The organism is Tatumella sp. JGM118, from assembly GCF_018257515.1.
Lineage (GTDB): Bacteria > Pseudomonadota > Gammaproteobacteria > Enterobacterales > Enterobacteriaceae > Tatumella > Tatumella terrea.
In genome coordinates, this window is record NZ_JAERJR010000002.1 from 1 (window position 1) to 57,671 (window position 57,671).

Consider the following 57,671-nt stretch of genomic DNA (forward strand, 5'->3'; position numbering starts at 1 on the left):
TTACTGATTTTCTGATTTACTGATTTCCTGACTTTCTTACTTTCTGACTTCCTGACTTCCTGACTTCCTGACTTCCTGACCTCCTGACCTCCTGACCTCCTGACCTCCTGACCTCCTGTACTGCTGCCTGAGTCAGGCCCGCATCACTGACAGCGACCATCGATAAACGCGTATAATCCGGGGAAACCTCACAGGCTGGTTGAATTAATGCTCCGCCGGGCGTTAGCAGGGTACCGACAGTGCAGGCCGGGTGTGAGAAAATGATTCATTTCAAGGGATAAGATGACACGTCTGAAACCTTTTTCCGGCCTGAACCTGCCTGGAATACCGGAGATAACTACCGTATAGTCGCTGCAGGCAAGGAGCAGAACAGCACGATCTTTTCTGTTAACCCGTTTGACAGCAGATATCCCCGGTTGCCGATTTACACTTTCTCACAATTGAGAGATGCCAGCGGGGGTAAAATGCCGTAAAAAGGCGTCTAAAACCTGTCAACCCACCCAAATTATTGAGGAATTTAGCTTGAAAAGGCGTCTGCTTATTACTGTATCGGGTATGATTTTACTGGCCTCAGCGGCGCATGCCGATGACAATGCCTTCCCTCTTTCAATGACGCCACCGCCCATCAACGCGGCCTCCTGGGTCCTGATGGATGCAACGACCGGCCAGGTGCTGACAGCCGGTAATCCCGATGAGCGACGCAATCCCGCCAGTCTGACCAAACTGGTGACCGGCTATGTGGTTGACCGGGCCATTAATGCGAAACGTATCTCACCTGATGATATCGTCACCGTGGGTACCGATGCCTGGGGCGCCGGTAACCCGGTATTTAAAGGTTCTTCTCTGATGTTCCTGAAGCCTGGCGATAAAATCAGTGTGCGTGATCTGAGCCGCGGTGTGATTGTCGATTCAGGTAACGATGCCTGTGTCGCGCTGGCCGATTATGTGGCCGGGGGACAGCAGAATTTTGTCGCGATGATGAACCAGGTCGTTGCCAACCTCGACCTGAAAAACACCCATTTCGAAACCGTTCACGGTCTGGATGCCCCGGGACAGTACAGTACGGCACGTGATCTGGCGATTGTGGCCAGAGCCATTATTCATGGTGAGCCGGAGTTCTATCACATGTACAGTCAGAAGACGATGACATGGAATGGTATTACTCAGAACAACCGTGTCGGATTGCTGTGGGATAACAGCCTGCATGTGGACGGCATGAAAACCGGTCATACAGAAACCGCCGGCTTTAACATTATTGCCAGCAATGTTATCGGTAACCACCGTCTGATTGCCGTTGTCATGGGGGCAGACAGTCCGAAAGGCCGTGAAGATCAGGCCAGAAAACTGCTGGTCTGGGGACAGAATAACTTCGATACCGTCCAGTTATTCCATGCCGGTAAACCTCTGGGAACAGAGAATGTCTGGTATGGTAATCCGCATACCGTCAATGTGGGTTCTGCGAAAGATCTCTATCTTTCATTACCGCGCGGTGAAATCAATAATGTGAAAGCGAAATATGTCCTGACGAATAAAGAGCTGGAAGCGCCGTTGGCACAGGACGAAACGGTCGGTGAAATTCAGGTGATGGATAAAGACAAACAAATCGCCAGCTATCCGTTAGTCGCCTTACAGAGTGTCGCGAAAGGCGGCATTATTACCCGCATCACTGACTACATTAAACAGAAACTGTAATCTTTCTGCTTTGTCAGTCTGCCCGGCCCCGGTTTTTACCGGGGCTTTTTTAATGCTCCCGGACGGTAGCGGTGACGAATTGCACCGGATCTTTTTTTTGTAATATGCAAAAATAGCAGTCCGAAAAGTCTAACGGAACATGATTTTGCGCCCTGACAAGCCCATATCCCGACCTGAATTCTGGCTCTACCGCCACTACCAGACCGTTCATGGTGTCCGAATCGCCATAGCGTTTGTGCTCTCTTTTTTACTGGTGCGTTTGTTGCACATCCCGGAAGGCAGTTGGCCGCTGATCACGCTGGTGGTAGTTATGGGGCCTATCTCGTCCTGGGGAAATGTGTTTCCGCGGGCGGTACAACGTATTATCGGTACCATCGCCGGCTCGGTATCGGGACTGATTGCCCTGAAGATAGAGCTGTATTCGCTGCCGCTGATGCTGGGCTGGTGTGGCATCGTGATGTTTGTCTGTGGTTATCTGACCTTAGGTAAACGTCCCTATATGGCGTTACTGATTGGTATTACCCTCGGTGTGGTGGTCGGCGCGCCGCCGGGGGATTTCCTGACCGCCTTATGGCGGGGGGGCGATGTCATCTTTGGGTCAATCCTGGCGGTCATCTTTACCGGTATCTGGGCGCAACGTGCCTATACTTTCTGGCGCATCAGGATGTCAGATGCATTACTCGCTTCGCTGAAGATCTACCAGACCGGATTATCACCTAATTTGCTCGAAAAACCGCGCCTGAATAAGTCCATTCAGCAACTGATCTCCGGCAGTGTCAAAATACGTGCCCTGCTGGAACCGTCCAGTAAAGAGACACGGATTCCCAAATCTGTGTTTGAAGCCATCCAGACCCTCCAGCGCAATATGGTTTACACGCTGGAGATGCAGATCAATGCGTGGTGGGATTCCCGTGAAAGCCATCTGCTGCTGCTGAATGCCCCTACGTTGCGCCGTACCCAGGCCATGACCGAAAATCTGTTCCGCACGCTTTCCGGGATGCTGAAAACCGGCAAAACCGATCAGGTCTCTGCCACCATTGCTGAACTGGATGAGATGAAACGGGAACTGAGCGGGCTGTTATCGAAGGCCGAACATGCCAAAGCGGAGGCGACACCGGTCTATGGCTATGTCTGGCTCAGTCTGGAATTACATGGTCAGCTGGTGCGGTTACATGAACTTATTCGAATGGTGTTGAGAAAGTAATCAATCAGTGTCGTGTGAAATGCCGTTCCTTTGCGCTAAGATAAGGTATTGAAAAGTTTTAGAAGTCACAGTAGTGATGCCGGGACTTCATTGAACCCAACTGATTCTGAAACTCACGTCTGTCCGATCAGGCGTCAAACAAAGGTGTTATCATGGAAAATGCCAAACAATCCTTCCAGGACGTACTCGAATTTGTCCGTATGTTTCGCCGTAAAAACAAGCTGCAACGCGAAATAGCGGATAATGAGAAGAAAGTCCGCGATAATCAGAAGCGTGTTCTGCTGCTGGATAACCTGAGTGAATATATTAAGCCCGGGATGAGTATTGAAGCGATTCAGGAGATCATTGCCAGTATGCGTAGTGATTATGAAGACCGGGTCGATGAATACATCATCAGAAATGCGGATTTATCCAAAGAACGCCGCGATATCTCGAAAAAACTGAAAGTGATGGGCGAGCAGAAAACTCTTCACGGCGAAGAGAAAAAATAATCCTCATCCGCCATCGATGCCCGGACGGTGCGCCGGGCGTTCTGCCTGGAATATTTTCTCTCCGCTTATACCGGCGGAAAACCGTGCCCTGCCTGCGGCTGATACGCCTTCTGAGGCCTGGATTGATATTCTCCCCATCGACGGGTGACGGATATTCCCGTGGTCTGCCTGTTATGTTCAGTTTCTGAGTACCGGGTTGCGAGCTGTGGTACAACCGGAACACTATTTTTGTTGATCCTGTCACCCGCAGGCAGAATTTCCGGCATAACGGGAGATTCCGGTTTGACAGGCGCGTGGCACCGTTCTGCAACCGTCACACGGAGCAATCATCATGCACTACTTTAGCCAGGCAGCTTTTGATCTTCGCCTTGAATGGGGAATGCCGGCCATTGCTCATCTGGCAGGGGACGTCGATTGTATCGTCATTATTGATGTGATGTCTTTTTCAACCTGTGTGAGTGTGGCTATCGATCACGGTGCCCGTATCTATCCCTATCTCCGCAAAGATGCCTCAGCCAGGGAATATGGGGAGAAAAGAGGGGCTGTCACTGCACATTTTGACAGACGACAGGGGAGTGCGGGCTACACCCTTTCGCCGGTTTCACTTCGCAAAATAGGCCAGGGTGAGAGACTGGTATTACCCTCGCCAAATGGCTCTGCGATTTCGTTCCGGGCCAGAGAAAGAGGCGCAGCCATTTTCAGTGGATGCTTCAGAAACAGAACAGCGACAGCAGAAGCCTGTCGTCACTTTCAGCGAGTCTTACTGGTGCCTTGCGGAGAACAGTGGCCTGACGGGGGCCTGCGGCCTTCGGTTGAAGATTATATTGCCGCGGGCAGTATCATTGAAGCGATGGGACGGGAGAGTTGTTCGCCTGAATCCCTGGCGGCATTAGCGGCATGGCAACATTACCGCCAGCAAAATCCGGGGCTTCTCGCAGAGTGTTCGTCGGCATGCGAATTACATGAGCGTGGTTTCGGTGAGGATGTCGCGCTCTGTCTGGAAACGGATTGTTCGTCACTGGCGTGCCGGTTGTATGATGATTATTATGCCGAATACCTGCCATAAGTCTGCCGCTCACAGGTCATGGTCAATAATACGTCCGTAATTTTACTGCTCAGATTTCCAGAATGTCTTTGCCCCGCATTTATAGCCTGACGATATCCTTCATCCGGGAAACGCCCCGTTCTTCTTAAATAAACCGTCACCGGGACGGGAATTTCCTCATTCAGGTAATACGGACATCACACACTTCCCGCTTTCTCATTTACTCTGCTAAACAGACCCTTCAGGGATAGAGCAGAAATTCTGCACATTAAGCGCTCGCCGGTGAGCGGCGGCGGATAATCCCTCTGAACCAGTACGTCAGACAGGTTCAGAGGGATTATCAGGCGCTTGTCTGACCTCACTGAATTCATCAGAGGTGTATTGTATAGCGTTAACGTTGTGTGGCCCGTAACGCCATGATTTACCTGATGGTGGCAGGCATTTCTTGTGCCCTGATAACGGTTATTGCTTCGGGAGAACAGGGGGATATCGCGCTAACAGGCTGATCATAAACAAAAGAAATTTATCGTGTCGCTGCGGGCTGTCATGCTATAGATGATAGCCTTGTTAATACGGAGTGTAAGATGAAATTATTTGCCGGGACAGAATCCAGCTGGTCACTGAGAGCGTTGCTCTGTATGGAGATTGCCGGAATACCCCCGGACCTGCATATTTTTGACCTCAGCCATCCGCAGAGCAGACGCGAACTCAAACGCTTATCACCGACCGGGCGGGTGCCGGTTCTCAGCGACGGCGATCTTATTATTTATGATTCACTGTCGATCGCCGAGTACGTTAACGAAATTAAACCCGGGTTACTTTATTCCGCAGAGGCAGCATTACGGGCTGAGGAAAGAAGCTTATGTGCCGAATTACACTCAGGCTTTGCTGAAATCCGCCGGCAAATGCCGTTTGTGGCCTCCGGTAAAACGGTACCGGGAGCGTTATCCGCTGAAGCGGACGCAGACATCGAACGTATCGGAATTATTTTTGCTGCGGCCCGGGGGGAGTTCTTCCGTGGAGAGACCCCGGGAGCTGTGGATGCCTTCTATTCAGTGATGGCATACCGACTGGCCTCTTATGGTATTCATTTCCCGGGCCGGGCGGGGCATTATCAGAACGCACTGACGGAATGGACGCTATTCAGGAGGTCTTTATCCGGACTGTGCCCGCCTGTTCACCCGGTCTGAGGGCCATAATGCAGAAAGTGCCCTGATATCAGTTGCCGGTTTTTTCTGAAGCCTGTCGGAGTAACGATGAGAACACAAAAGAGATGTCTGGGATATGTTGCGATAGTCGTTGATGACTATGATCGTGCTATTGAGTATTACACCGATAAACTGGGGTTCACGCTGGTGGAAGATACCCCGCAGCCCGGGAAGCGCTGGGTCGTGGTGACGCCGCATCCGGAAAGTGACTGTAACCTGCTTCTGGCAAAGGCTTCCGGCGAACGGCAGCAGGGATTTATCGGTGATCAGTGCGGAGGTCGCGTCTTTCTGTTCCTGCAAACCGATGACTTCTGGCGTGACTACACTGCAATGAAGGAAAAAGGGGTACATTTCTGTCAGCAGCCCCGCGAGGAAGAATACGGTTGGGTGGTGGTATTTGAGGACCTCTATGGTAACCGTTGGGATCTCTACCAGAATGCACTTCCCTGAACCGCTACAGGCAGGTAATACAGGGAGTCTCTGTGACAGCAAAGGCAACGTGTGGCGGCGGGAAGGTGGCTGATCGTTATCAACAGAACGGCAGAGGCCTCCCGGAAGGCAATATCCACAGGCTGCGTCGTGATCAGGCACGGAGAAAGCGTACAGGGCTTATTTAGCAGGCCTCACCGATGATGGTACTCGCGCTGTTATCACCACCGCTGGCGAGTGGCAGGCCGGGAAGCACGGTTCCTGAGGTCCGGCCGCGAAGGTGATGCCCCGGCCCGTGCTCTGCCGGGACCGGGATCATGGTTTGGCCTGATTAACGCCCCCGTTACCAGCGAACCACTCAGCCGGGGGCCACGATCAACAGAGTCTCAGCCCGCCTGCCGCGTTTGCTGATAGACCTGCAGGTTGACATACACTGCATTCAGCAGCGGTACGGGAAGTGCGTGTGTATTGGCTCTGTCGACCAGGTCCCCGATGATCTGATCCGCCTCCACAGAGAACCCCTGATCTAAATCCCGGTACATGGAGGAGGTCAGCGGGGTTTCAGGGTTACTCAGCATCTGAAGCGTAGCGGCAATGACTGCCGGGCGTGGCTGATAGCCACAGGCGGTGATCACGGCCAGCACTTCACTGTATATTGCCTGTAACAGTGCCTCGCCGCCGGCCGAACGTACGACCTGTTGGGTGTTGCCCCGCGACAGGCAGGTGACTGCACCCAGCGTACTCAGCAGCAACCATTTTTCCCACATATCATTCTGAATAGTCATCGATAGCCGGTTATCAAACCCGCAGTCACTCAGTACGGCATCCAGTTGCCGGACACGTGCGGAGTCATGGCTATCCTGTTCACCATAAGACAGCTGATGCAGCGCAGACATTTGCAGTATTTCGCCGTCTTTATTCAGCGTGGAATGGATCTTACATAATCCGCCTAATACTTTTTCTTTACCGAACACCTCCCCCAGCGTACTGATATGCCGCATACCGTTCAGCACCGGCAATATGAGCGTCTGCTCTCCGACTGCGGGGGTAATATCGCGGATAGCCTGTTCGAGACCGAAACTTTTCACCGTGAGCAGGATAAGGTCGTACGGGCCACGGATCTCCCTGGCCTGCAATAGCTGAGGCTGTATCTTAAAATCTCCCGCATCGGCATGAACCACTAACCCGTGATCTCTGAGGGCTGCTGCACGCCTTTCCCGGACCAGAAAAGTCACATCCCGCCCGTGACGAGCCAGACAGGCGCCGAAATAGCCACCGGTAGAGCCGGCACCCACAACCAGTATTCGCATATTCCATCCTCTTAAATGTTCCAGTCTTACTTTCTACCTTAAAAGGGGGGCAGCGGAAACACCAGTCAGCAAGGTTAGAAATTATTACAATTCAGCACAGCGCGAAGGATCACTGAATGCGGGGGATCCCGGGGAGTTACGCAGAGAACCCGCGCTGACGGGTGAAAAACCCATTTCTTCTGTGTGGGGATCACCGTTAAACTATGTAAAACAGTTAAGTACGGGACAATAAGCCATGAAGGATCAGAAAACACCACTGCTGGCAGTGGACAAGATTAACTACCGGGCAGGCGGATCGCCGATCCTCAGTGACTTATCGCTGACATTGAATGCCGGGGAATTCACCCTGATCACCGGGCCGTCCGGATGCGGAAAGAGTACCTTGCTGAAGATCCTCTCTTCGCTGATCAGTCCGCAGAGCGGCGAGATCACCTTCGCCGGTAAAAATATTTCGCAGTATGCTCCCGAACAGTACCGTCAGCAGGTCTCTTACTGTGCACAAACCCCGTCACTGTTTGGCGACACCGTTGCCGATAACCTGCAGTTTCCCTGGGTTCTGCGCCGTAAAACGGCCGATAAACAGCAACTGATTAAAGAACTGCGCCGGTTTTCATTACCGGAAACAATGCTGGACCAGCCGGTGTCGGCGCTCTCCGGCGGTGAAAAACAGCGTATTTCACTGATCCGTCATTTGCAGTTTCTGCCGCAGGTGCTGCTGCTTGATGAAATCACCAGCGCCCTGGACGAGCAAAACAAACGCCAGGTCAACGATATTATTCATCAGTATGTACGTGAAAAGAATCTGGCTGTCCTGTGGGTGACACACGACGTGGATGAAATACGCCATGCGGATAATGTCATCCGGTTAACCTCACCCTCCGCGATGCAGGAAGGAACCCCCTCAGAAAAAACAAAGGAAGACGCGAGTGAACCAGCATAATATCACCAATGGATCGCTAATTATGTCGCTGGCCTTAGTGCTGGTGGCGATTGTGATTAGTTACCGTGAAAAACTGGCACTGGAAAAAGATATTGTGTGGAGTATCTGCCGTGCCGTCGTACAACTGGTGATTGTCGGGTATGTATTAAAATATCTGTTTGATCTGAATAATGTCTTTCTGACGGTATTGATGGTGTTGTTTATCTGTTTCAATGCGGCCTGGAATGCCAAAAAGCGCAGCAAATATATTGATAATGCTTTCCTGATGTCATTTATTGCCATCACTACCGGGGCCGTACTGACGTTACTGGTACTGGTACTGACCGGCTCGATTGAGTTTCTGCCGATGCAGGTGATCCCGATAGCAGGAATGATTGCCGGTAACGGGATGGTGGCGGTCGGGCTTTGTTACAATAATCTGGGGCAACGGTTTGCCAGCGGGCAGCAGCAAATCCAGGAGATGCTCAGTCTGGGGGCGACCCCGAAACAGTCCTCTGCCGGTCTGTTGCGGGAAAGCATCCGCGCCGCGATGATCCCGACCGTTGACTCCGCTAAGACCGTCGGACTGGTAAGCCTGCCCGGGATGATGTCCGGATTAATCTTTGCCGGAATTGACCCGGTTAAGGCGATTAAATATCAGATCATGGTGACCTTTATGCTGTTGTCTACGGCCAGTCTGTCGACCATTATTGCCGGCTATCTGGCCTATCGCCGGTTTTATAATGACCGCCATCAGCTGGTGATTAACCCCCCGCGCTAATGCTAATCAGCACACAGTTAAAACATCCCGGGGGGGCGAGGGTTTCCTTCCTCCCGGAACGCTGTCCTTTGATGACAATAGCGAAGAGTGCCAGCTCAGTCACAGAATATTCTGGCCCTGACTGTGCGTACCACTAACAGGGTTACGGTGAGCCATATTTCTCCGGCTGACAGTCCTGTCGCGGACGAGTGATTCCGGTAGTCGGTCGTTAAGTCCGAAAGTGTGTCCCCATCCACCCTGAACATCATCATTTCAATGATTAGTACCGGCATTAGTCATCAGATGGGATATCGATAAACATTAAATAATAGAATGTTAACAGGGTTTTCTCTTTGTCGTTCAGTGAAGCGCCGTTAATCCGGTTGTCATTATCATAAAAGCGGCCGGTCTGAATGAGTGAAGAATGTCCTGCTGTGCAGGCCGGAATAACTGATTGCGGGCTTTTAAGGGCAATGTTAGTCTTCCGGGACTAAAACCGCATAAGTAACCGAACAATGTCCCACTTAGCACATCCAACACCAGAAGAAATAAAGAGTATCAGGGAAGGGCTCGGCCTGGGGCGTGCCGAGTTTGCCAGTGTCCTCGGGATGCCAGCTCACGGTGAACAGACCGTCAGTGAATGGGAAGCCGGCAGGATGATGCCTTCCGTGGCCAAACGTAAGGCCATCCTGAATATGGATAAAAAACTCCGGAAACATGCGCAGGAAGCCCCGTTCCGTCAGCAACCGCGGTCAGAAAGCCGGTTCACATTTATCGATCTGTTTGCCGGTGTCGGTGGGATCCGCCTGCCTTTTCAGCGTCTGGGCGGCCATTGTGTGTTCACCTCGGAATGGGATAAATATGCCCAGAAAACCTATCTCGCAAATTACGGAGAAATGCCGGTCGGTGATATCACCCGGGTCAGGGCCACGGATATTGCCGACCACGATGTGCTGCTGGGCGGGTTTCCCTGTCAGGCCTTTTCTCTGGCAGGGCGTAAGCAGGGCTTCAGTGATACCCGCGGAACCATGTTTTTTGAGATCCAGCGCATCCTGGCCGCTAAAAAGCCCAAAGCGTTCCTGCTGGAGAACGTCAAACAGCTGCAGGGCCATGACAAAGGCCGTACCCTGAAGACCATTATCGATATCCTGCAGGGTAAGCATGCGCAGGCGATCCCTGACGATGTCCCGATGAGTGAAGATGCCCGGCGGGCATTGTCTGAAAAGCTGAACTACTGGGTCGACTTCCGGGTGTTGCGGGCCAGGGATTTCGGGGCACCGCAGAACCGTGAGCGGGTCTATATTGTCGGTTTTGATAAAGACTATTTCAGCGGTGTGGATTTCGACCAGGTGTATCAGTGGCCGGACCCTCCTTGTACACCGACCCGGGTAGGGGACATTTTGTTGCAACCGCACGAACTGGCGGCACTGATTGCCAGAAAAGGCAAAGATGTCTATACCCTGTCCGATAAACTGTGGCTCGGTCATCAAAAACGACGCGCGTCACATAAGCAGCGCGGAAACGGCTTCGGTTACAGTCTGTTTAACGCCAGCAGTGAGTATACCAATACCCTCAGCGCCAGATACTATAAAGACGGTTCAGAGATACTGATCGAACAGCACGGTGAAGGGAAAAATCCGCGAAAACTGACGCCGAAAGAGTGTGCCCGTTTACAGGGATTCCCCGATGATTTTATTGTGGATGCCGTTTCCCATGGTCAGATATATAAACAGTTTGGTAATTCTGTCTGCATGAACGTTATCGGTGCGCTGGCAGGCCAGATGATCGGGGCACTGGAGACCGCCACCCGGTTGCGGCAGGGCGAATGAGAAGGGCGGACCTGGCGGCCCGCCTTGTGATCATTCGGTCATAGAACGCGGAAGCGCATGGGGATAACCGGCCTGTGGCCGTACCGACAGACCATGCTTTTTTTCAGGTTGCAGCGCCATCATCGCCAGCATACTGCCCAGGGCAATACAGCCGGTCACGATAAACATGGCGTTATAGCCAGAGTGCTGGGCCAGCCAGCCGGAGAGCATCGGGGACAGGACCGACGAAATATTCGCAATGGCCAGTGTTATCCCGCTAAATGTCCCCACCGACGCCTTTGGCGTCACATCAATGACCACCGACCAGTACACGTTATTAACCATCGCATTAATCGCATTGCCGGCGGCCATCAGTCCAATCACCGCCGCAGCGGAGCCCGCCAGCGGGATCGCCATAAAGCAGAGTGCGGTCAGTAACAGGGCGACGACCGCGAAGGCATTGCGGGCAATCCGCAGATTATTGAATCGTTTCATCAGCGCGTCAGAAATTTTGCCACCCAGTAAGACGGTAAAACAGGCGCCACTCCAGGGGATCATCGCCACATACCAAAGCGTGTGCAGATCATAATGAAAATTATCCTGCAGATATTTTGGCAGCCAGGTTGCCAGCGTAAAGGTGATATATAAAAAGGTAAAATAGCCCAGTGCATTACAGACCAGCGTCCGGCTGGTGAAGAATTTCCACCAGGGCAGGGCGGTACCTTCGGCGACGGATGCGCTCTGCCCCCGTGTGATCAGGGCATGCTCGGCGGTATTCACCTTTGGATGCTGTGCGGGGCTGTCGGTATAAACGCGGGAAAACAGCAGCATCGCCAGCAGTGAAAATACGCCAAGAATAATAAACATGATCCGCCAGTCACCGGTCAGCAGGATCAGCCCGACGGTAATCGGCGCGGTCAGCATTGCACCGGCCTGGGTACTGACCAGGCCGATACTGAGCGCAAAGCCGCGTTCGTTATCCGGTGCCCACGCCGAGATGGTTTTGTTCATCAGCGCGTACGCCGGACCTTCGGAAAAACCAAATAATATACGTAGGGTGGCGAACCCCATCAGCGCGGAACCGCCAAACAGCGCCATCCCCGCCCAGGCAGTTGCAATTTCCAGCACAGACCAGCAGAGACCTGCCCATAACCAGACTTTACGAGTACCGAAACGGTCGGCCAGAAAACCGCCACATAACGACCCCAGCAGGTAGCCTATACCAAAATAACCGAGAACGGCACCCAGCTGGGTTTTATTCAGATGGTATTCCGTGGCAATGGCATTGGCGGAAAAGGATAACGCCCCCCGGTCAATATAGTTAATCAGAGCAATGAGGAACATGAGCAGGAAGATGGTATAGCGGGCAGAAGTCGGTTTCATCGCGGTGCTCCTTATTATGGCATGACTGAATGCCACGCAATATCGATGCCATTCTTTTTACTGCCTGATTTTTATAAAGATCAGGTGAAAGTCTTTCGCAGAGGGATGCGATTTCTGCACCAGAAGAGCGCCTGATGATCCTATCGGGCGCATTTCCGGCGCATTTGCGAACCCGATTTCCCGGCAAGCCCACCACTGAGGCGGGGTCAGATTAAGGTGGTTAATTTATTGCCTGGGTTATTTTTATAAGGCTAAGCAGAGGCGCCGGCAAATCGGGCGGTAAGAATCCCGGAAGAATTATCTTTCTTACGGGAGGTGACAACCGGCATAACATTCTTCGCCATCACCGCGCACAGAAAAGATCATTTGAAAAATAGATATAATAATCAACCTATTAAATAGATTTCTTTCACTTTGTATCAGGCAGGGTAACGCTTTCTTTAGCTGTTCCTTGTACAGTTATCCGCCAGGATAACCGGTAATTAAGACAAATAAACAGACCCGCTTATGATCATGATCAATGTGAGGTGGAGAGAATTTCACCATCATAAATTTATCAAAATTCACCTGACGGGAAGCTGAAATGATTAAAGAAACTAAATTACCAAGAACGGTAACATCACCGAAAAAATTCTTTATTGGCACCGATATGTTGTCGAAAATCGATGACTTCGTGAAAGATTTTGGCGATAACACCCTTATCATTACCGATGAATTTATTCTTCCAAAAGTGGAAGAACAGGCATTACCTGCCCTGCAGGCCGCCGGACTGAAAGGATGTGCTGAAAAATTCCGCTATGAATGCTGCCGGAAAGAGATCGACCGTCTTCAGGAATGTGTCCGTGCCAGCGGAGCCAATGTTATTGCCGGGGTCGGCGGGGGCAAAACGCTGGACACCGCGAAAGCGGTTGCCTTTTATCTGAAGCTGCCGGTGGTGCTGTTCCCGACAATCGCTTCCACCGATGCACCCTGTACTGCGCTGGCGGTCATCTATACCGAAAGCGGAGAGTTTGACGAGTATCTGTATTTACCGCAGAACCCGGATGTGGTGGTGGCCGATACCTCGATTATCGCGGCCGCACCGCTGCGTTTCTTCTCCGCCGGGGTCGGCGATGCGTTAGCGACCTATTTTGAGGCACGTGCCTGCTATGCTGCCGATGGTATCAATCTGGTGCTGCACAAACCGTCGAGGACCGGACTGGGGCTGGCAGAACTCTGCTACCGTTTGCTGAGCGAAAACATTGATGCGGCTATGGATGCTGTGGCGAACCACCTGACCACCCCGGCACTGGAGCAGACCATCGAGGCGACGATTTATCTGAGTGGTGTCGGTGCAGAGGCTGGTGGCCTGGCCGCGGCTCATGCGGTCAATAACGGTATGTCAGTGGTCCCGGATCTGCATAAAGCGCAGCACGGTGAGAAAGTCGTTTTTGGCCTGCTGACCCAGCTGGTGCTGGAAAATGCCCCGCAGGAAGAATGGGAGAATGTGGTACGTATTGTGAAAGCGGCAAAACTTCCGCTGACACTGGAAGATATGGGCCTGAAAACCTTTGCCGAATCACAATGGCGTGAAGTGGCGCGTATTGCCTGTGCGCCTGGCGATACGATGAACAATATGCCGATGGAACTGACGGTCGATGATGTCTATAACGCGATGGTGACTGCTAATACGATTGCGCACCGGATGAAAGGCTGATTTCTGCCCTCCGTCGCCGGGACTTCTCTGGTGGCCAGGAAGGTGGAAGATATTTTCTGAAATCCCTATGACCTGTATCCGCTGACCCTGAACCGGGCGGCGGATATTTTTTTCCTCTGCCTGTTTTCGCTTATCCAGACTAAGTGACTAAGTGACTAAGTGACTGACTGACTGACTAACTGACTAACTGACTAACTGACTAACTGACTAACTGACTAACTGACTAACTGACTAACTGACTAACTGACTAACTAACTAACTAACTAACTAGCTGACTGACTGTTCCGGCATTTTCGTGCTTCCTGACGCTATATCACTCAGGGAGTAGGGGCAGTCAATATTCCGACTCCTCACAACCGTGGCTCTGCAGAAACCGCCGACCCCTGATCCGTTAAAATACTCCTCTCTTTCGGCCGGTTTATCCCTGGCTGACACACTGACAAAAGGCTCGCCGGACCGTTGAGCCGCTGACTCCGTCCCCGTTTTCAGGTTGCGTCTGTTGTTAGCCCGGGGGTGAAAAAGCGCACTACAGCGCACCGGCCGGGTGCCTTTGAGGGTAGCTTATCTGTTCTTTAACCGCTATTTCAGGCTTTCCTCTTTTGCCCGTATCCGTCAATTTTGCTCCGTCCCCGATAAGCTTTTTGCCATCACTGGCTTGAGAGATAAAAGAAATCACCGAATGAGCCGGCCATATCTCCCGGACACTGTACGTATTTTACCGGCAGGCCATCAGCGGCTGTCGTTCACTCACTGACGTTATGCCGGCCGGCGAGGCGACATAACCGGCAGCAGTATCAAAAAATTGCTCGTAAAAAAGCCAATTATTTCCGTTTGTATCTGAATGTAATGTTTTCTATTGCAATCGATTATCATTTGTAAAATAATTCTCATTATCGTTTTTATATAATGCAGTCTTATCTTTTCTCAGCCTTTTACTGAGGATGGCATCACGGCAGATAAGTCACTGCACCGTCGGCAAGAGGTAGGCGAGTTTGTGTAGTCTGTGGGGGCCTGAAACCGGGGGGGAGACACCCGCCAGCAATGTATGGAGGAAAGTAAAGGTTAACGCGCCTGTGATGATGTCGGTCGGTTGTCACGCCTTGCTGATCCTGGCGGTGATCACTTATGCGTCATCTCCGGTAATTATGAGCGGAGGAGGGCAGAGCAACGCGTCTTCTGACGTTAAGGAGTTCACTGCGGTGCAGTTAAGCCCGCAACCTCCCATATCACGCCCCCAGGACGGTGTGCCCGCGACGGGTGAGACACCGAAACGAGCACCGTTACCGGTCAGTGAGCACGGAACAGTGGCTCTGCCGGCCAGTAAAAAAGTCCTGCACTCGTCAGAGAAACCTTCCACGGCGATGCGGGCGACGCATTCCACCGGAAAAAGTGTAGCGGTCGCCCGACGGATGGCAACCGGCAGAACCCAACACGCCCCGGCACAGAGGCGGCCGCCTGTGGGTCCGGAATCAGGGCCTGCCCGCGGGAGAACATCTGACGGCGTGGCTGCGGAAAATATCGCGCGGGAGTCCCCGCAAAATACCGGTAACAGTAACACGGCGCCGGCCCGGGCGGGAGCGGGTCAGCAGCCCCACGCCACCGTCAGAGCCTTAACCCGCAGGGTCAGCTATCCGCAGCGAGCAAAAGCGTTGGGCGTCGAGGGTAGAGTAAAGCTGCGCTTCGATGTCACCGCGGGCGGGATGGTGACTCATGTTCAAATCACAGAAGAAAATCCTGCCGGAGTCTTCAGCGGGGAGCTTTATAAAGATATCGCTCGCTGGCGCTATCTGAAAGGGGCTGCGGCCGGGGATCAGACCGTCACGATAATTTTTAAACTTAGCGGTGCGGTAGCCCTGACAGATTAATAAATTTTTATCACTTAACTTCTTTGGGAATACTTCGTGGGAAACAAATTAACCTATATCGCGGCAATGGTTTTATTGCCGGGAGCGGCGTTCGGCCTGGAAAATCCCCCCGCTGATACCACGGCGGAGGAGCAGACACAGGAAGACACTATCCTGGTACGCACGACACCGACCAGTCAGTCGATGGGAACGCAGATACTCGATAAAACACAGATAAATCAGTTCCCGACCGGAAACGGAAGTGTGCCGGAGTTACTGAAACATAATCCCGCGGTCCGCTTTGCTAATACCACCGACAGCAGCACTACCCCTGGCGAAATCGCCCCGGAAAATGTCTCTTTCCACGGCGAAAAATTTTATAACAATAATTTCACCATTGACGGTCTGTCGAATAATAATACGGTGAATCCCGGGGCGAATGGCGGCGAATTCTCTGCAACTCCGGACGGCTATTCTCCCACCGACCTGCCCGCGGGCGGAACGCAGTCATTCTGGGTAAATTCCGAACTTATCGACCAGTTGGAGGTATTCGACAGCAATATCTCGGCGAAATATGGCGGATTTACCGGCGGTGTGGTCGATGCCCGGCTGAAAGATCCGCAAACCGGACGTGCCTCCGGCCGGATAGCGTATCGCACAACCCGTTCATCCTGGACACGGTATCATACGGATGCGAATGAGACAGAAGACTTTGATACCGCGACCAGCCTGACCCGTCAGCCGCAATTCAGAAAAGAAACCTACTCTGTCTCGGTTAACCAGCCACTCAGCGATAACGCGGCGTTGCTGTTCGCCTATAACCGTCAGGAATCGACGATCCCCTATTACCAGAGTTACCTGGGGGAGTGGAGCAACCAGAAACGGCTGTCAGAAACCTATTTACTGAAAGGGACCTATCTGGCCGATAATGGCGACACACTCCGCCTGACCGGGATGTATTCGCCGCATTCTTCGGAATATTATAAAGCCAACGTTAAGAACGGTGCCTTTACCAATACGGGGGGCGGCTACCGTCTGAATACGGAGTGGGAACATCTGACCGGCTGGGGGAAAGTGACCAGCCTGGCGGGTTATCAGTATGAACAAAATAAAATTTCTCATCAGTCAGATCAGTTACTCACCTGGTATAAATCCTATGCTTCGGCAGGTTTTGTGTCTGATGCTATTGACTGGGTCAGTTCACCGGCCACTAAAAATTACCAGACATCTTTGATTGGCGGTTACGGCACCTATTCCACAGAGAAACGCACTCTCACGCTGAAACAGGATTACGAACTTAACCCGCTGATGTCGGGGCCGGTGGCACATCAGATTGATGCTGGCTGGGAGATTGACCGCTACACTGCGCGGTATAAACGTTTTAATGATGTCACCCTGTCACGGGGGGTGGCAACGGTGGATACCGGGGTTGATTGTCAGTCCGGTGATAGTTACTGCATCAATGGTGAGCAATATTTTAAGAACCTGACGGTCTATCCGGCGCGGGAGGTTTCTGCCAGTTATACAGATTATGCAGTCTATATGCAGGACAGCATGAGCTTAGGCAGGCTGGAAGTCACACCTGGCGCCCGTGCTCAGTATGATGATTTCCTTAAAAATCTCACCCTGGCACCGCGTCTGGCCGCGTCTTATGATCTGTCGGATGACCATTCCACCCGACTGTTTGGCGGAGCTAACCGCTATTACGGCCAGAGCCTGCTGGCGTATCAGTTACGCCAGGGGATCAGCAGCTATTCGGTACGCACCCGCAGCAGCGCCTCCGGGGCCTGGAGTGAGGGAGGGCTTAAGACTGCCTCCATTGATTATGCCACGTCATCCCTGAAAACCCCTTACAGCGATGAGTTATCCCTGGGTATTTCACAGCGACTACTGAACTCGGTATGGACGCTAAAATGGGTTAACCGTCAGGGTAAAGATCAGTTTGGCCGACAGACGGTAACGAATGATGCCGGTGAGCGGGCTTATATTCTGGCTAACAATGCCAGAACCCGTGGTAATACCTTTTCACTGACCGGCGAGCCTGTCAGTCCGAAAACCTTTTCCTGGGGAGAAATGCGCTGGTCGGCGGGGGCCAGTTATACAAAAAATAAATCCAGCTCACAAAGTTATTACGATGTCAGCGATACCGATGACAATAAAGTGATCTTCGGTGGCCGGTTAATGGATAAAGGCGAAATGGATGCGCTGGATTTCAATACTCCCTGGACGGCCTTCGTGAACCTGAATACTTATTTCCCCGCGTTACGGCTTAACTGGAACCAGAACCTGGGCTACACCGCCGGATATCGTGGCTACACCACTACCTCCGTCAGTTGCCCGGCAGAAGGCAGCGTCTGCGGAAATTATCAGGGTGATGCCACTCGTTATGACCAGACCCGGTACAAAGATTATTTCTCATATGACTGGCATTTCAGTTACCTGCAACCGACCTACGGCCAGCAGAGTCTTGAGCTGACGCTCGATGTGATTAACGTACTGGATAATGTTATCGCCGCCTCTCAAACCACTGGCAGTAGCAGTAAAACGGTGACGTATAAAACAGGTCGTCAGTTCTGGCTGGGTGTGGCTTACAACTGGTAACCGGCTGATGGGCTTACGTGAGAGTGATACCGCAAGGCTGCGGCAAAGGATAATCCGGGAATGAAAAAGATGAAGTGGATAGTGTTTTTTTTGTCAGTGTTTGCAAGTTCATGGGGAGTGGCAGGGGAAAAACTCAGCGGTTTCCCCCGCATTACTGAAGGTCAGCTGGCGAATGGTTTCAGCTATACCCTGGTGCCGATGGCAGGCTATCAGCACCGGGTGGATATCCGGCTAAGTGTCGATGCCGGCTCACTGGATCAGCTGGCGAATGAGCCTGCGGTGGCGCATATGGTCGAGCATATGGTGTTCCGCGGTAGCCGGCAGTATCCGCAGGGCGTCGCCAGCCTGTTACAAAGCCAGGGCTGGCAACGGGCCCGCCAGTATAATGCCATGACGAACTATGAACGTACGCTGTTTATGATGAGCCCGCCCGACGGCAGTGCCGGTATTCCGCTGGCGATGACGGCGCTGAGTCAGATGACCGGGTCGGCCAGCATCACCGACGCGGATTTAAACAGTGAGCGGCAGATTATTCTGGAGGAATGGCGGGGCCAGTTAGGGGTTGCCAGCCGCATGAATCAGCAGCGGGTTGCTGCTCTGCGGGAAGGATCACGGTATCCGTCCCGGCCACCGATCGGCGATGAAAAATCGATTCGCGAGACCGGGGCGGAGGCACTGCGTCAGTTTTATCAGCGCTGGTACCGGCCGGGAAATATGCGGTTGCTGATCATCGGAGATTTTGATGTGCAGCAGGCACGGAAATCCATCACCGACGCCTTTCAGGGCATGGCGGCCGCGCCGGTCAGTGCCAGAAACTACTATGAACCGGTGCTTGCAAACCAGCTGCGGGTCGTCCGGCTACAGGACCGTCAGAGTGGTAATAGTCAGGTCTCACTGGTGACCCGGTTCCCGTCAGGGCCGGACACCACGCTGACGCAGCGTCTGGTCAGCCAGGTAGCGCTGCAGGTGCTGACACGTCAGTTACAAACATCGGGCCAGGACGATCAGGCCCCCGGCAGTCGTATCATTGTCCGTAAATCGGCCATTGGCAGAGAGAGCCAGGCACTGGGATTATTTGTGGATGTGACGCCGGGTCAGCATCAGCAAGGTCTGATCCGTTTACTGCGTGAACGTGAACGCTTTCTGCGCTATGGCGCCGACCCTGCTGATATTGCTGAAGAACGGCAGGCGATCCGTGAGGCGGCGACAGCCATGGCTGCCCGGCCGGCGCAGCGTGATTTTAGTGGCTGGGTCCGCGAATTGTCTGTTCGCTGGGAACAGAAGCAGCCGTTTACCGACAGTCAGCAGCGGGGTAAAGCCATCCTTTCGCTGACGGACAGCATCACTGACGCGCAGGTGAATCAGCAGATCACAGACTGGCTAATGGCCAATGATCAGCTGGTACAGTTTGGGATCCCGGGAAGCCGTACCGCCAGACTGCCGGATCCTCCGGAGGTGCGCCGGCAGATGGCACAAGTGGCGGCGCTCCCGTTATCACCCTATCGCCGTCCGCCTGCTACTGTATTACCACAGCTTCCTGCATTCACCGGGGCAGGTTCCCTTAACGGGCTGAAAATCTATCCTGAACAACAGACCCGTCAGTGGACGCTGAGTAACGGCGACACCCTGGTCTGGCTGAAAACACCGCTGGCGAAAGACCGGGTCTATCTGTCTGCTACCAGTCCGTCGGGTTTTATGATGCAGGGGCTGGATCGCTGGCAGTCGCAGCTTGCCGGCCAGATGATTAAGCAGAGCGGCCCGGCGGGGTGGGGGACCGCTGACTTCGGCCGCTGGAAAAAAGAACACTCGGTGTCGCTGCTGATAACCCAACAGCCGGACGAATTACAGATTGATTCTGTCGGTACCGCGCGGGATCCCGAAAATCTGTTGGCTATCAACCATCAGATTCAGGTTAATGCCGGGATCGATCCTCAGGTGCGCAGCGAAAGCATGATGCAACTGCTGCGTCAGCAGGCGACCCGGGATCAGTCTGACCAGCAGGATCGTGACTTACAGATTTACCGGTTACGTTACAAACTGCCGGACACGGGAGCCGCGGCGGATACCGATCGGTTGAGCAGAACAGAAAACAGTGAATTTCTGCGGCAGTGGCAGCTGACGGTCAGGGCACCGATGACCTGGTATTTGGTGGCCGACGATGTGCCCAACCTGGTGCCGCTGGCGGCCCGTTACCTGGCGACCATCCCGCGAGGCAAGCTCCGTCGACTGACCCGCGAATTACCGGCCAGTGGTTATGATGATTGGGTGAGTGAAACGAATGCAGAACCGCGTGCGACGGTCAATGCCTGGAGTTTTAGTTCGCGCCGCTGGTCCCCGGAAGACGCTGTCCGGCTGAACGTTGCACAGAACCTTGCGACTCAGGCGTTAAAAGTCAGCCTGCGTGATGATGCGCTGGGGGTTTACCGGTTGCGCTTCAGCAGTACACTGAACGATCGCCATCAACGGATCGAGTCCGCGCTGAGTTTTACCACGGCACCGCAAAGAGCCGGGGAGTTATGGCAGCGTGCACTGCAGGTCTTCAGACAACTGCCGTCACAGATCACACCGCAGCAGGTAGAGGAGCAACGTCGGCAGTTTGAGAAGGCGGAAGAGTCACGCAGCGGGGACATTTACAGCCTGCAAAAGCGTCTGATCCTCAGTTACCGACACTACCATGATCCGCGTTACCTTACGGAGGTCGCAGGGCTGGCAGCAGCCATACAGACAGATAAGGTGCGGGAAATGGCTGAGTTACTGGTTAATCCATTGAATATGAAAGTGTTTATCGGCTTACCGAAGCCGGTGACGGAGGACAAGGGGCCGTAAGGCAATGATGCCGGCCGGCAGAAGGTTGCCGGCCGGCACGGTCCGGGTAACCCCTCCCGGGGTCAGCGTTTATGGCTGCCGGGTTTCAGGCCGCGATGTAATTCCTGCATACGTTTCATCGATTTTATCGTGCGCTGAGAGGCTGAGGATGCGACGGATAATACCAGCATCTCCAGGCAGACCAGCACCGTACCGTGTAACGGGATTTTACCGTTTTCCCCGCCACGCGGAACCTGGATCACTACATCTGCTTCCTGTGCAAACCGTGAGTCCATCGCGTTAGTCAGCAGGATCACCGGATTCCCCAGCCGCCGCGCTTCCCGCAGTGTAGTCATGCCTTCCCGGTGTGCTGACTTCTGGGCCATCATGATCAGCACATCGCCCCGCTGCAGAGTCAGTAGCTGTTCAGCAAGGCCTATTCCCGAACGGTTAAGCGCCACACAGGGCAGACCGATGCGGTTAAATAAGCGGGCGGCATATTCGGCGAGGATCCCCGAGGCATTAATACCGAAAATGGCGGCCTGCCGGGCGTCCAGTAACAGTGAAACCGCACGCGACAGTGCAATGCGGTTTTCCGGAGAACCAAGCACTTCGCAGGTATGTTTATGGCCTTCAAGAACGAAATCAATACCCGACTGAATATCACAGGTGAACTCACTCACGGTAGAGCTCATTTTATCGGTGGAATTCATCACCGGTTCAAACCATAACTCCAGGGTTTTTTTCAGATCACGTAAACCGGCGAACCCCAGCGCCTGCACCGCACGGACCACCGTGGCATCGGAGGTGCCGGTGGCTGCCGCAATTTCCAGTGCAGTCGCTTCCAGTACCGTGGCACGGTTTTCATTAATATAATAAAGAACACTCTGCAGGCCGGCAGACAGTTGGGGGGCCCGGTGACGTAAACGTTCCCCGTAGACATCCACCCTGTGTTTATTCTTCTTCTGTTCTTTCATCGTTCATTCCGCTTATTTCGCGCCAGAGACAGCCAGCCCTGCGATCTGAGACTGAACCACGGCAGCCATCAGGCTGAGTGCGGCAAACGAATTCGAAATGGCTTCTTCGCGGGAGACCATCACATAGTGGCCCTTCTGGCAGGCTGTCAGGAAGTTACACCAGCCCGGCATCACGGCATTCATCGCCGCGATTTCATCGGCCGGCGAACCGCCGGTATCACCCCGCCAGGTATCGAACACCAGATCCGCATCCAGGTCCGGCAGTCGCTCGGCACTGACATTCATGCGGCCATCTTCAGGAATATTATTGATCAGGGCAGGGAAGGTCAGGCCGGCATCACGCAGTACTTTCCCCAGTGAATGGTAGCTGTGCATTACGGTAATTTTACCGTTATTGGCCTGCAGGACGGAGACGGTAATTTTACGACCGCCGATGGTCTGTTTCAGTTGACTGATTTCATCCTGATACCGTGCTTCCAGTCGTGACAGTTGAACCTGTGTGCCGGTCAGCTGTGCCAGCTTACTGTAAATCCGTGGTGCGCCGCCTTTCAGATGATCAATACTGACGGTCGGGGCAATCTTTTCAAGCTGATCGACCGGGGTATTACGGCCGGGTTCGGTAATGATCAGGTCCGGTTTCAGTGCAGCAATTGCCTCGATATTAATGTCCGAGGTACCGATAAAGCGGATACCGGAGTCAGTGTAATCAACACCGGTTAACAGTCGCGCTGATCGCAGTGTATGAGTGCCGTCCGGTAATGTTCGTCCGTGACTGCCGACCGGGAAAACCCCCAGCTCAATGAGCGGAATAGTAATGTCCAGATCATGCAGTGAGATGATCCGCTTCGGATGCAGCGGTACCGTTACCGTACGTCCGCTATCGTCGGTGAACTGCTGAGTTTGCGGCGCAGCAATGACAAAGGTGCTGATAAATAACAGCAAAACAGAAAGAATACGCATAATCATCCTTACAAATCAGAATTTATCCCGGCGTTGCCAGAGCAGTAGCAGGAAAAACGGACCGCCGAGTAACGAAATGACGATACCGGCAGGTAACTGTAATGGGGCAAAAGCCAGTCTTCCCACATTATCGGCCAGTAAGACCAGCACGCCACCACAGACGGCACTGCCACTGAGCAGTGCGGATTGTCCGCCCCGGAACAACATACGTGACAGGTGCGGGGCCATCAGCCCGACAAAACCGATACTGCCGACACAGGAAATACAGGTGGCGGTCAGAATGACCGGCGCGATAAACCTCAGCAGGGTTAACTGAGATAACCTGACACCCAACCCGGTCGCGGCGGTATTTCCCAGTAAGGCAATATCTGAAGCACGGGCGGTGAGAAACAACAGTAATATGGCCGGTATGCCCCAGCAGAGGGAGATGACTAACAGTGGCCAGCTGACCGTATTCAGGCTGCCCGCCATCCATAACATGACGGTCTGAACCTGACGGACATCGGCGGTAGTCATAAAAACACCGATGGCGGCCGCAAATATCCACGAAATTCCGATGCCTATCAGAATAAAACGGGGCCGGGAAAAATCTCTGCCCAGCACAACCACCAGCGCCGAGACCAGCAAGCCACCGGCCATCCCGGTGACCGGTTGCCAGAGCATACCTGCGGCCGGGAAGAACAGGATCTGCGTCAGAACCACAATACTGGCGCCTTCCTTTACCCCCAGCAGTCCCGGGTCCGCCAGTCCGTTACGGGTAATGGACTGCATCGCCGCCCCGGCCATTCCCAGCATTGCGCCGACCGCCACAGCCATCAGTAACCGGGGAAGCCGGACGCCTGTGACGATAAACAGAGAAGGGTCATGCACCTCCTGCGGGTAAAACAGCGCTCTGGCGACACCGGATACCGGTATCCGCAGGCTGCCATGAGTAATACCAACGATCAGTAACAGGAAAATCAGCAGCAGAAAAAATGCCAGCCGGGCAAGGAGGGCGGGCCGCAGCAGAACAGACCACCGGCCCTGACGGAGTACTCTCCAGCCGACGGCGCGCAACAGGTGGCTCATTTAAAAAACCTCGAGGCAATAAAGATAAACACCGGAGCCCCGGCGAGGGCGGTCATTACGCCGGTCGCCAGCTCCTGAGGAGCTATCAGCGTGCGCGCGGCAATATCGGCAACCAGCAGAACCAGCGCGCCGCACAAAGCACAGCACGGGATAGCCTTACGTACATCTTCAGTTATCAGCCGTCGTACCACATTCGGGACAATCAGCCCGACGAAGCCTATCGGCCCGGCCAGAGAGACAGCCGCACCACTCAGTAAGGCAATCGCGAAAATGGACAACATCCGGGTACGCCGCAGATTGACCCCTAACCCGCGGGCCAGGTGATCCCCCAGCGCCAGGGCGTTCAGCGAAGGGGCCAGCCATCCCGCCAGCAGGACCGCCAGGGCTATCGGAATAGCCGCTGCCTGTATTCCCGGCCAGCTAAGTCCGGCCAGATCACCGGCCAGCCAGGTGCGCATATCCATCATGGTCTGCTCATCCAGTAACAGTACCGTGGCGGTCAGTGAAGATGCGAAAGCGGACAATGCCACCCCGCAAAGTGTGACCTTCATCACCGTCAGCCCGCTGCGTCCGGCGGAAGAGAAGAGGATCACCAGGCCGAACAGCAAGGCAGCACCGGCCGCCGCGACCAGTGGCCGGATACCCGGCAAGGTGAGCCAGCTCGCGCCACAAGCCATACTCATCACCACGGCCAGTGCCGCCCCGGCATTTAAGCCCAGAATATGAGGCTCCCCTAAGGGATTGCGGATCACCGACTGTAACAGCAATCCGGCAACGCCTAATGCACTGCCAATCAGTAGTGCGGCAACCAGACGTAACAGCCGGAGTTCAACCACCACATGATGATTGAAATTGCGGGGATCATACGCGAACAGCGCCCGGACGACCGTTTCCGGTGCGATATACCGGGCGCCGATCGCCAGATCAATGACTGAACAGACGGCCACCAGCAAGCCCGTCAGCAGCAGACTTAGCAGGTAACGGGACTGACGAGGGCGGAACAAAGGGACGGTCCCGGTCATTATTGTGAACTCTTCATCGCAGGAAAGGGCATAAAGAAGGGTTTGCCGGTGTGCGGGTTGACCGACATCTGGACATCCAGATCAAACACGGATTGGATCAGCGCCGGGGTACAGGTGGCTGGGTCGTCGGTGACGGCACACAATCTGCCCTGTTTCATAAATACCAGAGTATCTGCATAGTTGACGGCAAAATTCAGATCGTGCAGCACCATGATCACCGTCCGGTGATGATGCAGGGTCAGGTCACGCAGCAATTCAAGGATCTCAACCTGATAACGCAGATCGAGAAAGGTCGTCGGCTCATCCAGCAAAATTGTCGGGGTCTGCTGGGCGAGGGTCATGGCTATCCAGCATCGCTGGCGCTGGCCGCCGGAAAGGTTCTCTACCTGCTGATCTGCCAGAGACTCCGTCCCGGTCAGACGCATCGCTTCGGTCACCGCCTGCTCATCGGCTTCTGACCATTGGCGCAGGAATCCCTGCCACGGGAACCGGCCCCGGGAGATCAGTTCTGCGACGGTCAGTCCCTCTGGCAGCAGCGGGGTTTGTGGCAGAATTCCCAGCTGACGTGCCACCTGACGGGCAGGTTGCTGATGAATCGCCTTGCCATCCAGGATGACCTGTCCGGCATGCGGGGTGATCATCCGCGCGATGCTGTTGAGTAAAGTGGATTTTCCTGACCCATTAGCACCGGCCAGTATGGTCATCTTGCCTGGCGGAAGGCTCAGGCTGATATCATCAATAATTATCTTTTTCTGGTAACCGGCACGCAGGTTCTCGACCTGTAAACCTCGTTTATCCATGGTAGGGAGCCTGCTGTGGCATGTTAACTCCTGCGTCAGACCCGGAACACAACGCCGGTCATCGGAACGCAAATAGTAATAAGTATCATTCTCCCTGCAATTTTGCGTGGCTGCTATGTAGTAGTCAAGCAAAATATAGGGTTATCAGGTCACAGGCCGGTAAAGAGGTGATATAACGATATTTACACGGAGAATATGTAATTAATTTATAAATCAGTGTATTAGATAAAAATGAAACGGAAGAGTCAGGCAAAAAATGCGTATAATACTGTAGCGAATCACTGTAAAAACCCGGTGACTACTACATTGCTATTTATCCGCAGTGCCCCGCACACCGATGATAGTGTGCAGAGTGGTATCTTAATATCGTCCTTTTTTATACTGTGTGGCGTCCCCTGCCGGGATGTTTATCTTCACCCGGCCAGTCTGTCGTCTCAGGGTTTTGGGGATGGTCGCTGAGCGCTGCCGGTGCCGGTACCGGTTTTTACCCCGGGTTGCTCTGTGAACTCATTTCGCGGGGCTGCGTGCTGGCCTGGCGGTGCCTGCGCTCAGCCACGGGGCAGGACACCTGCCCCCGCGTCACGGCAGCAGGTACTGCAGCAGCGCCAGGCTGGCCATCGAAATTACCAGCGTCACCAGCATCGGAAAGCGTTGGGCGCAGGCAATGGCTATCAGCATCGCAAGGGTCCGTGCCGGACCGTTTGAAAAAAATCCGGGCGCAATCGCCGACACCATCACACACCCGGGGGCGATTTCCAGTACATGCTTTGCACCGGCACTAAGGTGGCGTTTACGCAGTAACAGAAATCCCAGCACCCGGGTCAGATAGGTGGCCAGTGCCATGCCGGTAATGGTGAGTATTGCCTGCCAGGTCATACCCCCCTCCGTGCCTGCAGCCAGGCCACCAGCATGCCGCTAAAGGCGCCGGCCAGCACATAGCTGTAACCCGGTACCAGGATAAAGGTAGCCGCGGATACCAGCAGACTGGTACACCAGGGCAGTATCGTCTGATTTCCCCGCCACATTCCTTTCAGCAGTACGATAAATATTGCCGGGAAGGCCATCGCCAGACCCAGTGACTGAATATGGTCCTGCACCGAGGGTAAAAGATAGCCCGCCAGCGAAAACAGTACCCAGACCGGATAGAACGGAAAACAGACCCCGAGATAATAGGCCAGCGGCAGTGCTTTTGCGTCGGGCATTCCGGATGCGTTTCTCACCGCACTGGCATAGCTGACAGCCCAGCCTTCGTCGCCCATCAGGAACAGTGCCGGTAGTATTTTTCTCAGTGGTAAATGTTTCAGGTAGGGGGCAATCGCGGCCCCCATAATGATGTGCCGGCTGTTGATCAGAAACGTCAGCATCACAATCGTCAGCACTGGTAGCGGCGCGTGCCACAGACTGATGGCGGCAAATTCAGAACCTCCGGCAAAGTTCATCGATGTCATCAGCCCCAGTTGCCAGGGAGGGATCCCCTGACTGGCGGCCTGAATACCGAGGATCACGCCATACGGGGCCACCGCCAGCAGTAACGGAATAGCATCTTTCACCCCACGGCTGAACGAAAGGCTGTGCTGATGCGTGGTCATCGTTCCGCCTTAGCAGAGTCTGCCAGCAAGCTGATACCCGATAGAGATGTTCCGGCGGGAGAGGCAGGCTGCTGATCTTCCGTGCCGGAACGGAAACGTCCGTAAATGCCCGGAAATTCCGGCGCGGCTGAGCCGTCAGTCATGGGTAAGACACTCACTGAAAACGCTCCTCTGTATAAAAATAAAGTACTCACTGCCGGCCGGCAGGTGCTGTTCACCCCCTGAACTGTTCCTCTAAGCCTCCGGTGCTGCACTCTCCTGCGAGGCAGGCCGGAGAACCCCGGCGGACCGGCCTGATCCCTTGAGTGTAAATGCCGGGCATCAGCGACGGGCTGAGGTGCTTTGACGATCAGCATCAGTCGCTGATATCGCGAAGATTATCTCCGCTGTCTGTGCCATCATTGCGGCACTTCTGCGGGGGTAAGGCATTCTTGCACAGGGCTTGTGATTACAAAATCGAGTGTTTAGCATGGATATCATCACAAAACCGGATGGTGCCGGCCATGGATCTCAATATTCAGAAATACAAGGCATTTATCAGCGTGGTCGAGTGCGGAAGTTTTACCCGCGCCGCCGAACGTATCTTTTACTCCCAGTCGGGGATCAGCAGGATGATCAATGACCTGGAAACCGAATGGGGAGTGTCGTTATTCGAACGCAGCAGGCAGGGAGCCAGACTCACCCCGGAAGGCCGTCGCCTGTTACCCTTTGCCCGTGGTGTTTATGAAAGTTATGGTCGTCTGCAAAGCGAAGTGGATGCGCTGAACGGGTTGCAGTCAGGGACGATCAGGGTAGGGACGTTTTCCAGTGTTGCCGTTCACTGGCTTCCTGCCCTCCTGAGTGAGTTCCGTCAGCACTACCCGGATATCATCTTCGAATTAGTGCCGGGAGACTATCGTGAAACGGAGCGCAGAGTACTGGAGGGCCAGGTGGACTGTGGATTTACCCGCCTGCCTGTCCATTCCTCGCTGGAAAGCCTGTTTCTGCATCATGACCCCTATCGGGTCGTGATGCCGGACGACCATCCGCTCGCAGGATTGCAGACCGTTCCGCTAAAGGCATTATGCGATTATCCCTTCCTGCTGCTGGAGAAGGGCAACAATAATGAGATATCAGGGATCTTTGCTCAGCATCAGTTGGATCTGCAGGTCAGATATACCCTGTGGGATGACTATGCTGTGATGGCGATGGTTGAAAAAAATCTGGGGATCAGTCTGTTACCGCAACTGACGCTGCAGAATATCCCCTATCGGATCACGACACGTGAAACCGAACCACTGACCGGCCGGGATATCGGACTTGTGTATCGCGATACAAAAACGCAGTCACGGGCGGTGAAGACTTTTATCGGTTTCCTGAGCTCTTTCCGGATCTGACACCTGAGATCTGGTTGAGGGGGCAGGCTCGCTTGCGTTGGCAGAGAGCCGGCGACGGACCGCCATGGAGGGGTAAACGGTCATCAGGCATCATTTTCTGCGGCGGGTCTCCGGGCCGAAAGACGTTAGCAGATCCCCGACAAGATATTCTCTCCCGTGGGTCAGGCCTGAATCTGGCCTGCAGCTTCCCCTGAACTGACAAGGATACGGGCGGCCAGCCGGTCAGCTCGCGGAAACGGGTGTGCGGGTGACAAACGATTTGACGATCGGCAGGGCGGCAGGAGGGATTTCGGGCCGCAAACCGTATCCCTGAAGGGAAGCCGTACCGGCGGGAATTCGGCCGGTGGTGTTAGAGTGGATCATACCGGCCTGACATCAGAGCCCGAGGGAACGTAAAAAAAGGTCGAGGATGGCGTTGGCACGGTGGCCTTTACGGGTAGCAGCCGCGATGGTAGTGGTAAAAAACATCTCCTCCGGATGGATAGCCCGCATCATATCCTTCTCCAGCCAGGCATTCGCATAATGATCGGGCAGGAACCCGACAAACTTACCGGTGAGGATCAGGAAAGCTATCCCTTCCCGGTCAGTCGCGGTGGCATTGCAGTTGAGTCGCTGGTGCAAACCGATAGTTTCTGCGGTCATCCGGTAACCGGGAGCGACGGCATCCACGCTGCTGAGACGGGCGCTGTCAACATTCCCGGCCGTCCCGAACAGCGGGTGGTCGTGACTGCAGTAGAGGCTGGATTTCTCTTCATAGAGCGGATAGTAGTTGAGTGTCGAGAGCGGGGTGATCATCGGCAGTGCGCCGGCGTGAAGGCGGCCGTCCATCAGGCCTCTTTCGATCTCCGCCGGTGTACACATACTCAGATTGATGCGTATTTCCGGGCCACGGGTACGCAGCTCCTGTAACGCTTCGGTTATCCGCATCATCGGCTGTGTCACCAGATTATTTATAATGCCGAGCTTGAATTCACCACGGATCTGCTCATGCATCTGATTGACCTGCTGGCGAAAAAACTCTACCGAGGTCATCATGGTTTCACTGAGACGCAGTATCTCTCTTCCTTCATCGGTCAGAGAGAATCCAGCCCGTCCGCGCTGACACAGCCGCATCCCTAATCGCTGTTCAAGGTCACCCATATGTAAGCTAATCGCGGAACGGGTGATCCCTAATAATCCTTCTGCCGCAGAAAAACTGCCACATTCAGCGACCGCTTTAAAAATTCTTAGCAGCCTGAGGTCAAAATCGGTCACCTGGTTGAGTGTTTTTTTCTTCATTTACGTGAGTAATCTGATATCTGAAGGAGAGTTACTATTGATTTAACCTGCGAATCGGTGAATTGCAACCGGTTTTAGGATAGCGGCGATGGGGGAACTTCGTACTCAGCCCGACCGAAGAATCACTCACAATATTTTCCTTTTTTAAAACATGATGTTATTAATTTATATTCGGCAGCCCCTCGCAGGTGACTCTGAGTGGTTCCGTGACTTTGCTGCCGGCGGATTTCCTGGTACGGTTCAGGGAACCGCGATGACAATCCCTGAGGCGGCTTTCCGGCTGCCGTCATCGCAGGTGATCTCCGGCGTGGCGGAAAAGATGACGGGAACCCTTCCGCCCGTTGTCGCGATATAAACCGGACCGCCGGGCATCTCCTGTTGTGTTGCCGGGGGGGCTGTTGGCCAAAGTGCATAACGACCCGGCGGGAATTTTATATGGCTCCCCGGGCAGGATTGCTTTCGGAAACGCTGCCGCAGAAAAGCTTATACCCGATACAGAACCATCACCTGAGACAGGAGTCTGCTATGCCGATACCCGTACTGGAAACATCCCGATTATGGTTAACCCCGCTGGTCAGTGAAGATGCGCGGCAGATCCAGCAATGCTTTCCGCGCTGGGAGATCGTCCGTTATCTGGTGAATACAGTCCCCTGGCCCTATCCGGAGGACGGTGCAGAGTTTTATGTGAATTCTATTGCGCTGCCGCAGATGGAAAAGGGACAGGCATGGTGCTGGACGGTACGCCGAAAGAGCGCCCCGGAAGAACTTATCGGGCATATCTGTTTATATGATATACCCGATAATAACCGCGGCTTCTGGCTGGTGCCTGAATATCAGGGGCAGGGCTATATGCGTGAAGCCAGTATTGCGGTAACCGATTACTGGTTCAACACCCTGAAACGGGACGTTTTACGGGCACCGAAAGCCGCGGATAACCACCGTTCCCGGGTAATCTCAGAAAACAGTGGCATGCGGCTTATCCGGACGGAAGAGAAGCACTATGTCAGTGGCTGGCTGATGTCTGAATTATGGGAAATCACCCGTGATGAATGGAATTCCCGTGATCAGAGCCCGGAGGCCCGGTGATTTAACCTCTGCCGGCGCAGGGGGGTATGACTGCCGCTCACGGACAGGTCAACCGGTGGGGCCAGACATCGACCCGGAGGGGCTGACCCCGGGCCGGTGCCGCAGTATATTTTTATCATCGCGATAATGGCGGCGATATATTAAATTCCTTTCAGTAGTGATATCCGCCGGGGTACCTTCACCGATGGCAGGCAGTGACTGAATACCGTCCCTGGTTGCTGTGAACGACACTTACCCTGTGCTTATCTATGTTCTCGCTGCTATAAATGGTGAACCACGGTATATAAGGGGGAGGGTAGGTCGGATTCCTATGGTCACCGGCAGGTCGGCGGGATCAGCACGGTTGCGGTGATAAAAAGAGAAGACAATCCTGAGTTTGTTAACGGCTCTGTGGTCAGGTTATCGTTTACCCGTGTAGAATAGCCACATTCAGAGAGGGGGCTGCTTCTCAGCGGAAAAGAGCACCGGCTGGCTTCAGCAAAATCCCACATCGTCTTTTTTGATAACAGGTAACAATGGCAATGGCTTTTATTCCAAAAAACTACGCGCGGCTGGAAAGTGGCTATCGTGAAAAAGCACTTAAAATTTATCCGTGGGTCTGCGGGCGTTGTTCCCGGGAGTTCGTTTATTCCAATCTGCGGGAATTAACGGTTCACCATATCGATCACGATCATACCAATAACCCGGAAGACGGCAGTAACTGGGAATTGCTATGTCTGTATTGTCACGACCATGAACATTCGAAATATACCGAAGCCGATATCTATGGCACCCGCGTTGTTGCGGGCGAAGATGCACAGAAAGATATGGGTGTGGCGACCTTTAACCCGTTTGCCGATTTAAAGTCGATGCTGAATAATAAGAAATAGCCCGGCCCGGTGGCGGGATATATCTTTCCTTCTGAGGGCCGGTTCAGCCAGTACAGAAACATGCGGATCCCCGGCCGTTATCTTCCGTGGCTGCCTGTCTGAAGGAAAAGAGAGTTAAACCCGCAATATGAAATATACAGGTTCATCGGCATCTTGCGCAGTCCGGGCTGGCCGCTGGCTCACCCGGAAACATCCGGGGCTGGCTTTCAGCCTAAAGACTGAGTGACGATAGCAAAATTTGAACATCCGGTGGGCTCTGCAGGCCGGCGGCCTTTATCCATCACTCGCGGAATACTGACAGAGGTGAATCCGAGGGCTTCAAGCCAGTGTGCCAGCGGTGGATTATCCGTAATATCAATGCGCAGAAACAGACCGGTGGCAGCGGAAAAAAGTTGAGAAATCAGAATCTTCGCTTGCTCTGTATTGGCGGCAGCGACCGGTCCGATAACGACACCCCGGCCAAACTTCCGGCATGCGGCGAACCCGGTGATCTGCTGTTGCTTATCCAGCAAAACTATCGTTTTTATTCCCCCGGCAAGGATTTGGCCGATCACTTCAGGACGAAACAGGCCGGTGGCGAGTGTATCAAGTGCTGTCAGGGATCCCTTATCTGACGGATACGCCAGACGAACCGACAGCGTTGCAGGAATAGCGCACGCCTGCAGCTGCGGTAAGGGATTGATCTGGTACTGAGTAATCATTCCGGTGTCTTTAAAACCGAACTTTTGATAAAGCCCTTTACCCATAGGTGTGGCGTGGAGACGCACCTGATACCCCTCCAGGCAGGACATTATTTTGCTCATCAACAGAAACCCGATACGTTTCCCCTGCCAGTCAGGAGACACAATCACCATCCCCACGGTGGCTACACTCTCCCCCCAAAGCCAGTAAAGTGCGCAACCAATGACCCTGCCATCAATTTCGGCAATCCACCCTTGCCCTGACTGAAATATAAACTGCCAGTCTTCAGGGCGATGTGACCAGCCCACCCGGGACGACAGCCGGTGAGCGGCAGGTAAATCCCGGGAGGTCATTTCGCGAAGCTGTAATGCATCCCCGTCAGGAGTGGTCACCAGGGCCATCAGTCTTCCTTATCAGGCTATTTTTCTGCATGTCTCACAGCGCACCGGACGCGACCCCCCGAGGACCCTTTTTAAAAATTCCTGCGTCCTCGGTTCCTGTGGATTACCTAACACTTCCCCGGACGGCCCCTGCTCGATAATGCGTCCGCCGTATAAAAAACAGACTCTGTCCGCCACTTCACGAGCAAACTGCATTTCATGAGTGACCACAATCATAGTCATTCCTTCATCCGCCAATGTGCGCATAACCTGTAATACGTCACCCACCAGTTCGGGGTCCAGGGCAGAGGTAGGTTCATCAAACAGAATCGCTTTTGGATTAAGGGCCAGTGTTCTGGCAATGGCGACACGTTGTTGTTGTCCCCCGGACAGTTGGGCAGGCCATGCGGATAATTTATCAGCAAGTCCGACCAGCCCGAGTAACTCGATAGCACGCTTTCGGGCGGTATCCGGGGACTCTCCGTTAACATGAACCGCACCTTCCATAACATTTTCCAGTACCCGGCGATGGGGGAATAAATTAAAGCGCTGAAACACCATTCCCACCTGGCGTCGCAGGTCGTTTATGCTTTTATCTTTGCTATTGACGCGTTGCCCCAGAACGTTGATTTCTCCTCCCTCATAGGTTTCTAATCCATTAATACACCTTAATATTGTCGACTTGCCGGAACCTGAAGGGCCAATCAGACAGACCACTTCCCCTTCTGCAACGCTGAAGTTTACACCGTTGAGCACTTCAATCTGGTCAAAGCGTTTATGGACATCTTTAATTTCAATCATCTCAGACCCCTTTCACTCGTCGTGCTTCCAGTCGTTTGGTCATCGCCATCAGAGGCAAACTCAGCGCCAGATAGAGTAGCGCGACCAGAGTATAAACAGTGGTATTGTCAAACGTTGATCCTGCAATCAATTGTCCCTGACGGGTTATTTCTGTCACCGCGATGGTGGATGCCAGAGCCGAATCTTTGAGCATCATCAGCAGTATGTTGCTATAAGGAGGTAATGCGATATGAAAGGCCTGAGGAAGGATCACCCGGCACATTGCTTTCCCGAACCCCATTCCCATTGAACGCGCAGCTTCCAGCTGTCCACGATCCACCGCTTCTATACCGGCGCGGAATATCTCAGCAATGTAAGTTGAATAACAAAAGGCTATGCCGATGACACTGGCTTCGAAAGAGGTAAGGGTGATACCTACGTCCGGGAACACGAAATAGACATAGAACAGCACCACAATCATAGGTAATCCACGGGTGATATTAATAATGATGGATACCGGCCAGTGGATGATTCGCCAGGGGCACATTTTTCCTGCTGCCCAAAGCAGCCCAAGAGGGGTACTGATGACCAATGAAATAATAGTGATATAGACCGTCATCTCTGCACCTTTTAGCAGAAATGGCAGATAGGTATGAACATTACTCCAATCCATATGTCACTCGCTCTGTGTTTGGTCTCTGGTGGGCAGGAAAACTCCCGCGTAATTCATTTTAATGAATATCATTGGATGCCGGTGGTAAGTCAATCGCTTTGCCGTCTCATATCATAGGGTTTGCTTATAAGCATTTCCGATAAAACTCCGCAGTGGTTTGTTTTTATATTGTTCATTTTCAGAGTGTTGAATTGATTTCCAGCCTGGTGGTTTTTTATTGCCAATCCTCTTGACAAAGAGAATGTCGTAAATTCATTATAATGAATATTAGGCGAGGGTTTCGCCATTGAGTTCAGCGCCGGTGCATAGCCTGATGCTGATCTCCGGATACGAGAGGGTAGCGTCCGGAAAACATCCGGGTGAACTGAAGAAAACACACCGTCAGAATTTGAATCAATGCATGCGGATAACATGCTCAGGCCTAATCCAGGGGACTTTAAAATGACGACAGACTTCACTCCGGAAAACGTGCCAGTCCCGATGGGTCATTACATCGGCGGTACGTTAGTTTCCCCTGCCGGAGAGAGACAAATTGAGGTTAATCGTCCCTCTGACGGCAAATTTTTTGCCTCTGTCCCGGATGCGGGGACAGACACGGTTGATAGTGCCGTCTGCGGGGCTTTACAGGCAGCAAAAAAAAGCGGCTGGTCCACCTGTGCTCCCCGTGAACGGACCCGGGCGCTTTATCGCTGGGCGGCATTGATTGAACAGGATGAACTATTGCTGCAATTAGAAGCCGCCTGTTCAACCCGCCCTGTGACTCTGGCCAAAAGCACTGATGTGGCTTCTGCGGCAGAAACGATCCGTTTTTTTGCCGAGCTGGCGGATAAAGCCGGTGGCGAACATTACGCTACGCGCCACTCGGCGCTTGGGTTTAGTACTGCTGAGCCCTATGGTGTGATTGCTGCGATAACCCCCTGGAATTTCCCTTTATCGATGGCTGCCTGGAAGTGTGGTCCGGCGCTGGCTACCGGCAATGCGATGGTCATTAAGCCCTCTGAAATGACCCCTTTCTCAACGGTACGCCTTGCTGAGCTTGCTGTGTTAGCCGGCATCCCCCCGGGCATTCTTAATGTGATTCATGGATTGGGGGCGACAGCCGGTGCACAACTGGTTGCTCACCCTGCGGTAGGAAAGGTCAGTTTTACCGGCTCGCCTGTTACGGGGGCTGCAATTATGACGAATGCCGCGAATAACGGAATTAAGCCCGTGACTCTCGAACTCGGGGGGAAGAGCCCTCAACTGGTGTTTGAGAAAGTGAATGATTTGGCGCAGGTGGCCCGTTGTATCTCCGATGGATTTACCGGAAATGCGGGTCAGGTATGTGTCGCCGGAACCCGTTTAATCGTTCATAAAAATATCGCCAATGAACTGATCGGGAAAATCCGGCAGAATATTGCCGGCTGTCAGCCAGGTTTAACGTGGAACAGTGCCAGTCGCTATTCTCCGATCATCAACAAGACACAGGCAGATAAAATCCATGCCTTAGTGGTGACTGCCCGTGAACAAGGGGCAGAGATCCTTACCGGCGGGACATTCTTTACGGAGACCGGAGAAGGCGCATTTTATCGTCCGACGTTAATTTCGGGGGTATCGAACGATATGGATGTGGTCTGTAAGGAAATATTCGGCCCGGTCCTGACGATACAAACCTTCACCGATGAGGAGGAGGGGATTGCCCTGGCTAATGATTCTGTGTACGGGTTGGCCGCCGGTGTCTACACCCGTGATTTTTCGCAGGGAATGCGGGCGATTAAAGCTATCGACGCGGGGACTGTCTGGGTTAACCGCTATGGGCGAAGCCAGGATTTTATCATTCCGACCGGTGGATTTAAAATGTCAGGTATAGGGAAGGACCTGGGCCGTGCTGCGATGGAAGCCTGTCAGCGCCACAAAAGCGTGTTGATAGATTTTTAGCGTATCATGGTAAGAGACATATTATCAGGGTAAAAATGAATGACTAAAGATAGCGAGGGGAGTGAGTCTCAGGTAGCGGATTCACTTGAGGCTGATATCGGATTGCGTTTGAGAAAATTACGCAAGTCCAGGAATCTTACAATCAGTGAGCTGGCTGCCCGCGGGGGAGTCTCAGCCGGTGCTATCAGTCAGATTGAAAGAAATCTAAGTAACCCGACAGTGCGGATACTCGAGCAATTGCGGGTTGTATTAAATGTCCCGCTCACTGCATTTCTTGACAGTGAGGAATACGATCCACCCGGCGCGGAACACTACGTCAGACGCTTACAGGACAGGCCCGGCTTTCATGTGGGTAAACGAGGCATTGCGAAGGAGTTATTGTCACCAAAAGGTGACCATCAACTGCAATTCATGATGATCGACATCCCCCCTCAGATACGTTCAGATGAAGTTCTTACAGGGCAGGGTGAGAAAGCAGGATTAGTCATCGAAGGTGAACTAACGCTGGAGATCGAAGGTAACACGACCATTTTATATCCGGGCGATAGCTTCCAGTTTAAAAGCAGCCTCAGGCACAACGTATTTAACCATACCCACTCAGGCGCGAAAGTCCTGTGGATCATGCATATTCAGCCCGAAAATCACTTATAACCTCTGTTTATAATTTACTGACTGATATTGAGGAAAACTTCATGCGCGTAAAAGTGGATACCGTGGCGAACAGTAAGACCTTTCCGGAGCAGGCGGATGTAGTCATCATCGGTGGCGGTATTATCGGTACCTCAATATGTTATGAATTAGCGCAACGGGGGGTCTCTGTCGCATTATTTGAGAAAGGATGTATAGGCGGGGAACAATCAAGCCGTAACTGGGGATGGGTCAGGCAACAGAATCGCGACTTATTTGAGCTCCCTCTGGCGATGTACAGCCTGCAACGCTGGGAGTCACTGAGCCAGGAAATAGGGATTGATCTCGGTTTTCGCCGTACAGGGATCCTTTACGGGACGACCCGTGAGTCTGATATGGCTAAATGGGAAGCATGGGGACAAAAAGCGAAAGAAAAAGGTTTTTCCAGCCAGCTACTCACGGCCAGCGAGGCACAGAACAGAATTGGCGGAGCATCCCCCTGGATTGGGGGAGTCTGGTCACCCACCGACGGGCAGGCAGATCCGGCAAAGGCCGCGCCTGCAATCGCCACGGGGGCACAAAATGCCGGGGCGAATATTCAGCAGCAATGTGCTGTCCGTGGGCTGGATGTCAGCGGCGGAAAGGTTACGGGAGTCTGGACCGAAAGAGGATTAGTCAGGGCGAACACCGTGATCTGCTGCGGTGGGGCGTGGAGTTCACGGTTGTGTCGACGCCACGGTATTGAGTTACCGGCAGCGAATATTCTGGGGACGGCGTTTAAAACCACGGTTGCTGCAGAGATCTCGAAAGGCTGTCTGAGTACCCCGAACCTGGCGTTGCGCCGCCGGCTTGATGGATCCTATACCGTCTCAATGCCCGGGCGGGGCCGCATGGATCTTGCTCCACAGAACCTCCGCTACGCGGCAAAGTTTTATCCGATGTACCGTAGTAAACTGGCGAAAAAGCTGAAAATCCGGTTAAACAGTTCTTTCTTTGATGGCCCTGAAGCTGCCGGTTCCTGGTCTTTTGACGGTCTTTCTCCTTTTGAAAAACACCGGGTGCTGGACCCGCTGCCGGACCAAGAGATCCTGCAGATGGCAATCGCTGAAATTGAACGCGAGTTCACCGCATTAAAGGGGATAAAAGTTGAAAACAGCTGGGCCGGATGGATTGATACTACGCCGGATCTGGTTCCGGTAATTTCTCCGGTCAGTCAGTTACCAGGTTTTGTGGTTGCCTCCGGATTTAGCGGCCATGGTTTTGGTATTGGTCCGGGCGCTGGCCGGCTGGCTGCCGAAATGGTGACCAACGATACGCCTTTCACTGACCTGGCTCCCTACCGGCTTGAGCGTTTCAGCGACGGTAGTATTATCCGCCAGCCAGAAATGATGTAATCCCTCAGCAGTACATTCCTGCGGCTGGCAGACTTCCGGGGCGGGTACGGCGGGTTCTGAGCAGGGGGTGTCAGGCCGTGAGCGCAGGTTTACACGAGTTTTGTGGCATGCACTGACGGTGACTTCCTGGCACTTTGCCAACGGACAGGTGGCCGCTAATGTCAGTCTTTCGCGCCCCCGGGCTCCGCGAGCGATGCTGGTTTAGCGGGACGCGGTGAGACGGGAAGCATTGTCCGGAGATACTCTGTTCAGCCGATGCCGAAGCGAGGCTCTATCCGGCTCGCCGACCCGGCCCTCGTCATCAATACCTGCCGCGAAATATTCCTCCCTCCCTACGAATTCATGCTAAAAGAATGAGAGCGGTGATACGGGTTTCCGGAAACTTCCTGAAATCACGGGGATACCCCTCATTATCAGGAGTAATACGCCAGCGGGCAGTGCGTTAAACGATCAGCCTTCCGGTTTTGCAGGCAGGTTTTCCGGCCCCGACAGATGAAATGAGTCTGCCGTCAGAATTGACTGTCCGGCCTGGCTAAGTAACGCAGAAACCCTGCGCGTAAGCAGCAAGTATGGCAGGCAGGGGCAGTTAAAAACATGCTTAAATTCGGCCGTAACGGAACGGAGAGTGAAATTCAGAAGAGTGTTCCGGGGAGTTATAAGCCGCCTGCGCCCCGATAAATCAGCAGATTAGTTGTCGCGGATAAAGGTATATGAAAGCGAAATGCATGATTCCACTCTCGCTGATCATTGACGCTGATGTCACTGATCACTGACAGGTAACGCGGCAGTGCCGGGCGGCTACCTAAGATATTCATCAGATTCGTATGCCTGTTGGCCGGTGATAACAGGGAGCAGAGACAGGCCCGCAAAGGCACTCACTGCTCTCCGTCAGGACTGTACATTGCCTTATATCATCTGCTGCAATGAGGGGGGGGCCGGCCGAAGGCCACAGGGGCGATGACCGCATTGGCCGTCGCAGATGAGCAGGGTCTCTTCCGGTAAAAAAGAGTCCATGCCTGAACACGAACCCTTTTCTGCACTGTGGCGGGCGGAGGCAGGAATTCAAAAATTACTCCACGCAGCCCTCGGCCGCATTAATCACATTCAGCCCGCGTAGTATTTCATACCCCATTTACTGAGGATCTTCTGAAGTGAGCCATCGGCTTTCATACTGTCGATAGCCTTATTCACCTTCATAACCAATGCATCATTGCCTTTACGGAATGCAAAGGCAATAGGGTCGACCTGAGTCGGCTGATAACTTTCAACCACATGCATTCCTTTAAGTGAACCGGCGGCGGCTTCCCCTTTGATAATCGGATAGTCGTCTATCCCTACCGATATACGACCTAACTGTACATCTCTGGCAAGATCTGCCGGACTTTCATAGTATTTTACTTCTTTGGCGACATGCATGGCAGCAATGCGCGGACCATAATCTGCGCCAGCCATAATCCCAATCACTTCACCTTTGAAATCCTGCGGGGTTTTGTATTGTTTCTTATTATCGTTGCGTGCATAAATACCTTCACCGAGGCTGGTGATATCTTCAGAAAAGTCTACCTTCGTTTTACGCTGGGCTGTCGGCGACATTCCGGCGACGATCATATCGATCTTATTGGTCAGTAATGACTGCAATAACGCAGAAAATGGAATGGCGTTAAAAGTCAGTTTAAATCCTGCCCGGCGGGCAACTTCAGTCGCAATTTCCGGCATATAGCCTTCAAACTTACCGGTGGTGATATCCAGAAAACAGGCAGGCCGGCTTGAAGGGGTGGAACCTGCAGTTAGTGTCAGAGTATCTGCAGCGTGCGCAATATTGACTCCGGTAAACACCAGGGCGCCGGCCAGCATTAACCGTGACGTGTGGTATTTAGTTTTGTTTTTAATGACGGCTGCAACGGAAGAATAAGACGACATCACCATTTTATAATCTCCTGCAAGTTAGACAGCATCGTGAGAAATGCGTTTTTGTAAGTCAGGTCCGGCGGGGATACCCGGTCCGGCCGCGTTTATACCGGCCCAATACTTTCGCCAGGTGTCAATTTCTGTGGCCCGGACCCGCCAGACTTCTTATTCCCGGAAAACGTCTTAACGTGCTTCTGCTTTCGGCGCATAACCTCTGGCATGATCCTGAATCAGCTATTCAGAAACTTATGCAGTCAGTATTCCGGTGCATTCACTATAATGAAATTTATATTATAAATGTCAATCGACCCCTTAAGTGATTTCACCTCGCTTTGCTGCAGCCCTGATATGCTGCGGCATCCGGGGGAATACGTATTTCATATAGATATCAGTTGGGTGAAGAGATTGTGTCCGGAGAGGGAAGCATGAGCCTCTGATGAAAGGGACTCAGGCTGATGGCGGGCAAGTCTGAAAAATTTCATTAAACTGAAAAAAAGCAGTGGGGCAGTGATCGGTAAGACAGCTTTAAAGCTGGATCGCCAAAATAGTTGTAATGAGTGAAGAGGATCGTGGAAGGGCTGATATCCCGGAGGTAGGTAAGCAGAATCTGTAAATGGACCGGGGGAGCTGTGGCTTATTTCACTGGATCTGATTGCCGGTCACCAGCAAAGCGGAAAAGCCCTGAGCTGTTCGTATCGAAGGTATTGTTCAATCAGTTGGCCCGACAACCCAATGTTGTACCGGTCACCAGCGGTGGAAACTTTGCCCGTGTCGCCGGTTTTACCGTCTCACCGGATGCTTTGTATCTGTCCTTAAAAACGCGCCTTTTATCAGGGCCGTTGATTTTACCTTTGCGCCGTTGCCGCGCGGCAGACAGAGATATCCGGAATAAGCGCCTGAGCCAGGCCGTGATTGTTTACCGATGATTGCCGGAAGATAACAAGCAAAAAACCCGCCTAAGTTTCCTTAAGCGGGTTTCTTAAATATGGCTCCTCTGACTGGAATACGGGAAAGACATCTGGATGAAGTTCACACTGTCAACTCAGTATGTTCTTCATTTCGGCATTCAGGCAAAAAATGCAAGATTGATGCGTCCGGCGTAAGCAAAGCTACGAATTCAAACGTGGCAGAAATCCATAACCAGGTACTGACGATGCTTGGTCATGAAATATTTGACTCGGAAACAAACAGAAAGGTGCTGGTAGATCATGCCTTTATTGTTGGCGGCTGAGAAATTACTAAAGAGGCGAGGAACTGGCTGGGCGGGAAACTTGATGTCAGCAAAAGCAGCCAGATATTGTTTATGGACTCGGAAGACATTCTTAATTTATATACTGTAAGTAATATACCTCTGCCCGGAGGTGCACTCATCTATGATGATGCCGTGAAGAACGATTATATTCCGTTCTAATCAGGAGTACGTCTTTTTCCGAAAGAAATACGCGATAGGTAGAACTGGGAAGGCATACAGTGGCACCGTATGCCTATTTGTTATCAGCATCGACCATCGTAGAGTTTGGCGATTTCCGTTGCAGCTTTCTCTATACCCGGATAAATCGTACTTTCGTTGATACCGAAGCGGCTGAGCTGCTGCATCAGGCGTTCCTTGTTTCTAATCACCAGTTTTCTGACGTTCAGTGTACTTAACCCCGTTTCTGGTAGGTCCACGTTTTCGCCAAATAACAGGAACGCTCCAGACTGAGACGAAATGCGGGCATTGCTGAGCCGCCCTTTAACTAGAACGATTTTACTCAGATGTGCCGGATCGATAATGTTTTTGAAATAGGACTTCTCATCACGGATCAGATGAAGCAAATGCCCGCACTCTTCGGTGGAATTAAATACCTGAGTTGCCAAGCTAGTATTCAGGTTGCTTTTGATACGTGATGGAAGCCGGGAAAGATTGGCTATACAACTTACTGTATCGGAGTCGAAAAACTTAATTTCACTTTTGGGGGCCGTTAGTATAATGACGTTGCCATCAATTTCATTTCCATCTTCATCTCGTTTGATTTTGGAACACGCGAAATAGAGTGCGACGAGCGGGTTAGTTGAGACGTCCAGCAGGCGCGTGGGCAAGCCATAATGTTGCATGCGTACAAGCTTATCCAGCATATAGCGGTCATCTCTAAACTCGGCGGGTTGAACTGTCAGCAGCTCGGTAATCATATCCGATTCGTGATGTCGGTAGCGATAGTTACCCTGCGTATTTTTGCGGAACAGAGATGGTTCTAACTGATAGCTGATGTCGGAGTGACCCCGGTAAAATACCTCTTCATTATTATCCTGAGGATGATCCAGTATGATTTCCAGATATTGATTGATATCCGAAATTACCTCAAGATCTTCATTATTGTCAGGTGCTTCGGTTTCAACCGCAGCGGAGGCTACGGGGGTTAATACACTAAGCCCCAATATATTGAAAAACTCTTTAACGTCAATATCCTTTACTGCCCAGAAATTTCTGTTCAACCCGAAGCTGCCCAGCTCAAGCTTCCTGACATATTCTTTTTCACTGGTTAAGAACTCTTTGCCGATGATATCGGTTAACTCATAGTTAAAAGCCAGAACTTTTTCCCGGTTTATAGTTGTTGCTCTGATGTTACTTATTCTTCCAATGCGGATAAGGCTGTAATAACCGCCTGTATTGTCTTCCTCATCAATTTCAAACTCCGGCTCTGTCATAAAGATGACCGGGAGTTTCTGAAGAAATTGATAGGTTTTACTGGTCAGGGGAAGTAGTTTATTTCTGAGTGAGTCAGGGGTGGATTCAAAAAGCCGAGAAACTGGAAAAGACGCTTCACCGTTATAGTCAGAGAAAAAACTGTGATAATCGGGATTACCAACCACGATAAGATTCAACATGTATGTCATCTTTGCATGAATTTCATTGTATTTTCATTATGCCAGAGTTGGTGAATTTTTAAACCTTCTGTTACCTGTGCCCCGCTGGTTCACATAGAACACTGTTAGCAATGTCCGTTTCTCGCTCAGAGCGGAACTTCAGCTCAGTTAGCTCGTCCGCTCAGTGCGAGAAGCGGAAGTTGGAGTGCCAGAGACTCCCTAAAAGTTGATGGTTCGTTTTGCAGGGATACTTACAGCTCCATAATCGAACTAACCTGCCCCGGAGTTAACCACTAATTTTTCCCGATGCAGAGGATTAAATCAAAATGCAGTGGGAAGGATTTTCACGCTAACCATGTGAATCAGTACCAGATAGGATTCTCAGAGAGGCAGAAAAGCAAAAAACCCGCCTAAGTTTCCTTAAGCGGGTTTCTTAAATATGGCTCCTCTGACTGGACTCGAACCAGTGACATACGGATTAACAGTCCGCCGTTCTACCGACTGAACTACAGAGGAATTGTCGTGAAGACGGGGCGCATAGTAACGGGGCCGGGCCGGGTTGTCAAAGCTGTTTTAGCCGCGAATGAACTGTTTGCTGATAAAAGATACAATCAGCGGCGGGGTGCTGACTGCCTGCTTTGCCGGGGACAAATAAAGACGGATTCGCCAGACCCGGCAGTTATACGCAACCAGGCTGCAACTGATAGACCCAGGCGCTGATCTGGCGGTCATCCGGGGTGGTGACTTCTGTCAGTACCCGGTCATACCCGTCTTCAAACTCATCCAGCCGTTGCCAGTGATGGTGCAGATGCTCTGAGAAAAACAGAAATCCTTCGATAGCTGCGCCCTGAGGGTCAAGGACAACGCCCGGGAAACCGGCTGCGGCTCCCCGGCCACTTGCAAAGTATCTCCCGTGGATGGTTCCGGCTTGCCACTCACCGCCGATATTTTCCAGCAGGCAGGCATTGGACTGGCCGGGGCGTAATGTTCCGTAGACGAAAAGGGGAGTCATAAGTACCTCATCAGTAGCAGGGGGCTGTATTCTGCCAACATACCCGGCGACAGCCGTTAACTCAAGGCAGAAGAACATTGTGAATGCCGGCCTCTGTGACGGATGCCGGAGTAACTGACCTCAGTATCCCAGCAAAGCCAGCTGTTTCGCCGGTCCGGCCGCCCTGAGGGGATACCCGGTACGAAAAGTGTTATGAATGTCGTCAGCCTGTGAGTCTGTCGTCTGTGGTACAGAATGCGGCGATCAGATAAAAATAAAGATGATACCTGGCCTGCGGATGAAGGATATCTATGACTTTTTAATCAGCTCAGTTAAAGCGGATATTGACCGGGGCGATGGCTATATCCTTACGTTAAGCGTTTGAATGACTATAAAGTCCTGATTATGCTTTGAAGAAGAGCGAAGCAAGCCGGGTGGCAACCTTTTTCCGCTTCACCCCGGGCCCGAATTTTCGGGCCCTACTTGCTTAAGTGTCCGACATCACGGCTATGGGTCATTCGACAGCATTTTTGCCAGCGTGATTCTGGGGATAGATGACGGGAATACCGGGGTGACTGGCAGAGACGCAGGGACCATGCCCTCTGGCGATACCCTCCTGACCGGGGATTACTTCCCTGCAGCGCAGGTAATTCTTATCGGTGCTTCTGAGCATTTTCCCTGCCGGGAAAGGCGGATAAAAAAGCCCCGTGCAGAACGGGGCTATCAAACCGGGCCGGGTCAGCAAACCAGGCGCGGCGGGTCAGAACGGTGCATCAATATCCACAACATCGATCAGTTTGTGGTTAACAAACTCTTTCAGACCCAGGCCGAGCAATTCACGGCCATACCCTGAGCGTTTTACTCCGCCGAACGGCAGATCCGCTTTAACCATGGTCGGGTGGTTGATAAAGACCATCCCGGTGGTGATTTTTTTTGCCAGGGCATAACCGTAGCGGGTATCCGCTGTGAATATTGAGCCTCCCAGCCCGAAGTGCGAGTCATTAGCAATACGCACGGCATCTTCGTCATCCCGGGCCTTAATAATCATGGATACCGGGCCAAAGAACTCTTCATACCATGCCGGGTTATCCGGTGTGACATTGGTCAGTATGGTCGGCTGAACAAAGGCACCTTGCTGCGGAACCTTCTCACCGACTTCTGTGGCGATCGCACCATGTTTGACGGCATTTTCAATCTGTTTCCGCACGCTATCCGCCGCCCGCTGTGATGAAAGAGGGGCCAGTTGCGTGCTGCTGTCCATCGGGTCACCGGCTTTCAGTGCAGCGACACCGGCGGTGTATTTTTCCAGGAAAGTATCATAAATTTTTTCGTTGATGATCATCCGCTTGGATGACACGCACACCTGGCCGGCATTCCAGTGCCGCCCGAACACTGCCCATTTGACGGTCTTATCCAGTTCCGCATCGGCCAGTACTACAAAGGCATCCGTACCGCCCAGTTCCAGGGTGGATTTTTTCAGGTATTTTGCGGCAGTCTGCGCCACACTGGCCCCGGCCTTTTCTGACCCGGTCAGGGCTACGCCGTGCACACGCGGATCCTTCAGTACGTCCTCAATTTTATTGTGTGGCAGGAACAGATTGGTGAATCCGCCGGCAGGTAGCCCGGCATCCAGCATCAGTTGCTGGAAGGCTTCGGCACACTGAGGCACATTAGAGGCATGTTTCAGCAGCAAGGTATTACCCGCGGCCAGCTGCGGGGCCAGAATACGGGCAATCTGATAGAACGGAAAGTTCCAGGGCTCAATGGCCAGAATGACGCCGAGGGGCTGGTGGACCAGTACGGCTTTGCCTTCCGCCGGGTCGGCCACCGGTAGCGGCTCGTCTGCCAGCAGTTTGCCTGCGTTGTTCACGTAGTATTCGAATATTGCGGCAGATAATTCTACTTCGGCTTCTGCCTCGGCAAGGATCTTGCCCATCTCCAGGGTGATGATTTTGGCGAATGCTGTTTTCCTTTCCCGCAGGATATCTGCGGCTTTCTGTAACACAGGCACACGGTCAGTGATGGAAAGCACACGCCATTGTTTAAAGGTTTCATCGGCACGGGTGATCGCCGCGGCGATTTCGCTGTCGGTAGCATCCGCAAAAGTTTTTACCGTTACACCGGTGTAGGGATTAATGGTTGAAAATGGCATAAAGCGTACCTTCTGTTAACCGGCCGGGCGTATTGCCTCAGTCCGTAGGGGGGATTTTTCCCCGGGGTGTCATTACTCTTTCGTTAAGTGATTTATAAGTAAAGATGACCGGATATTCCAGATGGCACGCTCTATTGGTGTTATAGGTCACATTTTTTAGTATTTTCAGGTGATTACCCTTAATATCTGCAAGGGTATGACGGTCTCTGTCCTGGACAGCAAAGCCCTATAGCGTGGATGTCGCGGATAATTCCGGCAGACCCGGGCGGCCTGCCGGAAAGGCGGCTTACCTTACATGCCCGTAGACTGAAGGACTCAGTTCAGGGAGATGCGAACAATGCTGTCAGGGCCTTTGGTTGACATATCTTTATTAAAGTCCTGTTTCACGGTGACATACAGGGTATTACCGTCCGGAGAAACCAGCAGACTGTTCGGGTGACTGCTGAACGACCAGTGATGTTTTACGGCATAGGTGGTGCCGTCCAGTACCAGCACTTTCTTCGATTGACGCTGGCTGATATACAGTTCATTGCGTTTTGCATTGAATTTAATGCCCAGCGCATCTCCCGGCAGACGTTTAATCACCTTACCGGTATGTTCATCAAAGACCAGGGTGGTTTTTTGTTTTGAATCATCGGTGACAAACAGGCGTCCTGTGGCAGGATCTTCAGCCATATTCAGGAACAGATACGCTTTGCCATCTTCCGCCGTCAGGCGTTTTTCGATTTTATGGCTGTGCGGATTAATGACCAGGATTTCCCCGCCGCCATTGGCGGCGTAGATTTTGTCCGTCAGCGGAGAGTAAATGATCCCGGTGACCCATTTACCGGCATTTTTGATCCGTGTTTTCAGGCGGAAAATACGGGTATCCACGACGGAGATAAAGCCCGGGTCGGCCACAGCCCCAACGTATAATTCATTGCCATGCCATAAGATTTCACGTGCGCCTATCGCATCACCCTCTTTATCTTTACCTCCGAACATCAGACGCTGCAGCACCTTACCGGTCTGTGCATCGACTTTCGAGACCCCGCCATCCAGCGTATTTGTGGTGTAAAACACCTTGCCTTGCGCATCGGTCGCCATCCCAAAGTTTTTCAGGTCGGTGTGCGTTTCCCCGACCACTTTGAGTGTGCGCGGATCCAGACGGTACAGCACACCGCCGTTCACATTTTTAAAGCTTTGCGCACTGGCGACATACAGAACACCTGCCTCCTGTGAGTAGGCCATTTCATACAACCCATCGCCTAATTCACGCTGAGTCAGAGACTGATCAGCCGGCGCAGTTTTCGTGGCGGTCACGGCCGGAGGCGGAGCTTTTCCGGCAGGGGCCTGGCAGGCAGTCAGGCCAAAGGTCGTGGCAATAGCAACAGCCAGTGCAGAGTTACGTGCGCTGAATAATGGTTTCATTCTTAGCTCCGGAAGGGTGAAAGGCGGCGTTCAGTGCTGACTTTCAGTAGTAATTAGTAAAAAGAATGAGAAGCATACGCATTAACTATTAAGAAGTAAATCTTGCGCTGCTGCGTGAGCAGACCGGGAAATGCAGAGGAAAGTATTTACCGGTTAATTTAGTCTTTAACCGGTATGATTTTTGATTAATGTTTATGTATCAGCATCTTAAATTAAAACATCCGTGACTTTTATTACTTTTATACAAATGGTTATATTTAGAAATGCAACTTTTTAGTATTTCCTGAAAAGAAATAATTATCATTATCCTTATCATTCTTTCTCCGGTGGTCGGCAATGGGCTGCGGCTTCCGGGTAAACATTATAACAACGTTTGTCATTCATCTTTGTCAGGGGATAACATGTCCGGCAACCATCATGCAGGGGCTGAAGACAGCATTCTGTCGTTTCGCCATCGTACGTTTCGTGTCTCGTTGCTGGTTCTCGCTGTTCAGTGGAGTATCGGCTCACTGGCCGCGCAGGCCGCAGACAGTTCTGCCACACCAGTCACCGACAGTAATGTGTCAGACTTAGTCGTTACCGGCAGTCCCGGGGCCGCGGATAGCGGGAAGAAAACCGGTTATACGGTACAGACTACCCGTGCCGGCACAAAAATGCTGATGACACCCCGGGATGTCCCTCAGTCACTGAGCGTAATCACTCAGGCCAGAATGAAGGATCAGGATCTGCAATCTATCGGGCAGGTTCTGGCCAATACTACCGGTGTTTCGGCGGATCTGGTGGACAGTGAACGTTCTGAATATTATTCGAGGGGTTTCAAAATCAGCAGTTTTACCTTCGACGACATCCCCACCTCGGTGAATGATGACTGGAACTTTGGTGATGCGGCTTCAGACACCGCAATCTACGACAGAATCGAGGTAGTGCGGGGGGCCACGGGCCTGATGACCGGAGCCGGAAATCCCGCCGCCTCGGTTAACATGGTCCGTAAACAAGCCGACAGCAAAACCTTCACCGGAAATCTGACCGCCAGTTATGGCACCCGGAATAACCAGCGTTATGTGGCGGATCTTTCGGGCCCTCTGAATGCGTCAGGCTCATTGCGTGGCAGGGTGGTGACGGGCTATCAGGATCAGGACAGCTGGCTGGACCGCTATCATAAAACCAGTAAGTTCTTTTATGGCGTGGCAGAGGCTGACCTCAGTGAACGGACAACGCTCTCGCTGGGCTATGATTATAATGATACCGAAACCGGTAACCCGACATGGGGGGGCTTACCGGATTTCTACAGCAACGGTGACTTAACGCATTATCGCCGCAGTCTCAACTCTGCCGCTGACTGGACGCGTTATAACACCAACTCGCACAAGCTGTTAGCCAATCTGGTGCATCATTTTGATAACGGCTGGATATACCGTATCAACGGCACACATGCGATCAGTACCTTTAATGACAAACTGCTGGATGTGATGACATACCCGGATGAGGATACAGGCGAAGGGGCGACCGGGTTTGGCAGTAAGGATCGCGGACACCGTTCCCTGGATTCGGTCGATACCTATGCCAGCGGACCGTTCAGTCTGCTGGGGCGTGAGCATCAATTAATGGCAGGGATCAGCTATAGCCGTCAGCATAATGCCACTTACAGTCAGGATGGCATTACGGATGCGGATAACTATGATATCTCAGCTGCCGATATGGGGGTGTTTGATAATCACTGGAGCGGGAATATTGCCGAACCTGAATGGCAAAGCTGGTATGTGAATGCTAATGATATTGTCCGGCAGAAATCGGCCTATACGGCGGCACGATTCTCACTGGCTGACCCGTTGACCCTGATTGCAGGTGCGCGTTATACCCAGTGGAGTACCGACGGCACCAGCGGGAATATGGCGAAAAATAACATTACCCCGTATGCGGGGCTGGTCTATGACATCAACGATGCGCTGTCGGCTTACGCCAGTTATACCTCCATCTTCCTGCCACAGACTTACCGGACGGGGTCCGGTCAGACACTGGCCCCGGTGACCGGAAAAAGTTATGAAACGGGTCTGAAATCTGACTGGCTGAATGGCCGGCTGACGGCGACCTTCGCGGTATTCCGCATCGAACAGGACAATGTCGGTCAGGAAGAGAACGGGGTCTACGTCAATAATAGCAGTGAACAGGCTTACACCGCAGTTAAAGGCGCCGTCAGCAAAGGGGTTGAGTTTGAGCTTAACGGTGCGGTCACGGATAATCTGGAAATGACGTTTGGCGCAACCCGTTATGTGGCCCGGGATGCTGAGGGGCGTTTCAATCCGGAACAACCACAGACATCTCTGAAGCTCTTTGCACGCTATCAGGTGCCGTCGATGCCTGATTTAACCGTCGGCGGGGGCGTCGACTGGCAAAACCGCATCTTTGACGATGTGACCGGTGCGGACGGTGAGACCGTACGGGTGTATCAGAGCAGTTATCCGCTGGCAGCTCTGTTTGCCCGTTATCAGGTCACACGTCAGCTCTCGGTACAGGCAAATATCAGCAACCTGTTTAACCGGACCTATTACAGTTACCTGAATAATTATGTGTATGGCGCCCCACGCAGCGCGTCGGTCAGCCTTTCTTATCAGTTCTGACCGGTGAAAAAAGATCCGGGCCATAGGGACAATGGCATGGGTTGACGTGTGTTCAATCTACCGGAAATAGCGGTGATTTAGCTGACGGCTACCCCGTTACCTTGCGGGATTCAGAGCCGTCAGCAGTGGTTAAAATCCACAGGTTTCTACCCACAGAACCTCTGGCCATTGATAAGCGGAAGATTCCGCACGAATGAGAGATAGCAGTAAATAACATAAATGATAAAGCATCAGGCGGTATGAATCAGGCAGATCTGCACAAGGTTGACTGACCTGTAACCCGCACGGGTATCGGATGTCTGAGAGCATAATTCAGGTCGCAGACAAACAGGCTGCGATCAAAAATGGAATAATAAAAATAAAGGGTTCTGATTCGGGGAAAACGCCCTGTTTCAGACCTCCGTGCCTGCGCAAATCAGAGATCAGAAGGTACAGCAACGCTGGCTGCTTTACCGCGGGACCAGGCGAAAGAGGGATATCAAATCCCGTTCTGACGTTCCGGGTCGTGACGAAACCAGTCAGCGGGTTTTCGTTAGGGTTATTGCTTAAACCAGTTTTCACCACCACTCACACTCGCATGATCTTGCCCGGGCACCAGATTCTCGTCAGGGGCACTCTTCACTTTACAGGCAGCCTGCAACCCGGCGGGTTTTGCCGTTACCGGGAATACCTTTGCCATTCGCAGATTACGTGGCAGTGAAGACTATTCACCAAATGACATCAATTCCTGAACTGATTTCGATACAGATCTCAAAACGGTGAATACCGTGCAGGATATTCACAGAGATATCTGAAGACCTCCCCGGGCTTGCCATAACGATACGTGAATCCCTCTTTCTATCACTTTATTATCGGCATTATAGCTTTGCGACTATATAGGTTTTAGGCTATATTGCTCGGGAGGGCTTGTGTGGACGATTAAAACAACGGATAGGTTTGATCACTGGTATTCCTCGCTCAATGATACCGACCGGGCTTGCGTACTTGCAGCCCTGTTGGTCCTGAGAGAGAAGGGGCCGGATTTGTCCCGGCCTTATGCCGATACGCTCAGAGGCTCTCGCTATAGCAATATGAAAGAGTTACGCATTCAGAGGCGGGGGAAACCCATACGGGCATTTTTCGCTTTTGATCCGGCCCGTGCAGGTATTGTGCTATGTGCCGGAAATAAAGTTGGCAATGAAAAACGTTTTTACGATGAGATGCTCCCGGTGGCAGATCGGGAATTCACCCTCTGGTTGAACATAATGAGAGAGAAGGAGTAACGCGATGGGCAGAACGCTGGAGCAGCTTATTGCGGATGAAAAACCTGAAGTCGTGGCCGAAGCTCAGGCGATGGCTACGGACATCCTGCTGAATATCCACCTTGCAGAACTGCGCGAGAAAGTACAAAAAACGCAGGTCGACATGGCGAAGGCGCTGGGTATCAAACAACCGACGGTTGCCGGTATGGAAAAACCGGGGCGCGACCTGAAACTGTCCACGCTTAAACGTTATATCGAGGCAACCGGAGGAAAACTGCGCCTGGATGTTGAATTACCGGATGGTTCTCACTACGGGTTTGTACTGTAAATCCCGCGCTCTCTTAATAAGAGAACGACGTTTCCGGAGACACTGTTACCGGCAAAGACTGACGCAGTGCTGCAGTAGTCTGCGATTTTTATTGATGACACCCATCCGGCGCGTCACTTTAACGGCACAGTGCGGGAAGTGAAGTATGCACTCTTTTCGACCGTAGGGGGCGGAGTTTAAATTTACCTTCATAACCCTGTGAATGGTGCCCCATGCAGTGCGTCTGTCAGTCTTTGTTATCCGTTCTGACTGTTATGCTGTGAGCGGCGCCGGAAGGCAGAAAAGACCTGTACCTGCCGTCTGTGCAACCGTCCGGTACAACCGTACCCGTGTGACCGGCGGGATAATGAGCCCCGTACGGGGAACATTATGAATGGTTAGTGCTTCTTCCGGTGGGAGTGTACCGGATGAAGGGGCCGAATTTGTGATGGCGGTGGAAACGATGATCCTTTGCCGGTCTGACCATCAGTAGTCTCTTGCTGTCTTCCGGCATCGCTGGCGGGGGGAGTGCTGAAACCGGCCCTCTCTATGCGGAGGACCGGCCAGGGTCACGATATATCGGTCATGATGTGTTTGATTCGGGTATATTCTTCCAGCGAGTAGGCGGATAAGTCCTTGCCGTAACCGGACTTTTTAAAGCCGCCATGAGGCATTTCGGCACATAGCGGAATATGGTTATTGATCCAGACGGTACCAAACTCGAGAACATGACTGATCCTGTGTGCCAGACGGAGATCCTGCGTCCATACGCTGGCCGCCAGCCCGAAGTCCACATCATTCGCCATTTCAGTGGCTTCTTCTACGGTAGTAAATGACTGAATGGTCATCACCGGACCGAAAATTTCCTGCTGAATGACTTCATCCTGCTGGCAGAGTCCGGAAATTAATGTCGGTTCAAAGTAGAAGCCCGGCCCCTCACCGGCTTTTCCGCCGGTTTCAATTCGGGCATGGGCGGGCAGGCGTTCGATAAAACCACGGACCTGATCACGTTGTCTGCAGCTGTTCAGTGCCCCATAAAACGCCGAGGTATCTTCCGGATGACCATAGCGTAATTTTCCTATCTCCGCTTTCATCGCCTCCAGGAAGCAGGGATAAATCGTCTGCTGAACAATCAGCCGTGTGGCCGCAGTACAATCCTGACCGGCATTGAAAAAGCCGGCAGCACAAATTTTTTCAACGGCCTGCGGAATATCCGTATCGTCAAAGACGATCACCGGGGCTTTTCCGCCCAACTCCAGGTGTGCCCGCGTCAGGTTCTCTGCGGCGGAGGCGGCGACCTGCTGGCCAGCCCGTACCGAGCCGGTGATAGAGACCAGCGCCGCCCGCGGAGATGAAATCACCCGCGAGCCGGTGGCCGCTTTGCCCAGTAACACATTAATGGCCCCGGCCGGGAAAAACGGTGCGGCGAGTTCAGCCAGCAGCAGGGTACTCTGCGGGGTGGTATCACTGGGTTTCAGTACTACCGTATTGCCGGCCGCCAGTGCCGGAGCAATTTTCCATACCGCCATCATAAACGGATAGTTCCAGGGGGTGACCTGACCAACTACCCCCAGTGGCTCGCGGCGGATCACCGAGTTCATATTCGCTAAGTATTCGCCGGAATTCTTACCCTCCATACAACGTGCTGTACCGGCGAAGAAGCGAAGTGTATCGCAGGAGGCCATAATCTCTTCCTGCCGGATAAAGTGCCGAAGTTGTCCGGTTTCCTGGCTCTGCACAGTGATAATCTTATCGGCATTCTTTTCTATCGCGTCTGCAAGCTGCAGCAATGCCCGCTGCCGTTGTGACGGGGTCGTCTTCTTCCAGATCCGGAAAGCCGCATGCGCAGCATCATACGCAGCCTCTACTTCGGCCTGACCTGCCTCGGGTGATAGTGCATAGACTTCGCCGCTAACCGGGCTGATTAACTCAAAATAGTCAGAGGACGTTCCCGCAGTAAAAGCATGATTGATAAAATGCGATAATTTGCGCACGGTGTTTTATCCTTAATCATAATATTTATTATGTTTTATCATCCGTGAATGGGAATTTATAGCGACAGCATCATACGATTTTTATATGAAAGCAGACCGGTGGAGGGGGGAAAGAAATGATAAAATCAGCGTGTAACTTCACCCGAACGGAACCTACGGTAAGGACGCAATGGTGAGATTAACAGGGAAAGGGGAACGTCAGCTGCGGGCAAGTTATCCGGAGGTGTTGTCTTATGACCGCCGGAGAACGAATATCCCGCTCCGTCTGTCTTCCCCCTTAATTGAGCTCTACCTCAAGAAATCACGAGGCCTATGATTACTCATGCTGTGATTTTTTCGCCTATCGGTCAGTCCAGTCGTTCAGACCAGATCATACAACGACTGGCTAATGCCATTATTTCCGGTTTATTGTCAGCCAATGAGCAATTACCGAATGAGGCTGATCTGGCCAGGATGATGGGTGTTTCACATATTACCATCCGGGAAGCACTGAACACCCTGCGGGCCCGGGGGCTGATTTATACCGCCCGCGGCCGGAACGGGGGCAGTTTTGTGGCCGACTCAGTTCAGAAAGAGGCGGCACCGGAAGATCCTTTTTACAATATCAGTACCGAATATCTGTCGGATCTCGGCGAATGGCACAGTGCTATTTTTTGTCATGCAACCCGGCTCGCAGCCACACGGATGACCGAAAAAGATCGGCAGGGATTAACAGAGTTTATCGACGTACTTGAACAGTCGGACAGCCCGGAACTTCGCTGTCAATCCGATATGCGATGTTTGCTGACCATTGCGGCTAACTCCCAGTCGGCACGGATAGCGCATCAGGAACTGATGATTCAGGCTGAATGGGCGGCACTGGTCACCATCCTCTATCAGTCAGAGACATTTCACCGGCAGATCGTGGATGACTATCGTCACCTTATCGCTGCCTTCCGGACGCAGGATGAACAGCTGGCAGCCAGAATGGCCGGGACACTGATTGACCATTTTACGTCCAGATTGATCGAGTTTAAGTTCAGCGTACAAACGCTCTAGCTCCGCGGCAGGAATAACATGTTAAATGAAGATGAAGTTAAAGGCTGTGTCGCTGAAAGAACTGAACATCTGTTCAGTTCGGTTACCGCATCGGCAGCCGCGCTCTCTGCCGGCATGGCTGACGTACTCTCGGTGATGGCGGATGCTGAGCACTTTCCCCGCAAGCTGCCCGAAAGCCAGTTAAGAAAAGCCCTGTTCCCGGTGATTGAACACACGCTTGCCGAAAGCCGGTATTGTTTCGGCGCAGGGTTTGCCTGTCATCATCATCTGCCGGAGGATAAGCAGCCTTACTGGTTTCTGGAATGGTGGTTTAAAAACCCCCGAAAAAATCAGAATTCCTGTCTGGAACTGGACCAGGCCACGCAGCAACGGCTGGACTTCAGTACCTTTGAATGGTTTAGAAATACCCGGGATACCGAAAGCGTATCTCTGCACGGACCGTATGTGGATTACGTCTGTACCTCGGCCTATACACTGACGGCATCCTCGCCGGTGATGCTTAACCATAAGCAGGTCGGCATTGCGGCGGTAGATGTGCTGGTCAGTGTGATAGAGGCAGAATTACTGGCCTTACTTCGTCAATGCCGGCAAAAACTGGTCATCGCTAATCCGGGTGGCAGAGTGATGATCTCCAGTCATCCGCGTTACCGGACCGGGACGTTGATTGACGATGAACAGCAGGGCGATACGCTTCGCCGGCAGCACTTTATGTTGTTTGCGCCGTACTGAGCTGATAGCTTACCTGTCACCGGCGTGACAGGTAAGCAATGAGCGTGTTTGTCAGAACGAGATCATTTTACCGGGTGCCAGCCGCGTGGATATCCCCAGTAAGGTTTTTGCCAGCGGAATAGCGACCGGCGCCAGTTGCCTTCCCATAAATAACGGGGTGTGCTTTATGGCAGCCAGCATGGCGAAATCATCGCTGGCCCCGGTGATATCGTCGGTGATAGCTTTTCCTATCCTGACGGTTTGAGCTACGCCGTGCCCGCTCCACCCGTGGACCGAGTAAATCTGCCCCCGTGAGCCACTTCTGCGGCAGTCCGTGGCACCATTCAGGGTAAGGTCCGTTGTGCCGCTCCAGGCAAAATCGAGTTCAAGGTCATCCCGGTCTGCAAACACGGTGCGTAACCGGGAGGTCAGGTAGTCTACGGTCCGGTTATTATCCCAGCGCATGCCAGTCCCCTGACCGCCAAATAACAGCCGCTGATCCCGCACCGGGCGATAATAATCGATCTGTAGCTGGGTATCATAAACCGCCTTGCCTGTCGGCAGCAGGCTGCGGTTACCTCCATCAACCGGACGGGTGACCCCGACGTAGGTATAAAAGGGCAGAGTAGTCGCCGGATCCTGACTCAGTAACGAGTGGGTATCATCATGAACAGCGATGATGACCCCCCGCGTTGCGGTGACAATACCGGACGGTGTATGCACCCGGGTGCCGTCAGGGGTTTCCTCAATTCGGATCACCTCACTGTGTTCATGCACGGTACCGCCATTTTTCAGAAAGCCATAAATCAGGCCCCGGTTCAGGGCCAGAGAATGGATCTGCCCGCCACAATCGTCATGGATCCCGCCATGGTAAATTTCTGAACGAATATGTTCCTGCAGCTCATAATTGCCCAGCACGGTGACCTGATGGTCGCCAAGATAGTGTCGGGCATCGGCGGCCTTAACCAGCGCGCTCATGTGCCCGGGGTGTACTGCGGCAGTAAGATGCCCATGCTTCCGGTCGAGGTCCAGCGAGTATTTTGCGGTGATATTATCAATCAGGGCCATGGCTTCGGTAGAGGTAAATTTCCAGAGTCTGCGGGCCTCCTGATACGTAAGATTTTCCAGCATGGATTCGGCCTCCCAGCGGGCAAGACCCGGGGTAAGCTGGCCGCCATTGCGTCCGGACGCGCCTGACCCGATGGCATTTTTCTCCAGCAATATCGTTTCTATCCCCGACTCCGCCAGATGAAGTGCCGTTGAAGCACCTAATAAACCGCCGCCAATCACTACGAGTTCACACTGTTTATCACTTTCCAGGGGCGGGAAGGACATCCAGGGGGCAAGCGTAGACTCGTAGTAATTGGCGGGGTTTCCCGGGTCAATTTTCTGACTTTCCTCGTTAGGGCGCTCACTGTCAGGCCGGACCCAGTTCCAGTCTCCGTCGGTGATAATACGACTGATAAGGCCCGTTCGCGCGTCGCTGACCAGTTCTGGTTTAATTATCCTGTCATTATTTTTCATGGTGTTTTTCCGGGTAATTGATAAAAGCACAGGTAACCTCACTGTGCGTTAGTGGTTTTCGCTATTCCGAAACGGTGGTAGCCGGTTTACTCATACAGGTATAAACAACCCAGCCCAGACCGATCACTGCCCAGACTGAGCCCAGCACGAAGGCATCGTGATCCAGGTTGACCCACATAAAGGCGACACTGGCCAGGCCGGCGCCCGGAGAAATCAGGTTATGCAGGATGTTACGGAATGAGTTCAGCCCTTTCTCTTTAACCG

Annotated in this window: 45 protein-coding genes, 1 tRNA gene and 1 pseudogene (1 of these 47 running past the window's edge); 25 read left to right on the forward strand and 22 right to left on the reverse strand. The window is 52.7% G+C overall.

Annotated elements, in window-relative coordinates; genetic code table 11:
- The first annotated feature begins 522 nt into the window (after positions 1-522).
- From dacD to JK223_RS02535, 6 genes are all read left to right on the forward strand, one after another.
- On the forward strand, positions 523-1,692 hold the full coding sequence (gene dacD / locus JK223_RS02510; RefSeq protein WP_212712650.1) for a serine-type D-Ala-D-Ala carboxypeptidase DacD: 1,170 nt from the start codon (positions 523-525) through the stop codon (positions 1,690-1,692).
- 145 nt (positions 1,693-1,837) lie between these two features.
- Complete coding sequence (locus JK223_RS02515) at positions 1,838-2,896, forward strand: FUSC family protein (RefSeq protein WP_212712953.1); 1,059 nt, start codon at positions 1,838-1,840, stop codon at positions 2,894-2,896.
- Positions 2,897-3,048: 152 nt separating this feature from the next.
- A complete protein-coding gene (locus JK223_RS02520; protein ID WP_212712651.1) occupies positions 3,049-3,387 on the forward strand; it encodes a DUF496 family protein in 339 nt (112 codons plus the stop codon).
- Positions 3,388-3,718: 331 nt separating this feature from the next.
- Complete coding sequence (locus JK223_RS02525; protein WP_212712652.1) at positions 3,719-4,453, forward strand: 2-phosphosulfolactate phosphatase; 735 nt, start codon at positions 3,719-3,721, stop codon at positions 4,451-4,453.
- 563 nt (positions 4,454-5,016) lie between these two features.
- A complete protein-coding gene (locus JK223_RS02530; RefSeq protein ID WP_212712653.1) occupies positions 5,017-5,622 on the forward strand; it encodes a glutathione S-transferase family protein in 606 nt (201 codons plus the stop codon).
- Between the two features lie 66 nt (positions 5,623-5,688).
- Positions 5,689-6,090 (forward strand): VOC family protein, encoded by a 402-nt coding sequence (locus tag JK223_RS02535; protein WP_212712654.1) that lies wholly within the window; start codon positions 5,689-5,691, stop codon positions 6,088-6,090.
- A gap of 365 nt (positions 6,091-6,455) precedes the next feature.
- Here the strand turns inward: JK223_RS02535 and panE are convergent, their stop codons facing one another.
- Positions 6,456-7,379, reverse strand: a complete 924-nt coding sequence (gene panE / locus JK223_RS02540) for a 2-dehydropantoate 2-reductase (protein WP_212712655.1) — start codon at positions 7,377-7,379, stop codon at positions 6,456-6,458.
- A 235-nt stretch (positions 7,380-7,614) separates the two neighbouring features.
- Here panE and fetA point away from each other — a divergent pair, with 235 nt between their 5' ends.
- The 3 genes from fetA to dcm all read left to right on the forward strand — a co-directional run bounded on the left by fetA (position 7,615) and on the right by dcm (position 10,887).
- Positions 7,615-8,319, forward strand: coding sequence for an iron ABC transporter ATP-binding protein FetA (fetA, locus tag JK223_RS02545; RefSeq protein WP_212712656.1), 705 nt, complete (start codon positions 7,615-7,617; stop codon positions 8,317-8,319).
- Entirely contained in the window at positions 8,306-9,079 is a 774-nt protein-coding gene (gene fetB, locus JK223_RS02550) for an iron export ABC transporter permease subunit FetB (RefSeq protein ID WP_212712657.1), read from the forward strand. The genes fetA and fetB overlap by 14 nt, the downstream gene beginning before the upstream one ends.
- Before the next feature lie 494 nt (positions 9,080-9,573).
- A complete protein-coding gene (gene dcm, locus JK223_RS02555) occupies positions 9,574-10,887 on the forward strand; it encodes a DNA (cytosine-5-)-methyltransferase (protein ID WP_212712658.1) in 1,314 nt (437 codons plus the stop codon).
- Positions 10,888-10,917: 30 nt separating this feature from the next.
- Here dcm and JK223_RS02560 read toward each other — a convergent pair whose 3' ends face one another.
- On the reverse strand, positions 10,918-12,249 hold the full coding sequence (locus JK223_RS02560) for an MFS transporter (protein ID WP_212712659.1): 1,332 nt from the start codon (positions 12,247-12,249) through the stop codon (positions 10,918-10,920).
- Positions 12,250-12,832: 583 nt separating this feature from the next.
- Here JK223_RS02560 and JK223_RS02565 point away from each other — a divergent pair.
- The 4 genes from JK223_RS02565 (at position 12,833) to JK223_RS02580 (ending at position 21,216) form a co-directional block, all read left to right on the forward strand.
- Positions 12,833-13,945: a glycerol dehydrogenase gene (locus JK223_RS02565; RefSeq protein WP_212712660.1), complete on the forward strand. Its 1,113-nt coding sequence runs from the start codon at positions 12,833-12,835 to the stop codon at positions 13,943-13,945.
- Between the two features lie 1,076 nt (positions 13,946-15,021).
- The gene (locus tag JK223_RS02570) at positions 15,022-15,810 is read left to right on the forward strand and encodes a TonB family protein (RefSeq protein WP_249213457.1); all 789 of its coding nucleotides are present in this window, start codon (positions 15,022-15,024) and stop codon (positions 15,808-15,810) included.
- Between the two features lie 66 nt (positions 15,811-15,876).
- Positions 15,877-18,390 carry a TonB-dependent siderophore receptor gene (locus JK223_RS02575; RefSeq protein ID WP_212712954.1) on the forward strand — a complete coding sequence of 838 codons (2,514 nt, stop codon included), beginning with the start codon at positions 15,877-15,879 and terminating at the stop codon, positions 18,388-18,390.
- Between the two features lie 60 nt (positions 18,391-18,450).
- Complete coding sequence (locus JK223_RS02580) at positions 18,451-21,216, forward strand: M16 family metallopeptidase (protein ID WP_212712662.1); 2,766 nt, start codon at positions 18,451-18,453, stop codon at positions 21,214-21,216.
- 62 nt (positions 21,217-21,278) lie between these two features.
- On the opposite strand, the gene JK223_RS02585 is transcribed toward JK223_RS02580, so the two are convergent.
- From JK223_RS02585 to JK223_RS02615, 7 genes are all read right to left on the reverse strand, one after another.
- Positions 21,279-22,172 carry a MurR/RpiR family transcriptional regulator gene (locus tag JK223_RS02585; protein ID WP_212712663.1) on the reverse strand — a complete coding sequence of 298 codons (894 nt, stop codon included), beginning with the start codon at positions 22,170-22,172 and terminating at the stop codon, positions 21,279-21,281.
- A 12-nt stretch (positions 22,173-22,184) separates the two neighbouring features.
- Positions 22,185-23,132, reverse strand: a complete 948-nt coding sequence (locus JK223_RS02590; RefSeq protein ID WP_212712664.1) for an iron-siderophore ABC transporter substrate-binding protein — start codon at positions 23,130-23,132, stop codon at positions 22,185-22,187.
- Positions 23,133-23,147: 15 nt separating this feature from the next.
- A complete protein-coding gene (locus tag JK223_RS02595) occupies positions 23,148-24,200 on the reverse strand; it encodes an iron ABC transporter permease (protein ID WP_212712665.1) in 1,053 nt (350 codons plus the stop codon).
- Complete coding sequence (locus JK223_RS02600) at positions 24,197-25,222, reverse strand: iron ABC transporter permease (RefSeq protein WP_212712666.1); 1,026 nt, start codon at positions 25,220-25,222, stop codon at positions 24,197-24,199. Before JK223_RS02600 ends, JK223_RS02595 begins: the two co-directional genes overlap by 4 nt.
- A complete protein-coding gene (locus JK223_RS02605; protein WP_212712667.1) occupies positions 25,222-26,022 on the reverse strand; it encodes an ABC transporter ATP-binding protein in 801 nt (266 codons plus the stop codon). Before JK223_RS02605 ends, JK223_RS02600 begins: the two co-directional genes overlap by 1 nt.
- A 579-nt stretch (positions 26,023-26,601) precedes the next feature.
- Positions 26,602-26,898 (reverse strand): AzlD family protein, encoded by a 297-nt coding sequence (locus JK223_RS02610; protein WP_212712668.1) that lies wholly within the window; start codon positions 26,896-26,898, stop codon positions 26,602-26,604.
- A complete protein-coding gene (locus JK223_RS02615) occupies positions 26,895-27,611 on the reverse strand; it encodes an AzlC family ABC transporter permease (protein ID WP_212712669.1) in 717 nt (238 codons plus the stop codon). The genes JK223_RS02610 and JK223_RS02615 overlap by 4 nt, the downstream gene beginning before the upstream one ends.
- A gap of 503 nt (positions 27,612-28,114) precedes the next feature.
- Here JK223_RS02615 and JK223_RS02620 point away from each other — a divergent pair.
- On the forward strand, positions 28,115-28,987 hold the full coding sequence (locus JK223_RS02620) for a LysR family transcriptional regulator (RefSeq protein ID WP_249213443.1): 873 nt from the start codon (positions 28,115-28,117) through the stop codon (positions 28,985-28,987).
- A gap of 375 nt (positions 28,988-29,362) precedes the next feature.
- Here the strand turns inward: JK223_RS02620 and JK223_RS02625 are convergent, their stop codons facing one another.
- Complete coding sequence (locus tag JK223_RS02625) at positions 29,363-30,265, reverse strand: LysR family transcriptional regulator (RefSeq protein ID WP_212712671.1); 903 nt, start codon at positions 30,263-30,265, stop codon at positions 29,363-29,365.
- Between the two features lie 525 nt (positions 30,266-30,790).
- Between JK223_RS02625 and JK223_RS02630 the strand changes: the two genes are divergently transcribed.
- Positions 30,791-31,351: a GNAT family N-acetyltransferase gene (locus JK223_RS02630; RefSeq protein ID WP_212712672.1), complete on the forward strand. Its 561-nt coding sequence runs from the start codon at positions 30,791-30,793 to the stop codon at positions 31,349-31,351.
- A 521-nt stretch (positions 31,352-31,872) separates the two neighbouring features.
- Positions 31,873-32,220 (forward strand): HNH nuclease YajD, encoded by a 348-nt coding sequence (yajD, locus tag JK223_RS02635; protein WP_212712673.1) that lies wholly within the window; start codon positions 31,873-31,875, stop codon positions 32,218-32,220.
- Between the two features lie 206 nt (positions 32,221-32,426).
- On the opposite strand, the gene JK223_RS02640 is transcribed toward yajD, so the two are convergent.
- Genes JK223_RS02640 through JK223_RS02650 form a run of 3 tightly spaced genes read right to left on the reverse strand, consistent with a single transcriptional unit; the run spans position 32,427 to position 34,734 of the window.
- Positions 32,427-33,302: a GNAT family N-acetyltransferase gene (locus JK223_RS02640; RefSeq protein WP_212712674.1), complete on the reverse strand. Its 876-nt coding sequence runs from the start codon at positions 33,300-33,302 to the stop codon at positions 32,427-32,429.
- 12 nt (positions 33,303-33,314) lie between these two features.
- The gene (locus JK223_RS02645) at positions 33,315-34,082 is read right to left on the reverse strand and encodes an amino acid ABC transporter ATP-binding protein (RefSeq protein ID WP_212712675.1); all 768 of its coding nucleotides are present in this window, start codon (positions 34,080-34,082) and stop codon (positions 33,315-33,317) included.
- Position 34,083: 1 nt separating this feature from the next.
- Complete coding sequence (locus JK223_RS02650) at positions 34,084-34,734, reverse strand: amino acid ABC transporter permease (protein ID WP_212712676.1); 651 nt, start codon at positions 34,732-34,734, stop codon at positions 34,084-34,086.
- Positions 34,735-35,175: 441 nt separating this feature from the next.
- On the opposite strand from JK223_RS02650, the gene JK223_RS02655 reads away from it, so the two are divergent.
- Genes JK223_RS02655 through JK223_RS02665 form a run of 3 tightly spaced genes read left to right on the forward strand, consistent with a single transcriptional unit; the run spans position 35,176 to position 38,672 of the window.
- On the forward strand, positions 35,176-36,651 hold the full coding sequence (locus tag JK223_RS02655) for an aldehyde dehydrogenase (RefSeq protein ID WP_212712677.1): 1,476 nt from the start codon (positions 35,176-35,178) through the stop codon (positions 36,649-36,651).
- 39 nt (positions 36,652-36,690) lie between these two features.
- On the forward strand, positions 36,691-37,302 hold the full coding sequence (locus JK223_RS02660) for a helix-turn-helix domain-containing protein (protein WP_212712678.1): 612 nt from the start codon (positions 36,691-36,693) through the stop codon (positions 37,300-37,302).
- 41 nt (positions 37,303-37,343) lie between these two features.
- A complete protein-coding gene (locus JK223_RS02665) occupies positions 37,344-38,672 on the forward strand; it encodes an FAD-binding oxidoreductase (protein WP_212712679.1) in 1,329 nt (442 codons plus the stop codon).
- A 1,104-nt stretch (positions 38,673-39,776) separates the two neighbouring features.
- Here the strand turns inward: JK223_RS02665 and JK223_RS02670 are convergent.
- Positions 39,777-40,592 (reverse strand): ABC transporter substrate-binding protein, encoded by an 816-nt coding sequence (locus JK223_RS02670; protein ID WP_249213444.1) that lies wholly within the window; start codon positions 40,590-40,592, stop codon positions 39,777-39,779.
- Between the two features lie 615 nt (positions 40,593-41,207).
- Here JK223_RS02670 and JK223_RS16850 point away from each other — a divergent pair.
- Positions 41,208-41,371: pseudogene (locus tag JK223_RS16850) on the forward strand (type II toxin-antitoxin system PemK/MazF family toxin); the annotation flags it as partial.
- A gap of 703 nt (positions 41,372-42,074) precedes the next feature.
- Here JK223_RS16850 and JK223_RS02675 read toward each other — a convergent pair.
- The 5 genes from JK223_RS02675 to JK223_RS02695 all read right to left on the reverse strand — a co-directional run bounded on the left by JK223_RS02675 (position 42,075) and on the right by JK223_RS02695 (position 47,977).
- Entirely contained in the window at positions 42,075-43,445 is a 1,371-nt protein-coding gene (locus tag JK223_RS02675) for an FRG domain-containing protein (protein ID WP_212712680.1), read from the reverse strand.
- A gap of 419 nt (positions 43,446-43,864) precedes the next feature.
- A tRNA-Asn gene (locus tag JK223_RS02680) sits at positions 43,865-43,940 on the reverse strand.
- Between the two features lie 163 nt (positions 43,941-44,103).
- Complete coding sequence (locus tag JK223_RS02685) at positions 44,104-44,436, reverse strand: gamma-glutamylcyclotransferase (protein ID WP_212712681.1); 333 nt, start codon at positions 44,434-44,436, stop codon at positions 44,104-44,106.
- Between the two features lie 739 nt (positions 44,437-45,175).
- Entirely contained in the window at positions 45,176-46,567 is a 1,392-nt protein-coding gene (locus JK223_RS02690; RefSeq protein ID WP_212712682.1) for an NAD-dependent succinate-semialdehyde dehydrogenase, read from the reverse strand.
- Positions 46,568-46,882: 315 nt separating this feature from the next.
- Positions 46,883-47,977 carry a YncE family protein gene (locus JK223_RS02695; protein ID WP_212712683.1) on the reverse strand — a complete coding sequence of 365 codons (1,095 nt, stop codon included), beginning with the start codon at positions 47,975-47,977 and terminating at the stop codon, positions 46,883-46,885.
- Between the two features lie 401 nt (positions 47,978-48,378).
- Between JK223_RS02695 and fhuE the strand changes: the two genes are divergently transcribed.
- The 3 genes from fhuE (at position 48,379) to JK223_RS02710 (ending at position 52,164) form a co-directional block, all read left to right on the forward strand.
- On the forward strand, positions 48,379-50,595 hold the full coding sequence (gene fhuE, locus JK223_RS02700) for a ferric-rhodotorulic acid/ferric-coprogen receptor FhuE (protein WP_212712684.1): 2,217 nt from the start codon (positions 48,379-48,381) through the stop codon (positions 50,593-50,595).
- Positions 50,596-51,503: 908 nt separating this feature from the next.
- Complete coding sequence (locus tag JK223_RS02705; protein WP_212712685.1) at positions 51,504-51,857, forward strand: type II toxin-antitoxin system RelE/ParE family toxin; 354 nt, start codon at positions 51,504-51,506, stop codon at positions 51,855-51,857.
- A gap of 4 nt (positions 51,858-51,861) precedes the next feature.
- On the forward strand, positions 51,862-52,164 hold the full coding sequence (locus tag JK223_RS02710; RefSeq protein WP_212712686.1) for a helix-turn-helix domain-containing protein: 303 nt from the start codon (positions 51,862-51,864) through the stop codon (positions 52,162-52,164).
- 548 nt (positions 52,165-52,712) lie between these two features.
- On the opposite strand, the gene JK223_RS02715 is transcribed toward JK223_RS02710, so the two are convergent.
- Positions 52,713-54,137, reverse strand: coding sequence for a gamma-aminobutyraldehyde dehydrogenase (locus JK223_RS02715; protein WP_212712687.1), 1,425 nt, complete (start codon positions 54,135-54,137; stop codon positions 52,713-52,715).
- Between the two features lie 312 nt (positions 54,138-54,449).
- Between JK223_RS02715 and JK223_RS02720 the strand changes: the two genes are divergently transcribed.
- Positions 54,450-55,175 carry a FadR/GntR family transcriptional regulator gene (locus JK223_RS02720; protein ID WP_212712688.1) on the forward strand — a complete coding sequence of 242 codons (726 nt, stop codon included), beginning with the start codon at positions 54,450-54,452 and terminating at the stop codon, positions 55,173-55,175.
- An 18-nt stretch (positions 55,176-55,193) separates the two neighbouring features.
- Positions 55,194-55,904: a hypothetical protein gene (locus JK223_RS02725; RefSeq protein ID WP_212712689.1), complete on the forward strand. Its 711-nt coding sequence runs from the start codon at positions 55,194-55,196 to the stop codon at positions 55,902-55,904.
- 51 nt (positions 55,905-55,955) lie between these two features.
- Here the strand turns inward: JK223_RS02725 and JK223_RS02730 are convergent, their stop codons facing one another.
- Complete coding sequence (locus JK223_RS02730; RefSeq protein WP_212712690.1) at positions 55,956-57,407, reverse strand: FAD-binding oxidoreductase; 1,452 nt, start codon at positions 57,405-57,407, stop codon at positions 55,956-55,958.
- 61 nt (positions 57,408-57,468) lie between these two features.
- On the reverse strand, positions 57,469-57,671 hold the final stretch of the coding sequence (locus tag JK223_RS02735) for an APC family permease (protein WP_212712691.1). The gene runs 1,123 nt beyond the window's last position; 203 of the gene's 1,326 nt are visible here — the last part of the coding sequence; the start codon falls outside the window, past its right edge; its stop codon occupies positions 57,469-57,471.

Coding starts and splice junctions, on each gene's coding strand:
- dcm (WP_212712658.1), top strand. CDS start 9,574: ATGTCCCACTTAGCACATCCAACACCAGAAGAAATAAAGAGTATCAGG.
- JK223_RS02580 (WP_212712662.1), top strand. CDS start 18,451: ATGAAAAAGATGAAGTGGATAGTGTTTTTTTTGTCAGTGTTTGCAAGT.
- JK223_RS02665 (WP_212712679.1), top strand. CDS start 37,344: ATGCGCGTAAAAGTGGATACCGTGGCGAACAGTAAGACCTTTCCGGAG.
- JK223_RS02670 (WP_249213444.1), bottom strand. CDS start 40,592: ATGTCGTCTTATTCTTCCGTTGCAGCCGTCATTAAAAACAAAACTAAA.
- JK223_RS02625 (WP_212712671.1), bottom strand. CDS start 30,265: ATGAAGAAAAAAACACTCAACCAGGTGACCGATTTTGACCTCAGGCTG.
- JK223_RS02630 (WP_212712672.1), top strand. CDS start 30,791: ATGCCGATACCCGTACTGGAAACATCCCGATTATGGTTAACCCCGCTG.
- JK223_RS02560 (WP_212712659.1), bottom strand. CDS start 12,249: ATGAAACCGACTTCTGCCCGCTATACCATCTTCCTGCTCATGTTCCTC.
- JK223_RS02620 (WP_249213443.1), top strand. CDS start 28,115: ATGGATCTCAATATTCAGAAATACAAGGCATTTATCAGCGTGGTCGAG.
- JK223_RS02720 (WP_212712688.1), top strand. CDS start 54,450: ATGATTACTCATGCTGTGATTTTTTCGCCTATCGGTCAGTCCAGTCGT.
- JK223_RS02530 (WP_212712653.1), top strand. CDS start 5,017: ATGAAATTATTTGCCGGGACAGAATCCAGCTGGTCACTGAGAGCGTTG.
- JK223_RS02675 (WP_212712680.1), bottom strand. CDS start 43,445: ATGTTGAATCTTATCGTGGTTGGTAATCCCGATTATCACAGTTTTTTC.
- JK223_RS02525 (WP_212712652.1), top strand. CDS start 3,719: ATGCACTACTTTAGCCAGGCAGCTTTTGATCTTCGCCTTGAATGGGGA.
- JK223_RS02690 (WP_212712682.1), bottom strand. CDS start 46,567: ATGCCATTTTCAACCATTAATCCCTACACCGGTGTAACGGTAAAAACT.
- yajD (WP_212712673.1), top strand. CDS start 31,873: ATGGCTTTTATTCCAAAAAACTACGCGCGGCTGGAAAGTGGCTATCGT.
- JK223_RS02655 (WP_212712677.1), top strand. CDS start 35,176: ATGACGACAGACTTCACTCCGGAAAACGTGCCAGTCCCGATGGGTCAT.
- JK223_RS02610 (WP_212712668.1), bottom strand. CDS start 26,898: ATGACCTGGCAGGCAATACTCACCATTACCGGCATGGCACTGGCCACC.
- JK223_RS02520 (WP_212712651.1), top strand. CDS start 3,049: ATGGAAAATGCCAAACAATCCTTCCAGGACGTACTCGAATTTGTCCGT.
- JK223_RS02725 (WP_212712689.1), top strand. CDS start 55,194: ATGTTAAATGAAGATGAAGTTAAAGGCTGTGTCGCTGAAAGAACTGAA.
- panE (WP_212712655.1), bottom strand. CDS start 7,379: ATGCGAATACTGGTTGTGGGTGCCGGCTCTACCGGTGGCTATTTCGGC.
- JK223_RS02660 (WP_212712678.1), top strand. CDS start 36,691: ATGACTAAAGATAGCGAGGGGAGTGAGTCTCAGGTAGCGGATTCACTT.
- JK223_RS02710 (WP_212712686.1), top strand. CDS start 51,862: ATGGGCAGAACGCTGGAGCAGCTTATTGCGGATGAAAAACCTGAAGTC.
- fetA (WP_212712656.1), top strand. CDS start 7,615: ATGAAGGATCAGAAAACACCACTGCTGGCAGTGGACAAGATTAACTAC.
- JK223_RS02650 (WP_212712676.1), bottom strand. CDS start 34,734: ATGGATTGGAGTAATGTTCATACCTATCTGCCATTTCTGCTAAAAGGT.
- JK223_RS02615 (WP_212712669.1), bottom strand. CDS start 27,611: ATGACCACGCATCAGCACAGCCTTTCGTTCAGCCGTGGGGTGAAAGAT.
- JK223_RS02640 (WP_212712674.1), bottom strand. CDS start 33,302: ATGGCCCTGGTGACCACTCCTGACGGGGATGCATTACAGCTTCGCGAA.
- JK223_RS02575 (WP_212712954.1), top strand. CDS start 15,877: ATGGTTTTATTGCCGGGAGCGGCGTTCGGCCTGGAAAATCCCCCCGCT.
- fhuE (WP_212712684.1), top strand. CDS start 48,379: ATGTCCGGCAACCATCATGCAGGGGCTGAAGACAGCATTCTGTCGTTT.
- JK223_RS02595 (WP_212712665.1), bottom strand. CDS start 24,200: ATGAGCCACCTGTTGCGCGCCGTCGGCTGGAGAGTACTCCGTCAGGGC.
- JK223_RS02590 (WP_212712664.1), bottom strand. CDS start 23,132: ATGCGTATTCTTTCTGTTTTGCTGTTATTTATCAGCACCTTTGTCATT.
- JK223_RS02535 (WP_212712654.1), top strand. CDS start 5,689: ATGAGAACACAAAAGAGATGTCTGGGATATGTTGCGATAGTCGTTGAT.
- JK223_RS02570 (WP_249213457.1), top strand. CDS start 15,022: ATGATGTCGGTCGGTTGTCACGCCTTGCTGATCCTGGCGGTGATCACT.
- JK223_RS02600 (WP_212712666.1), bottom strand. CDS start 25,222: ATGACCGGGACCGTCCCTTTGTTCCGCCCTCGTCAGTCCCGTTACCTG.
- JK223_RS02685 (WP_212712681.1), bottom strand. CDS start 44,436: ATGACTCCCCTTTTCGTCTACGGAACATTACGCCCCGGCCAGTCCAAT.
- JK223_RS02605 (WP_212712667.1), bottom strand. CDS start 26,022: ATGGATAAACGAGGTTTACAGGTCGAGAACCTGCGTGCCGGTTACCAG.
- JK223_RS02730 (WP_212712690.1), bottom strand. CDS start 57,407: ATGAAAAATAATGACAGGATAATTAAACCAGAACTGGTCAGCGACGCG.
- JK223_RS02645 (WP_212712675.1), bottom strand. CDS start 34,082: ATGATTGAAATTAAAGATGTCCATAAACGCTTTGACCAGATTGAAGTG.
- JK223_RS02585 (WP_212712663.1), bottom strand. CDS start 22,172: ATGAAAGAACAGAAGAAGAATAAACACAGGGTGGATGTCTACGGGGAA.
- JK223_RS02695 (WP_212712683.1), bottom strand. CDS start 47,977: ATGAAACCATTATTCAGCGCACGTAACTCTGCACTGGCTGTTGCTATT.
- JK223_RS02565 (WP_212712660.1), top strand. CDS start 12,833: ATGATTAAAGAAACTAAATTACCAAGAACGGTAACATCACCGAAAAAA.